Origin of the sequence: Agrobacterium sp. S7/73, from assembly GCF_019355535.1 — a bacterium.
Lineage (GTDB): Bacteria > Pseudomonadota > Alphaproteobacteria > Rhizobiales > Rhizobiaceae > Agrobacterium > Agrobacterium tumefaciens.
Genome location: NZ_CP072137.1, coordinates 1,554,709 through 1,612,379 on the forward strand (window position 1 = coordinate 1,554,709; position 57,671 = coordinate 1,612,379).

Below are 57,671 nucleotides of genomic sequence, written 5' to 3' on the forward strand. Positions count from 1 at the left end.
CCGCCATGCCGAAGACCTGCTGGAGGGCGCAACCCAGCACCTGCGGCACTTGGCGGGCTAAAGCTTCAGCGAAGCTTGCGCCGCCGACCTGCAACAGCTTGAGGGATTTCAGCCGTTCGCGATGGGCGGGCGCCACCTGTAACCACAGCGCCACGGCCGGCGGCACCAGAGGCACAATGTCGATGCCATGTTTTTCGATGAGGTCGAAGCAGGCAAGCGGCTCGGGATTGGCCGCCATTACCACGGTGCCGCCAGCGTGGAACACGCCAAGCGCACCCGGCGAACTCATGGGGTAATTATGCGCCACCGGAATGGCGCAGAGGAAACGGGTCTGCGGCGTCAGCTCGCAGATTTCCGCACTGGCCCGGGCGCTGTAGTCATAGTCGTTATGCGTGCGGGGGATCAGTTTCGGTGTTCCGGTGCTGCCGCCGGAAAGCTGGAACAACGCTACCTCATCAGCTGCCGAAGGGCCGTAATGCGGCGCATTTTCGGCGGGTGATGAGAGCCATTGTTCGAGGCTGCGCTGCGGTTCCGTCTCACCAAGCAGCAGCGTTACGGCAAGCTGCGGAGAGGCAAGCTTCAGCGCCTCCAGAAACGTGTCATTGGCAAAAAGCTCGTGGGAACGCGAGCCGATCACCAGCTTTGGCGCAATCTGTTCCGCATAGGAGGTCATTTCCAGCCGACGATGGCTGAAAAGCGCATTGACGGGTGCAGCGCCGATTTTCATCAGAGCGAAAAAGACGAGATAGAACTCCGCGATATTTGGTAATTGCACCAGTGCCGTATCGCCCCTGCCGATCCCGGCGGCAGCCAGATGCCCGGCAAGATTGGAAGATTGCCGGTCGAGATCGGCATAGGTGAAGCGGCGGTCGCCGCAGATCAGCGCGGTCGCGTCCGGCCGAAGTTCCACCTGCTGGGTGAGGATGTCGCTGAGCGGTCTGTCGATCCAGTAGCCGCGGTCGCGGTATCGGCGCGCCAGATCTTCGGGCCAGCGTTCAAATTCGATTGTCATGGTGTGTCCCTGGGAAAATTAGGCAGAAAGACCGCAGGCGTTCAGCATGGTCTTGAGCTTGGTCTGCACCTCGGCCCATTCGGATTCGGGTTCCGAGGCTTCAACGATGCCGGCGCCTGCGAACAGCCGCACGGTTTGCCGCTGCACGGTGCCGCAACGGATTGTCACTACCCATTCGCCGTTACCCTCGGCATCCGTCCAGCCGACCATGCCGGTGAACAGCCCACGCTCGAAAGGCTCGACGAAGCGAATAAGCCTGCGGGCACGCTCGGTGGGGAAACCGCAAACAGCAGGTGTGGGATGCAGCAGGCACGCGAGTTGCAGCGCATTGGTCTCGGGATCAGCAAGGCGACCCTCGATGCGCGTCGAAAGATGCCAGAGAGCGGCCGTGTTGATGAGGGAGGGTTTTTCGGGAACGTCGATTTCAGTGCAGCAAGGCGTAAGCAGCGAGCGTATATCCTCGATCACGAGGCTATGCTCGTAATGGTCTTTTTCCGAAGCCGAAAGCCGGTCTGCATTGGCCTTGTCCGCCACTGGGTCAGCCATGCGTTTTGCCGAGCCCGCGAGCGGGTTCGAGATGACTTTTTCACCGTGCTTGCGGATGAGGAGTTCGGGGCTCACGCCGATCAGATCGCCGCCATCGGGCAGCGGAATGCGAAACTGGTAACCCTCGCGGTTCTGTTTGGCGAGGCTGGCCAGCAATCTTTCGACATTGACCTCGGAGGCGAAGGTCAGTTCACGCATGACCGAAAGCACCGCCTTGCGGACATCGGAATGGCGGAAATTGACGATGGCATGCTCGACGGCGCGCTTGAAACCATTTTCATCGGGCAGGCTGTTCTGGCCGACAAGCGTTGGCATGGCCGAATCAGTCGAGATCGAAGCGGTACCTTTTGGATTCCACTCATGGTTGTTGGGGATATATAGGCAGGATGGCTCGTTGACGTCGAAGGGGATGGCGCCAATGGCGATGGGATTGTCCTGTCCGGCCCTTCGCGCCCTCTCAAAAGCGGCCTTTATCGCCTTCTGCAAAGGGCTTCCCGCGTCTTCAGCGCCATGGGCAGGAATCGTTATCCTTTCGCGAATGCCTCTGGCACGCAGTTCGCCCGAGCCAGAAGTGAACAGAAATTCTCTATCAAAATCAGTAATTTCGTCGGAATCGACGTCATTCGTCCTGAGTGCTCCCGTTTTCATGGGATGCCTCCTGTGCGAGTGGTTGACGGTGGCTTATACTTGATTATGATAATCATGTTTTGTCAATCGGTGCAAATTCACATGCTAAATTTAACCCCCATGCAGGTTGCCTACTGGGTCGGCCGAGAGGCGGACGGGATACTCGGAAAAGTTACGCCGCATCTCTATATCGAGTTCGAAGGCAGGGGGCTGGAGGCGGAAAGACTGGCTGTCGCGGTCGAAAGGCTTTGCCGGCGTCACCCCATGCTCAGCCTCAGGATTGATGCGGAAGGGCGACAGACGGCGGACCCCGCCGGCCGGCCGCTCCGCCTCGACGTGGAGGACATGGCGTCTCTCAATGAGGAGGCGCTTGCGCACCGTCTTGCCACCAAACGTGAGAAGTGGAGCCATCGCCAGATCGATCTGCGCGTTGCCCCGCCGGCGGCAGTGTCGCTCAGCCTGCTGCCCGCAGGTCGCGCCAGGCTGCATGTGGATACCGACATGTTGGCCATCGATCCCGCCAGTATACGTATCGTGCTGGAAGATCTCGCCCGCTTTTATGAAGCCGACGCGGACGAACTCGAGCCATTGGGGGATACACCACCATCGTTTTTCAGCTGGGCGGAACGTCTTGCATCCGATCCGGAACTCACAGCCCAGCGTGAAAGGGATCGGCTGTGGTGGCGGCAACATATTGCCGATATTCCGGAGGCACCGCCATTGCCGTTTTTGCCCGAGGACCCGTCACGCGCCGTTCACACCGATCGCCTTGCAGCAAGACTTTCTCCGGCTGAACGCAGCAGTCTGGAACGGGTGGCGCGGCGCTGCGGCGTGACCACGTCGACCCTGTTGCTTGGTATCTTTGCAGTGGTGCTTTCGCAGGCGACGAATACGGAAAAGTTCCGGCTTTCCGTGCCGGCTTTCTGGCGCGCGCCGCTGGTGGAAGGGGTCGATGGCATCGTCGGCGAATTCTCCAATGTGCTCATTCTTGGCGTTGATATCCGGCCTGAGGAGAGCCTTGAGCGACTGCTTGGACGGCTGTTAGGAGAGATGAACGGGCTTCTGGCGCACCAGTCCTATCCCGGGGTCAGCGTCATGCGCGACCTTTCCCGCCTGCGCGGCGGTTTGCAGACCTCACCGGTTGTCTTTACCGCGGGTGTCGATTTGCCCGGGGGCGAGTTGTTTTCGGAAAATGTGGGGCGCGTGTTCGGCCCGATGATCCACACCGTCTCGCAGGGGCCTGGAGTTGCGCTGGATGCGCAGGTCGCAGCGCTCGATGGCGGGCTTTTGGTCAACTGGGATGTGCGGCTCGATGCGCTGCCGGAAAGCTGGCTGCGAGCCCTGTTCGACGCCCATACCGCCCTTCTTCGCCACCTTGCCGCCAGCCCTGATCTCGTTTCCGAGACCTTGGAGCGATTAGGCTTGCAAGCGCCTGAAGCGACAGTGCAGACAAAAGGAAAATCCATGGAACGGCCACTCTCAGCCTTGCAAAAGGCCTATCTGCTCGGTCGCGGCACCCATCTGCCGCTGAGCGGCGTGGCGATGCAGGAGTTCCGCGAATATCGCGGCAATATCGATCCGGCATTGCTTCGCTCGCGCCTCACCGCAATGGTCGAGCGGCATGAAAGCCTGCGCACCCACATCGATGAGCGGCGTCTGGTGCAAGTGGTCTCGGATGAGCCGAAGCTAAACCTTGATATTGTTGATCTTTCGCACCTGTCCGCTGCCGAAGCCGAACAGCGGATCGGCACCGTGCGGCAGGATTTCTCCCATGCCCATTTCGATCTTGCCGCCTCTCCCTGGCAGGTCACGGTGTTTCGTCTGCCGGAAATTGCGGTGGGGGACAGCGTGGCGGTCTTCCTGCGCTTCGACGCCCTCATTCTCGACGGACGGGGAATAGCCAGCCTTGCGGCTGAACTCTTCGATGATGTCGTGCTGCCCGCATCAGCCGTAGCCACCACCGCCGCGCAGCAAGATGTAGCAGCGGCCCGTGCCGAGGATGCCGCATACTGGGCTGAGAAACTTGAGGGTGCGGAAGTGCCCTCGCAACTGCCTTGGAAAGCCCCGCTCGAAACCATTGCCGTTTCGCGTTACAGCCGCCAGAGCCTGACCGTGGAAAAACAACGCTTTACCGCCTTTTCACGGATCGGCGCGAAAGAGCGGCTGTTCAAAAATTCGGCGCTGACGGCGGTAATCCTCGATGTGCTATCGCTTTGGCTGAACGAAGGTGCCCTCGTCGTCGGCATTCCCGTCGCCCCGCAGGTGGAAGGCGCGTTTGCCAATCGCTCGAGCTTCATCGCGGTCAAATGGGATGCGGCCAAGGGCGATTTTGCGGAGCGGGCCGCAGCTTTGCAAACCGATGTGCTTGAGGGCCTCAATCATCTGGCTTTTTCAGGGATCGATCTCAATCGCATCCTTCTCAACGCCAATCCGGGTGGGCTCGCCCTGCCTGTCGTCATCACCAACGGTCTTTCATGGCCGACGCTTTCGCAAGATTCCACGCTTCGTTGGACGGACGGGCTGACCCAAACACCACAGGTGGCGCTGGATTTCCGCTTTTCGCAAAACCCGAATGGCGATCTCGTCCTCGATATCGATTATGCGGAGCAGGCGATCGATGCCGCAATGGTGGCGGACATTCTCGGTGCGATAGAGCGTGCGATTGCCGCGATCACCGCCAGCGGGACGTTCTCGATGAATTCCCGTGAGATCGTCGACCTGTCGCACTATCGGCTGAATGGCGACGAGCGGAACTTCGTCTGCCCGCCATTACTGGAACGGATCGCCTCGCATCTTTTCGAAGGAGACGGATCGCGCACGGCCCTGATCAACGGCAAACGGCGCGTGTCATATGGCGAGCTCGGCGATACGGTGGCGCGGGCGATGGCGGGCCTTAAGACGCGCGGCATTGGCCGGGGCGATGTCGTAGCGGTGTGCCTGCCGCGCAGTCCGGAGCATACAGCCGTCACGCTGGCCGCTGCACTTATCGGCGCCATCTGGGTGCCGATCGATGCGAGCTCGCCGGAAGATCGCCTGCACTATCTGCTGACCAATTGCCGCCCGGCCATGATCGTCGCCCGTTCCGTTCCGCAAGGATTTGACGCTGTCGGTCCCGAGGAGCTTCTCGCAGCGCCAGCCGCCTCCGGCGTGCCCGTTAACGCGGCGGAACTGGCGGCACTTTCAGCAAGCGAAGCACCCGCTTATTACCTCTACACTTCCGGCACGACAGGCAAACCGAAATGCGTCGTGCTCTCTAACAGGGCCACGGCCAATGTCATCGGCAGCACGCTTTCGGAATGGGCGGTGACGGAAAATGACGTCTTCATCTCCGTCACGCCCTTGCACCACGACATGTCGGTCTTCGATGTATTCGGCGCGCTTGCCGCCGGTGCGACACTGGTGCTGCCGGAACCCGGCGAGGAAAAGGATGCGGTCCGCTGGAACGAGCTGGTGGCCGAACACGGCGTTACGCTGTGGTGCTCGGTGCCGGCGATTCTTGAGATGCTATTGTCCTGCCATCGTGGCGACCAGCTCGGCTCGCTCCGGCTCGTCGCGCAGGGCGGTGATTACATCAAGCCCGTGGTCATCGAGGAGTTGCGCCGGCTGAAACCCGAGCTTCGGCTGATATCGCTGGGCGGGCCGACGGAAACGACCATCTGGAGCATCTGGCACGAGATCGTGGCAGCCGATACCACGGCGATACCCTATGGACACCCTCTACCCAGCAATCGATATTTCATCCTCAACGATCAGGGCGGCCATTGCCCGGCGGGCGTTGTCGGACGCATCCACACAGTGGGCGTGAATGTGGCGATCGGCTATCTTGAAGATGGTGCCATTACCCAGACGGATTTCGTCACGGTCAGCGATCCCGGTGGACATGCGGTGCGCGCCTTCCGCACCGGAGACCGGGGCCGTTACCGGCCGGATGGCAAGATCATGTTCGCCAGCCGCGTCAACGGTTACGTCAAGGTGCGCGGGGTGCGGGTCTCGCTGCCGGATGTGGAAAATGAACTTATCCGCCACCCCTCCATCCAGCGTGTACTGGTGGTGGATTACGGTGCCGAGCAAAAGGGGGAGGCTGCTATCGGCGTGCTTTATGTTCCGATGCCTGGCATTGAGCTTTCCGCCGCCGATATGCGCAATTTCGCCCGCAGGCATCTGCCGGAATCGCATGTGCCCGGCCGCTTTCTCAATGTGGCCGATCTGCCGCTATCGGCCAATGGCAAGCCGGATCGCCGCCGCGCCCGCGAATTGCTGACGGCAGCGGAACCGGCAAAGGCACCTGCGGCTGTAACAATCAAAGTCGCCGATCAGGGTGATCGCCGCGTGCTGGATATCTATCTCGGCGTGCTGGGCAAAAACCCGGAAAATGTGGACACGAGCAGCGATTTGCTGGCGCTTGGCCTTTTGCCTTCGCATCTGAAAACCGTCTCGGCCGAAATTCGCAGCGCCTTCGGCGTGGAGCTTTCGCCGCAGCAACTCCTGCGTTGCCGAAACGCCAAACAGGTCAGTTCGCTTTTACCCGCCTCGGCGGCATGAACCGCATCATTGCGGCCAGAAAATCACAGGAATAATCCAAGGAAAAACAGATGGCGCATATCGATCCTGCCAGTGGCTGGCTTCCCCTGACCCAGCCGCAACTCGATTTCTGGGAGGAGTTTTCCTTCCATCCCGACGAACCGGTCTCTACCGTCGCCCATTACATCGAGCTTTCCGGTGCCGTGAACGAAGGCGCTCTGCTTGAGGCAATCAGGCGCACCGTGCGCGAATCGGAAGTTCTGTCGATCCGTTTTCGCGTCGGTGAGGATGGCGAGACGCCGCAGCAATGCTGCGATCCGCTCCACGCTCCGATGGTCGAGCTTGTCGATCTCCGTGCCCATCCGGCGCCTTTCGAGGAAGCGCTGGGGCGCATGAACGCGGATGTCGAGGCAGGGCTTGATCTTCGAACCGACAAGCTCTCCGCCCAGGTGCTTTACCGCATCGCCGACGATCGCTACCTCTGGTATATCCGTGCCCATCATATCGTCGTCGACGGTTATGGTTTGACGCTGGTGGAGCAGCGCTGCGGGCAGCTTTACGGGCACTATTGCGGCAAGGGCGAGGCGGGTCCGGATTTCCATCCTTTCCCCAGTTTTCTTGCCGAAGAGGACGCTTACCGGCAAAGCCGCCGTTTCGAAAAGGACCGCGAGTTCTGGACGGCCTATCTCGCGCCGCCGGTGGATCTGCCCGTGCTGGACAAGGATTGCGAGGATTACGGTGGCGGCGGCCTGCATGCCGATGCGGGATTGCCGGAAGGTTTCAGCACAAGACTGCAACAGATATCCGGCGCACTGGAGATAGGCTGGCCGGACCTGCTGGTGCTGCTTTCAGGCCTTTATCTTCACCGCGTATTGCCGCGCCCGGATCGCGATGTGCTGACGCTGTGGCTGCCCTTCATGAGCCGCTGGGGCAGCGTCGGCGCGCATATGCCCGCCATGCTCGTCAATATCCTGCCTTTCCATCTGACAATAGAACCGCAGGAGAGCCTTGGTAGCTTCCTTGCGCGCAATGCCGCCAATCTGCGCCGGCAGCGCCTGCATGGCCGCTACCGCATCGAACAGATCGCCGCCGATCGCAACATATCAAAGGGCCGGCGGTTTTTCTTCTCACCGCTTATCAACGTCCTGCCCTTCAGCGCGCCGGTATTTGCAGGGCTTGCCGTTATCAGGCACATTCTCGCCAATGGTCCGGGCGACGGGTTCAACCTGACCTTCCGTGGCGAGGATGACGGCAGTGATCTGAACCTGCATATCGACGCGGATTCCGCACTGACCGAAGCCGACGATTTCGCGCGTTACCGCGAGGAGATGCCGCTGTTTCTGGATGCCATGCTGCGCGACGAGGCGCTGGCGGCTCCGGCCGAAGAGGTTTCCGCGGCCTTCCGTCTGGCGGTTTGAGAAGCCGGGTGCTCTGCAAGAAGGGGACGGAAATCTCTCTGCCGTCACTCTGCATTTGGTCGGGAGTGACTGGGTGCGGATGTGATAAACCCGGCTCCGTTATGCAAAACCCTGCCTGATGGGGTGACATGCTGTCCTCCCACCCAACGTCATCCTTGGGCTTGTCCCAAGGATCCAGTGGGGACAGGCCCGAGCATGACGGAAGAGAGCTTTCCGGACATTTGTTAAAAAGCAAAACCCGGCGCCGCCATGCGGAGCCGGGTTTATTGCGAAGCCTGGCCAGCACTCAGGCTAGCGTGGTCAGCACACGGCCCGAAGCGCCTGCTTCGGCGAAACGGCTGAAGACGCCGCTGGTGGTCGTGCGCAGCCGGTCGACATCCTCGGGGCCGTAGCGGTCGGAGCGGTAGCTCATCAACACGCGGATGGAGCGTTCGCCGCCAATCGTTTCTTCCATTACCTCGAATTGCAGCCCCAGCATGGATTCGTGCTTGTCGGGATCGATCTGCCGGAACTCGACGGTTTTGCCGTCCGGCCCTGAAAGCGTGCCGTTCAGCTTGTTCTTGGCGTGGATCTGGATGAATACCTCGAACAGATGGTCGCGGCCGGGCGTCATGCCGAGCGCCTCTTCGACGAGATCGATTGGAATTTCGCTGTGTTCCAGAGAGCCATTGACCGTGTTCTTCACCGAGGAAATCAGTTCGCCGACCGTCATCTCCTCGCGGAAACGCACACGATGGGCAACGACCGTGGTGAAATAGCCGATCGTATCGAAATAGCCGCTGTCGGTGCGCCCGGACGCCGATGTGCCGACCACGAGATCGCTCAGCCCGCCCAGATGGCGCAGCGACGCGGCGATGGCGGCATAAACGACGTTGAACAGGGAGGCGCTGTTCTGCTTGGCGATGGCGTAAAGTCCGTCGCTGACGTGTTTTTCCAGCTTGAACTCGATCCAGCCGCCCGCCGGCGCCTCGTCGTGTGCAGCATCTGTCGGCGTGCTGTTCTGTCCGGTAAGGACCAGGCCTTTCGGTGCGTCCCGCAGCATATCGGTCCAGTAGGCAAGGTGGTCGCCGTTGACGCCGGATGCCACCTGTTTTCTGGCGAATTCATGGAAGGGTGCGGGCTTGCTCGCAAAGACAGGGGCCTTGCCCGTGGCTCTTGCCCTATAGGCTTCGGTCAGCTCGTCCATCATCAGGTTCACCGACCATTCGTCCAGCACAATATGGTGGAAGAGGAAAGAGAGCACCTGGCCGCCGGTTTGGGGATTGCGCAGGAAACGCAGCCGCATCGGCAATTCGCGGGCAAGGTCGAACCGCCAGGACGCTTCCGTATGCCGGTCCACGCCTTCGCTTTCCTCACTCGTCCAGAACCACTTATAGCCGGGCAGGTCGTGCATCGGCACGATCTTTTGCAGAACCGTCCCATCTTCGACGTAAAAATGGGTTCGCAGGCCGGGATGACGCTCGATAATATCGAGGAATGCACATTCGAAAGCGCTCTCATCCACCGGATCGAGGAAATCGAGCGCGAAGGGGATGTTGAAAATCTCGCCGAAACCGAAGGCGGCATAGGCTTTCCAGAGCGACATCTGCGCAAGAGAAAGCGGTGCCGTCAGCGAGCCGGTCGCGGTTGCTTCCGCCTGTGCAGGGGCGGCGGTTTCGAGACGCGTCGCCTGTTTTGCGAGCGATGCGGCGGTGGGATAGCTGAACAGGTCGTTGAAACGCAGCTCGATGCCGTGATTGCTCAAAAGGCGTCCGATGATGCGGGTCGCGATCAGCGAATGGCCGCCAAAATCGAAGAAATCGTCATCCGGTCCCATGTCTGTCGACGCAAGCGCTTCGCGGAATTCGGCAAGAATTGCCGCGGCAGTCTCGTCGTCGCTGGAGCGGGAGGCGGCGGGCAGGGATGCTGCAGCCTCCGGCCCTGCGGACGAGGTTTGATGCGTAATGCCGGAAAAATCCGCACCGCCTTCGAGATGGGCGATGAAACGCTCCAGCAGAAATGCCGTCGCATGCGGCGAGGCCTCCTTGCCGCCGGTCAGTTCCAGACGGATGTGGCCATCAACCGTGCTGCCAGCAGCGAGCGTCAGGCCAAGGCCGGACTGGAGAGAGGGGAGTGGCAGGCGCTCGAACCGGAGCCGCTCGACGGATGAGGTTTCAGCCGATGTTGGCAGGGTCTGAAGCGTGAAGGTGGCAACCTCGTCGTTGTGTTCGCCATGTCGGGCCAACCCAGCCAGCACGGCTTTTTCGGCCTCCTGCGGCGACTGGCTACGTGAGATCGAGACGCGGGCGACCGCATCTGCCGGAAGCGGCAGGCCGGCCTCGTTCCCGGGTTGCAGGGGCAGGCGCAGGGTAACAGTGTCGAGATCGCCATTGGTCGCCAGAAAAAGCGCGAAACGGGCACCGGTGCGTGCCAGAAGCGCGTCCGGTGCGGCCGAGCCGTTTGGGTCGAGAAGGGCAGCCGGAAGATCGACGCCGTGGCAGTGGCTCGCCGGCTTGGTCCCGTTATTTCGGAGAGAGACGACGGGCGTGCCGGAGGCCGGTCCTTGCAGCCAGGGGAGCGGAACTGGATTGACGATGGCGTTTTCGGTGATGCGTGGCGAAAGCGGCTTTGGTGCGTCGCCAGCATAGGCTGCGGCAATAGCGCCCAGCAAAATCTGCGGTGAGAGGGATTCACCAAGCAGGCCATGCACCAGAAGCGCCAGCAGTACCTCTCCTTCGCTCAAGAGCACGATGGCCTGAAACGGCGGATCGATTTCCGCGTCGAACGGGCTTGCCTGAAGGTCGTGCAGAAGGGCCACCGCTTCGTCTTTCGATGCCGTCTGAAACAGTTGCACGAGAGATGCCGAAGGGGCCTCTACGCTCTTGGCAAGGGTGCCGTCTTCTCCAAAGGAAAACCGCACGCGCAGTTCGGGCCATGCCTCGCAAACCGTCTCCAGTGCCGATGTCAGGCGCAGAAGGTCGCTCTCGCCGCCGATGCGGTAGGTGAGAATATGCCGGAAGACCTGATCGGGGTCCTGAAACTGCTGGAACCAGACCCGCTCCTCATATTGGCTTGGCTGCGATCCGCTCCGTGGGGCTTCGTCCGCATTGTCGAAGGTTTGTTCGATGCGGCGCGCAAGCATGCGCGAATTATCTGCTGCCATGGTCCTCTCCTTGGAAGTATAATGTTGAGGTAGGTCGCGCTTGGCGGGGAAAGTCCCCTCTTGCGGGGATCAGCAGCCCGCGCGCGACTGCTCGATCAGCGCCTGCCAGGCGGTAAGCGTGGGCTGACGGGCGAGATCGTCATAGTGAAGTCGCGTGCCGGCGAGCTGCGAAAGCGGCGGGATCAGGCGCATGAGAGCGAGGGAGTGAAGTCCGCAGCCGAACAGGTTGGCGTTCGGGCCGATATGCCCCACCTCATCGTCCAGAACCTTGGCGAGATGGGCTTTGAGTTCCGTCGTCATCATGTCCGCCTCCAGCTTGCCAGCCGCCGCGATTGCCGGTTCATTCATCGAAATGATCGTGAACGCCGCTTGCTCCGCGCCGCCAGTAGCCGGAAGCGCGCGTCCATTTGGGGTTCGCGCCGTACTCGCCGATCAGGATTGCGCGCAGGTCTTTCGCCGCTTTCGATTCGCAGGCGACCCAGCTGAAGAAATCGCCCTCAGGCAGTTCAAGCGTACGCAGCGCCTCCGTCAGGGCGTCGTGATCGGCGCCGCCCGCGGCCTCCTGCGTTACCCAGATGATCGACGCGTCAGCTTTCGTGGCGAGGTCCAGGCGATCAGCCTCCGTCTCAACTTCGATCAGGGCGACGACGCGGGTGCCCTTGGGCATTTCTTCCAGTCGCCGTGCAAGGGCGGGAAGGCCGGTATCGTCGGCAATCAGCAGATGCCAGTCGAAGGTGAAGGGAATGGTGAACGAGCCGCGCGGGCCTGCAATCCATGCCTTGTCACCCACCCTGGCGGATTTTGCCCAGTTGCTGGCGGGGCCATCATGGTGCGTGGCGAAATCGATGGCGAGTTCACCCTTCTCGGCATCGAAGCTGCGCGGCGTGTAATCGCGTGCGAGCGGGCGCGGCGCGCCTTCGGGAAATTCGAGGCCGTTCGGGCCGATCACCGGCAGGTTAGGTTCGGTTTCGCCGGGAAGCGGGAAGAACATCTTGACGTGGTCGTCAAAACCGAGACTGGCAAAGCCTTCAAGCTCAGGCCCGGTCAATACGATGCGCACCATGGACCGGCTGAGTTTTTCCACCCGGGCCACGTCAAGGCAGCGTAGCTTGACGGCGTAACGATGGCGTTTGGGGGTCCGGTCCTGAACGCCGGTTTCAATGCTTTGTGCAATGCTCATGTTGCTGTCTTCCCTGGGATATCGCCGATGGGGATCGGCAGTTTCGCTGTCCCGGATCGGCATGCCGGACAATCGCGCACCGGAGTTTTCCGGCGGGAGATCCGACGTCGTTGTGTCAAGATGCGCGAACCATAACAGGCGGTTCCGGCGGTCGCAATATAAGTTTCTTCAAAAACTCAAGTTTATGTCCGGCGCATGGTTTGCGCCGGAATTGCGCTTGTCGAAAAGGCGTTTAACGGCGGCCTGCCCAGCTTTCCACCGCGTCCAGCGTGTGCAGCGCGCTTGGGATGGACGGCGTCGTGACCCGGCTGGAATCGAGAAAGATGATCCGGCCGTCACGCGCCGGTTTGACGAAGCGTTCCCAGCCGGGAATGATTTTTTCGAGTGCGGCGCGCGTTCCGGCTTCGCCTCGGGCGGGGCTGTTATAGCTGTTCATCACCACCAGCAGATCAGGGTTGAGCTTGCCAAAAGCCTCGGCACTGAGCGGCATCGTCAGGGTGGAACCCAGCCCACCCGACGAGGTGGCGTTGTCGATTTTCAGCCGTGCGTAACCCAGATCCTCGAGCGCCTGCACCGCACCGGACATATCGCCGACCGCGTTGATCTGGTCGGTCAGCAGAATTGCGAGATAGGTCTTGCCTTTTGCGTCTTCGCCGAGTGCTTTTTTGACGGTGGCGAGTTTCTCGTCATAGGTCTTCCGGCGCTCGGCAAAAGCGTCACTTCTGCCAACGAGACCCGAAAGATTCTCTTCGACGCTGAAGCCATAGGTGTGGCCAGTGCTTACCTTCTGCAGATAGACGGGCGCGACGGTGGAAAGCTGCTCGGCCTTGCCGCTGTCCATTTCCGTGGCGACGATCAGGTCAGGTTGCAGCGCTCTCAGCTTTTCCAGATCGATCTGACCCACCGCGCCGAAACCTTTCGGTTTCGTGCGGCCTTCACCGAGAACGGTGTCGATGAAATCAACGGCAGTGGCGAATTTGCCGTCGCTGTTGCGGCCATAGGCGCCTACCACGTTGGCGCCAAGATCCATCAGCGGCACGCCCAGCAGCGGTTCGTGCATGACGACAATGCGCTGCGGCTGCTCGGGGATGGAGACCGTGCGGCCGGCGGCATCGGTGACGGTTCGCTCTGCGGCAAGGCTGCTTCCGGCGGTCAGAAGTGCTGCTACGAGGATGGCAAATCGCATGGCATACCCTTTGTTCAATTTCTTCAGTGGCGGTTAGTTCTGCGCAGCGCCTGCAGGCGCAGCGTGAGGATGAAAAGCGGCACGCCGATCAGCGTCAGCGCAAGGCCTATCGGCATCGGCGTATCGGCCACCAGCCCACGCGAAAGCGTATCGGCGGTCACCACCAGAATGCCGCCCGTCAGCCCCGACAGGAAAAGCCTGGCGCGACCGACGGCGGGCGACAGGAAGGTGGCGAGATGCGGGGCGATGACGCCGAGAAAGGTCAAGGGGCCGACAGCGGTGACGGAAGCGGAGCTGAGGATGACCGCAAAAACGATGACGAGCGGGCGCGAACGTTTGACCGTTTCGCCGAGCGCCATGGCCATCTCGTTACCGAGATCAAATACTGCAAGCGCCCGGCCGATGAGGAAAATGCCCACAAGGCTGACCGCGAAAAGAGGCGCGAACACGAGGATGATCGGCCAGCTCGCCTGAAACAGCGAACCCGCCATCCAGTCTGCAAGCGACAGCGATGTTTCCGTTGGTGTGTAGAGCAAAAGCACTGATGAGACTGATGAAAGGGCGGATTCGATTGCGATGCCCATCAGCAGGATGGCGAGCCCGCTGGAACGTTCGCGCCCCACGAGCGCGATGAGCAGGAAAGCTACCGCAAGGCCGCCGCCGACGGCCGCAAGCGCCACCATGGTCTTGGGCGCCGCCGGCACCAGCACCAGAAGCAGCATTATGGTGGTCATTGATCCCTGGCTCAGACCGAACAGGCCGGGATCGGCAAGCGGATTGCGGGCGACCGATTGCAGCATGGCCCCGGCCAGCGCAACGCTCCATCCGGCCATGAAACCAAGCAGGATGCGCGGCAGCCGTACCGTCCACAGCGCATAGGCCTGATCGTCGCTCAAATGCCCGCCGGCAACGCCGTGCAGAAGGTCAATGAGACCGGTCTGTGTATTTCCGAGACTAATGGAAATGGCGGCCAGCACCAACGCCAGCAGGATCAGTGCAAGGCCGGCCTTTAGGTTGCCGATGCCGATCTGCATCCCGCTCGGCAGCCGCAGGACCGCTTTGCCATCGGTGGCCAATTGCCTTTTCATGACAGCCCTCTTCATGACAGTTTATTGGCCGAAGGTGAAAGATAGAAGCGCTTGACTATGACGATGAAGACGAGGCCGCCGAGCAGGTCCATGAACAGTCCGGTATTGACCACATACGGCCTGAACAGGGTTTGCGCGCCCAGATCGGCCAGCACGCACAGAATCGCCCCGACAAGGGCTGAAGCGGGCAAAGCGAGCGTGAAATTCACCCCGACCAGCGGCCGGACCATATGCGGAACGATGAGGCCGACGAAGCCGATGGGACCGCAGATGGCCACGGCCGAGCCGGACGCCAGCATTGTGGCGAAAAGTGCGATCCGGGAAACGCGCGTGACGTTGACGCCGGCGGAAGCGGCTTTTTCCGCACCCAGCAGTACCAGCGTCAGCGGGCCGGCAACCGACCAGAGCATCACCATCGCAATGGCGCCAATCCACCAGAAATCGGTGAGGCGCTCGGCATAGACGTGGTTGATATTGCCGCCGACCCAGCTCAGGAATTCGGCGCGACGTGTGGGGTTTGACAAAAGGAGGGCATTGGTGATGCCGATCAGCAGCATGGAGACAAGCGCACCGGACAGGATGAGCGACAGGCCGCGCGGATCGTTTGACCGCCCGGCCAGCCGGGCAACGAGGAAGCAGGCGCCAAAGCCGAAGCCGGCGCCGATAAGCGCGATGAGCCCCTGTATTTCGGGCGAGAAATCGAACACCAGCGCACCGGCGACCACAAAAAGCGTCGCACCGGCATTCAGGCCCAGGGTGGAGGGCGAGGCGAGAGGATTGCGGGCAAGCCCCTGCAGCACGCAGCCACTGACGGCCGTGGTGGCGCCGACATAGATCGCAATCAGTGAGCGCGGGATTTGCTGATAGAGGAGAACCGACTGTTCATAGGTTTCGGCCTCGCCGTGCACGAGCGTCGTCGCGATTTCGGCAAGTGGCAGGTCGCCAGTCATCAGCACGAAGTTGGTGACGAGAACAACGGCCAGCAAGATCGCGGCGGCAAAGATCAGCATTATTTTAGATGTCATGCCGGAATGGCCTGTTCCTGCCGCTCCAGCCGCGGCACGCAGATGAGCCGCCCCTGCCGGGAAAATATGTCGGCCTCGAGATCAAAGACGTCGGCCACATTGGCTGATGTGACGGTATTCGCAACAGGCCCGGAGGCGAGAACCCGTCCGGCTTTCAGCATGATGACGTCATCGGCGAAGGTTGAGGCGAGGTTGAGATCATGCAGCACGACGATAACAGTTTTGCCGTGCCTGTCCGTCAGTTCGCGCACGAGGCTGAGGACGGCATATTGATATTTCATGTCGAGATGGTTGACCGGCTCGTCCATCAGGATCACCTCCGTGTCCTGAGCGAGCACCATGGCGATGAAGGCGCGCTGGCGCTGGCCGCCGGACAGCGTGTTGACCTGCGCCCTGGCCTTGTCTTCCAGCCCGACGGTCTTCAGCGCTTCGGCAAAAAGCGCCCGGTCGCGTTCGGAGGGACCGCCGCCAAGCCCGTAACGTGCATAACCCGCAAGCTCGATCAATTCGCCAAGCGTCATATAGTCAGGGCAATGGCATTCCTGCGGCAGATAGGAGATGCGGCGGGCGAGTTCGCGGCGTCCGATCGCGCCGATCAGGCGGTCACCGAGGCTTATCCTGCCTGATGATAAAGGCACGAAGCCCATGATGGTCTTCAACAGCGTCGACTTGCCACAGCCGTTGGGTCCGACCAGCGCTGTGACGCGGCCGGTTTGAAAGCGGGCAGACAGGCCCTGCAATACGGCGATGTGTCCGTAACTCGCATGAAGGTCCGTGGCATCAAGCACCGGATTACAACTCCTGTTATTCATAGGGCCATGCGTCGACTCGACGCACGTCCTACCTAAGCTGTTGAATTCACATATCGAACTTGCGGAAATCGGGTTCTGTACCGGCAAGCGCGACAGGCTGGTCTTGAAGCGACACTAAACTATAGTAAAATTCTCCACAAATCGAAATTTGCCGATTCACATCGCGGATTTCGTGATGATTTTTTCATTCGAGGTGTTTCATGTCAGTCGCGCTCAAGCTTCACGTCGGCATGTCGCTGGCGCCAACCTGGCTCAGCGGCGAGGCATGGCGGCGTCAAGACAGCGGTATAGACGGGGTTTTCTCCAGCGATTATTTCGTCGATCTTGCAAAGCGCGCCGAGGCTGCGCATGTGGATTTTGTCTTCCGGCCCGACACGCTGTTTCTGCGCACTGAGGGGCTGGAGACCGGCGGCGGATTTGCGAGCATGGACCCGAACATGCTTCTGGCCGCCATCGCACGGGAGACCAGCCATGTCGGCCTGTTATCCACGGTTTCAACGACATTCCTGCCGCCTTATGTGATTGCCCGCCAACTGCAATCGCTGAACTGGCTGAGCAATGGCCGGGCGGGATGGAACATCGTCACGGCGCTGGACGGCCACGAAAATTTCGGCCTGAAAGAAATGCCATCGCCACAGGAGCGTTATGAACGCGCCGCCGAGTTCACGCAGGTAGTACAGCAGCTCTGGGCGAGCTTTCCCAACGAGGCGCTGAAGCTGGACAAAGAGAGCGGGCGTTTTGCAGATCCGTCGCTGGTCCAGCCAATCGCGCATGAAGGAAAGCACTTCAGCGTCAAAGGCCCGCTCAACCTGCCGGCCCATTCCAGCCGTATTCCACTGGTGCAGGCTGGAGCTTCCCCCGAAGGCCGCGATTTCGCAGCCTCCGTTGCGGATGCGGTCTTCGCCTCGACGCCGGATATGCAGGCGGCAATCGAGCTTCGGGCGGATTTACGGCAAAGAGCGGAGCGGCATGGGCGCTCACCGGATGTGGTGAAGCTGATGCCGGGTCTCAGTCTTTATCTGGCGGACACCAAGAAGGAGGCGCTGGAGCTATTTGCGGAGACCCACGCAAGGGCCAACCATGGCCGCATATTTGCATCCATTCAAAATCTGACGGGTCTTGACCTTTCCGACTGGTCGCTCACGCGGATCGTCACCCCTTCTGACTTGCCGCCGCCGCCCGAGACACCGAGAAGCCGCACCCATGCCAATCTGCTCCGCCGGTTGATCGAACGGGAAACGCTGAGCGTTGCCGAATTGTTGCGGCGACCGGAAGTGATGGGGTCGGGCCATTGGCAGATCATCGGCACGGTTGAGGATGCTTTTGAAAGCATCCGCGAATGGGTGGCGGCCGGCGCGATAGACGGCTTTGTCGCGGTGCCCGGCGGTTCGGTCGCGTCGATGCGGCTGGTGCTGGAGCGGCTGCTTCCGAGGCTCGGCGATGCCGGGCTGTTCCGCACCGCCTATTCCGGCAGCACCTTCGCCGACCACCTGGCCGGATAGGTTTACGAGCCGCCGGATTCTGCCGTCGCCTTTCCGGCCGCTTCAAGAAGCTGCGGAAAGTGCCGCTCGGTCTCGGCGGTCGCGAGGAAAGAAACGGTGGTGACGACGCAACAGATTTCGCCCTGTGCGTCGAAAACCGGGGCGGCCTTGCCGGTCAGGGCGGAGAACAGGTGTTCGTTGAGTTCCGCCCCGCCTGTCTCACGAATGGCGTGCAGGACTTTAGCGTCTGGGCGGGACCCGCGAAAGGCGGGCGGCTGCAGCTTGCGCACCGGCGCTGTCCTATCCGGTGGCAGATAAGCCTGAAAAAGCAGCCCGCAGGCGCTGTTATCCAGCGGTAGAACATCCCCCAGCGCCACGGTGCTGATGGAGAAGCTGGCACTCCTGTGCCACTGCACCACGGTCGGGCCGCGATCGGTCCAGATCGCCACGCCGCAACTGGCGCCGATCTGCGAGGCCAGTGCTTTCATCTGTCGACCGGCGGTTTCGACCGGATTGATTCGTCTGAGCGCGCTGACGCCTATCGAGAGCGCGGTTGGGCCGAGGTCGTAGCTGCCGGTTGCAGGGTCCTGTGCCACCAGTCCTTCCCGCACGAGGCTTTGCAGGTAACGATGAGCTGTGGAACGGCCTGTGCCGGCGCGTTTGGCGAGTTCGCCCAGTGCAAGCGCCCCGTCCGATTTTGCCAGAAGGTCGAGAAAACGGGCAGCAATAGAGACCGACTGAATGAGGGCAGAGCGCTTCTCTCCGTCGTTTTCAGGCAGATTGTCCGGCTCGTCATCCATGGCGTCCAAGTCGCTCCCCGATTTATGTCGTGAACATGCCTAGCGCATCCGACCGGAAATCGGAATCGATTTCTGAGTTATTTCAACGCCTTCCCCTTGAGGCGGGGAGTTACATGACAACGGCCAGTCGATAAACTTTGTTGTAAATATGGCACATCCCGTTACGGAACCCTATCCGTCCACAATACGGAACGCATTCTCTATTGCGAAACGGATAACGCTTCCGTTACTTGAATATGACTTTGATACTCATGTTTATTAGGGGTGTGTTATGGGGTTTCGTTCTAGCGGCCGTTTGATGGGCGGGGTCAGCGTTTTGACGCTGGCCGCCCTGTTTGTGACGCCGATTTTCGCCCAGGAGCAACAGGTCGAGGCCTCGGGAACGACCGTTCTCAAGCCGATTGTGGTGACCGGCGAAAAAGTCGCGCGCGACATGAAGAACACGGCGTCTTCCGTCTCGGTCAAATCCAGCGATGAACTGAAAAAGGAAAAGACCGGCGATCCAACCGTCTCAGACGCGATCAAGGACATTCCAAACGTTGTTTATACCGACAATGTCAGCGCCCCGATCATTCGCGGTCTCGACACGCAGGGACCGAACACCGGAGCAACGGCGTTCTTCGCCGGCACCGTGCCGCGCGCCACGATCAATGTCGATGGTCACTATCTCGGTTATAACGAGTTCATCTATGGCGCGACGTCCATCTGGGATGTCGAAAGCATCGAGGTCTTCCGTGGGCCGCAGACCACATCGCAGGGCGCTAACGCCATTGCCGGCGCCATTCTCGTCAATACCAAGGACCCGACGTTTACGCCGGAAGCAAGCTATCAGGCCGAAATCGGGAATTATCACCAGAAGCGGGCGTCCTTTGCGGTCTCAGGCCCGTTGATCGAAGACGAGCTGGCGGCGCGTCTGGCAATCGATTATTCGGGTCGCGATACCTTTATCGATTACATCAATTCCGGTTTTGCCCACGCAGGCACCAACCAGGATTTCAAGGAATTCAACGCGCGTTTCAAGCTTCTGTGGGAACCGCCGGAAATTCCGGGCCTGACGACCAAGCTGACTTATTCCTATAACGCCGCCAACCGGCCGAGTCAGGAAGCGGCGTCGCGTCCTTTCGAGGATCTCAACCACGTCACCACCACCATGCCGAGCTGGAGCCAGAATACCCACACCGGTATTCTCGACATCAATTACGACTTTGAAAACGGCGTAAAACTCTTCAACCAGACGCAATTTTCCGCCTCAGACGCGCGCCGCAGGGTGGGTGTGGTCAATAATGGCGACGCCAATATCGATCAGAAGAATGTGTCCCACGAGACCCGTGTGACCTTCGGTGACCAGGAAGACGTTCTGAGTGGCGTCGCGGGCATCTATTACGCCCATACGCAGGCCGATGAAATTCTCTATCTTCTGAACCCGGCAAACAGAAGAACCCTTTCGACATTTGACGATACCAAGGACAATCTCGGCATTTTCAGCGAGTTGAGCTACCGTCTGACCGACCAGTGGACGCTTACCGGCGGCCTGCGTTACCAGACCGATCGTATTCAGCGCGCGGGCCGCTCCGTCTATTCCAACGTCGCGGTTGATTTTGACGAGACCTTTTCCGAATTGCTTCCCAAGGCCTCGCTTGCCTATGCGATCAACGATGACTGGACCGTTGGCGGCATGATCAGCCGTGGTTACAATCCCGGCGGCATATCGCTGAACATCTCGTCGGGCCAATGGTTGCCCTTCGAGAAGGAAACCATCTGGAACTACGAACTCTACACCCGCGCGAAGTTGCTGGATGACAGGCTGACGCTCAACAGCAACCTGTTCTACATGGATTACAAGAACGCCCAGTACAATATTCCGGTCGTTATCTCGTCAGGCATTACTCAATCCTACACCATCAATGCGCAGAAAGCGCATGCCTATGGTCTGGAAGTCGGCGCCGACTATCAGGTTCTCGACAATGTGACGCTGAAGGCAAGTGCCGGCGTGCTGAAGACCGAAATCGACCAGATTTCCAGCAATGCCAGCTATGCAGGCAATGAATTCGCGAAATCGCCTGGTTACATGTTCAGCATCGGGGCAAGCTGGGATGTGACCGACAAGTTCACCGTCTCGGGTCAGGTGCGTCATATCGATGGTTATTATTCCGATACGGCCAACACGGCTGCCTATGCGATCGACCCCTACACCATCGCCGATGTGCGTGCGAGCTACAAGTTCCAGGAGGAGATGGAGGTCTACGCTTACGTGAAGAACGTCTTCGACGAGCGTGCGCCGACCTATATGCAGCAGAACCGCGGCATTGGCGGCATCGAGGCCAGCATGACCGAACCGCGCATGTTCGGCATTGGTGTCAGAGGCACGTTCTAAGCGATTGCCTGAACCGGAAAAGTAAAAAGGCCTTCGAAGTGATTTTCGAAGGCCTTTTTTTCATGAAGGAAATGATGCGGAGAAGGTCTCAGAAAAACGCCTGAATGCCCGTCTGCGCCCGGCCGAGGATCAGCGCGTGAACGTCGTGCGTGCCCTCGTAGGTGTTGACCGTTTCGAGGTTCTGGGCGTGGCGCATCACGTGGTACTCGATCTGGATGCCGTTGCCGCCGTGCATGTCGCGGGCCTGGCGGGCGATATCCAGCGCCTTGCCGCAATTGTTGCGCTTGATGATGGAGATCATTTCCGGCGCCATTTTGTGCTCGTCCATCAGGCGGCCGACGCGCAGCGATGCCTGGAGGCCGAGAGCGATCTCGGTCTGCATGTCGGCGAGCTTTTTCTGGTAAAGCTGCATGCCGGCCAGCGGCTTGCCGAACTGCTTGCGGTCGAGACCATATTGCAGGGCGCGGAACCAGCAATCTTCCGCAGCGCCCATCACTCCCCAGGAAATGCCGTAGCGGGCGCGGTTGAGGCAGCCGAACGGGCCTTTCAGGCCGGAAACATTCGGAAGCAGCGCATCTTCGCCCACTTCCACGCCATCCATGACGATCTCGCCTGTTATGGAGGCGCGCAGCGAAAGCTTGCCGCCGATCTTCGGTGCAGACAGACCCTTCATGCCTTTTTCCAGCACGAAGCCGCGAATCTGGTTGTCGTGGGCTTCGGATTTCGCCCAGACGACGAAGACATCGGCGATGGGCGCATTGGAAATCCACATTTTCGAACCACGCAGGCGATATCCGCCGGCGATCTTTTCGGCGCGGGTCTTCATTCCGCCCGGATCGGAGCCGGCATCCGGTTCGGTCAGGCCGAAACAGCCGATCAGCTCGCCGGAGACGAGGCCGGGCAGGTATTTCTTCTTCTGTTCGTCCGAGCCATAAGCGAAGATCGGATGGATGACGAGTGAGGACTGCACGCTCATCATCGAGCGATAACCGCTGTCGATCCGCTCCACCTCGCGGGCCACGAGACCATAGGCCACGTAGCTGGCATTTGCGGCGCCATATTCTTCCGGCAGGGTGACGCCCAGAAGGCCGGTGCGGCCCATCAGGCGGAACAGTTCCGGTTCGGTGGTCTCAGAAAGATAGGCCTCGGACACACGCGGCATAAGTTCCGATTTGCCGAAGGCTGCGGCGGCGTCGCGGATCATCCGCTCGTCGTCGGTCAGTTGGTCTTCCAGCAGAAAAGGGTCCTGCCAATTGAATGCTGCGCGTTCGCTCACGTTATGCCTCCGGATTTGCTGGCCGGATTATTCGTGTTAGCCCCTGATGGCACAAGCCATGTTTACTCATTTTTGCATTACATATAGTAATGGCTCATGACGTCTCTCAGCCGCAAACTCCTGCCCTCCACCAGTGCGCTTGCCGCCTTTGATTCCGTTGCCCGGCTTGGCAGCTTTTCAGCCGCTGCGGATGAACTTGCCTTGACGCAAGGGGCGATCAGCCGTCAGGTTATGTCACTGGAAGAACAGCTTGGCGTGCGCCTGTTCGAGCGCGGCGCGCGTGGTGTGTCACTGACGACCGAGGGTGGTGCTTACGCGAAATCGATTGCCGCAGCCCTTGGCGAGATACGTGCCGCCTCGTTGCAGATCATGACCAAAACGCATGGCAACACGCTCAATCTAGCGATGCTGCCGACATTCGGCACCCGCTGGCTTCTGCCGCGCATTCCTGATTTCGTCTCCAGTCATCCGGAAATCACCATCAATTTCGCCACCCGCATCGGCCAGTTCGACTTCGAGCGTGAGCAACTGGATATGGCGATCCACATCGGGCAGGCGGATTGGCCGGGGGCGGAAAGCACCTTTCTGATGCATGAGATGGTTGCGCCGGTATGCAGCCCCGAATTCCTGAAGGCGCATCCGGTCGAAAAGGGTGAGGACATTGCCGGCCTGCCTCTGCTGCACATGGCCTCGCGGCCGGGTGCCTGGAGCCACTGGTTCGAGAGCCTCGGCCATTCGCTTGCCTTGCCGCAGGGCATGCGGTTCGAGCAGTTTTCCAGCGTGGCACAGGCCTGTATCGCCGGACTTGGCGTGGCTTTGATGCCGCTTTTCCTGATCGATAACGAACTGAAATCGCGGCAACTGGTGAAAGCCTACGATCATCAGGCCAAAAGCCCGAGTTCCTATTATGCGGTCGCGCCGCTATCCCGAGCCAACCACGTTCCAGTCGTGCTGTTTCGCGACTGGCTGGTACGGCAGGTCGAGGCCTATCGTGCGGCTGGCAATCTGCCACTGGAAAAATAAGCGCACTTTTTTCGGGCACTTAGGTTTCGTGCCTCGATTTTTGCCCGGTTTTGTCTCTGGCCGGACTCGACACGACGGTTTTGGTCGATTATCGTGATTAAACGTTTAATCAGCCCTTTCGGACCATCATGGCGTCTTCACGGCCTGCCACCAATCTGAGCGCGATAGCAGCGGCACTCGGCGTGTCGGTTGCAACCGTGTCCAATGCGCTGTCGGGCAAGGGCCGTGTTTCGCCGGAACTGGTGGAGCGCATCCGCAAGACCGCAAGCGAACTTGGTTATGTGCCGAGTTCCGCGGGCAGGGCGCTGCGCACCGGCAGGTCAGGAGTTCTCGGGCTGGTGCTGCCGGATATCGCCAATCCACTCTTCCCACAGATCGCGCAGGCCATCGAAAAGGCAGCCGTCAATGCCGGTTATGGTGTTTTGATCGCCGACTCCCGCGGCGAGATCGCCATGCAGACGGACGCCATCAACCGGCTGATCGAGCGTGGAGTGGATGGCATGGTCGTCGTTCCCCGCCGCGGCACGCGTATCGCGGATGTCGATTGCCCGGTGGCGGTGATCGACAGCCCCTCGACGCCCGGAAACACCGTAGCCGCTGACCACTGGGATGGCGGCCGGCAGATCGGCGAATATCTGGCAGCCCTCGGACACGACAAGGTGGTGCTGATCGGCAAGAACCGCGACTCAAATGTGCAGAACGACCGCCTCGGCGGCATTCGCGATGGTCTGGGCAAGGCCTGCGTCACAGAGACGCTGTGGGTAGACGCCATTGAAAAGGTGGATGGTGCGGGTTGCCGTCTCGGCCTTACCGAAAAGGTGAGGGATGGTTTCACTGCCTTTGCTGCCGTATCCGACCTGCATGCGTTGCGCGCGCTCACTGAATTGCAGCGCGAGGGCATCGAGGTGCCGGAAGAGGCGAGTGTCACCGGCTTCGACGATCTGATTTTCTCCGCCGTGGTGACGCCGCCGCTGACGACGATGCGCATGGATATGCGCCGCATCGCCGATCTGGCCGTGGATGCGCTGTTGCGCGCGATCGATGGCGAGGCGGGCATCGAAAACGGCATAGCTGCTGAGGTCACGGCAGAAATCTCGAAAGTACCGATGGCGCTGATCATGCGCGGCTCCACCGGCGAAAAAAAGCATGATGCGATTGAAGCCAAAAACACGACAGCAGGAGAACTCACACCATGAAAAAAATCATTCTTGCATCGGGCACCGCCCTGATGCTGACGATGGGTGCCGCGCAGGCGCAGGACAAGACGCTGACGATCTCGGTCTACGCCTTCGCGCAGGACGAATTCAAGGAACTGGTCTATACACCGTTCGAAAAGCAATGCGGCTGCAAGCTGGTCGTCGAGACCGGCAACAGCGTTGAGCGCCTCGCCAAGATGGAGGCCAACAAGGCCAATCCGGTGGTCGATCTCGCCATTGTTTCCATGGCGGATGCGCTTTCCGCCACCCGCAAGGACCTGATCCAGAAGATCGATGCCGCCAAGGTGCCGAATATCGGCAAGCTCTATGACATCGCCAAGGATCCGAATGGCGACGGCATGAGCGTCGGCGTCAATTTCTACGCCACGTCAATCGTTTACCGCACAGACAAGATGAAGATCGATAGCTGGGCCGATCTTTTGAAGGACGGCATCGTCGACCACGTCGCTTTCCCGAATGTCACTACCAATCAGGGCCCGCCGGCGCTTTACATGCTGGGCAAGGCCATCGGCAAGGATACGCCTGATCTCTCCGGCGCTATCGAAGCCGTGGGCGAAAAGAAGGACGATATCGTCACGTTCTACGTGAAATCGTCGCAGCTGGTGCAGCTCATGCAGCAGGAAGAAATCTGGGCCGCCCCCATCGGCCGCTTCTCCTGGGCGCCCTTTACCAAGCTCGATCTGCCGCTTGCCTGGGCAACGCCCAAGGAAGGCCAGACCGGCGGCATGAACGTGCTCGTGGTGCCGAAGGGCACGAAGAACGAAGATCTGGCACTGCAGTTCATGGATTTCTGGCTCTCGACCGACGTTCAGAAGGCGCTGGCCGAAAAGCTCGTGGACAGCCCCACCAACAAGGAAGTCAAGGTGTCCGACGAGGTGGCGAACAATATCACCTATGGCGACGAAACCGCAAAAAGCCTGCAGCTCATTCCTTCCGCCGTGACGCTCGACAACCGTGACAAGTGGCTGTCGGAGTGGAACGCCAAGGTCGGCCAGTAAGTCCTTATCAAGGTTTGGAATGGGGCATTTAAAACGTCCGAAAGGGCGGCTCCATTCCCGGAAAAGCGGTTTGGTCGTCCCCTGACCGCTTTTCCACCTCTCAATTCCGCAAGCTGGCCATGACCGCTTGCAGTAACAATCGGCCGCAGGCCGTTCAGGGAATAAAGCGATGTTTCAGAACCGGGCCGAAGCGCTGGCGCTTGCATTGCCCGCCGCTATTTTCGCGGCGGCGGTCTTTCTTGTGCCGGTCTTCATGCTTCTGTCGGAGGGCTTTCACACCACTGACGGCTGGACATTGTCCGCTTACGCCGATTTCTTCTCCGATCCGCTGAACAGGGCGGTTTTCCTGCGCACCCTGAAGCTTGGCGCGCTCGTCACCATTGTATCTGCGGTGGTGGGTTATGCGGCGGCTTTCGCCATCGTCAATCTGTCGCAGGGCGCGAAAGGACATGTCGTCAATCTGGTCGTCTTGCCGCTGATGATCTCGCCGGTTGCCCGAACCTATGCCTGGATCGTCATTCTCGGCAGAACCGGCATCGTCAACCAGGCGCTTCAGGCGGTAGGACTGAGCGATGCGCCGATCCGTATACTGTTTTCCGAAACGGCTGTTTTCATCGGCCTTCTGCAATTGTTCCTGCCATTGATGATCATTTCCCTCATCAGTGCGCTGGAGAATATGCCCAAGGATACGATCGCAGCCGCCCGCGTTCTTGGCGCAAACTGGCTGCAGGTGTTCTGGAAGGTCATCCTGCCGCTCACCAAGGAGGGGCTTGTTGTCGGCGGCACGCTGGTCTTCACCGGTTCGCTCACGGCCTATATCACGCCGGCCATTCTCGGCGGCTCCAAGGTGCTGATGCTGGAAACCCTGCTCTATCAGCAGGTGACGGTCTCCAACAATTTCGTCGCCGCCAGCGTCATCGCCTTCATCCTGATCGTCATGAGCTTTGCCGCCAATATCCTGCTGAAGCGCATCGCCACCGCAAGGAACAAGAAATGACCCGGCAGCTCTTCATTCCGCTCACGCTCCTGCTCGTTGTCGGCTTCCTGATCGGGCCGTTCCTCATCATCGTTGCGGCCTCGTTTTCGGCCGGCGACACGCTCGCCTTTCCGCCGCAGGGCTTTTCACTGAAATGGATCGCGAAGGTCTTCACCGTCGAAAGTTTCCGCGAAAGCTTCGCGATGTCGATGTTCCTTGCCATCGGCGGCACATTCACGGCGCTCGTCCTCGGTATTCCCGCTTCCTACGCCATGTCGCGCTACAAGCTGCCCTTTGCGGAAACCGTGCGCACGATCGTTTCGGCGCCGATCATCGTGCCGGGTATCATCGTCGGTCTGGCGCTGTTGCGCTATTTCGTCGTGCCCTTCGGCATCGGCATCACGCTTGCCCTGTTTCTCGCGCACACGGCGCTCATCCTGCCCTATGCGGTACGGGTGGTTTCGGCCAGCCTCAACAATCTGCGTTCGGATATCGAGGAGGCGGCGGTGCTGCTCGGCTCGTCGCGGTTTGGCGCATTTTTCCGTGTGGTGCTGCCCAATATTCGCGGTGGTATCCTGTCGGCCTTCATCCTCGGTTTCGTGACGAGTTTCAATCAGGTGCCCGTGTCGCTGTTCCTGTCGGGTCCGGGCGTGCGCACGTTGCCCATCGACATGCTGGGCTACATGGAAATCGTCTTCGATCCGTCTGTCGCTGCACTCTCATCGCTGCTCGCCTTCCTTTCCATCGGCATCGTCTTCCTGGCCGAACGTTTTCTGGGGTTCTCCCGTTATGTCTGACGCAAATTACCTTTCGCTTCAAAAAGTCTCGCTCGCCTACGGCAACAGCATCGCCGTCAAGGATCTCGACCTCGATATCCGCAAGGGTGAACTTCTCGCGCTGCTCGGTCCTTCCGGCTGTGGCAAGACCACCACGATGCGCGCCATTGCCGGGCTGATGCCGGTGGCGGGCGGGCGCATCGATCTCGACGGCGCCGATATCACCCGCGTCGCCGCCAACAAGCGCGCTGTCGGGCTGGTGTTTCAGTCCTATGCGCTGTTTCCGCACCTGACGGTTTACGAAAACGTGGCCTTCGGCCTCAAACTCAAGGGCATGAACGGCAAGGCGCTTGATGACAAGGTCGCCTCCGGCCTGAAGTCCGTGGGATTATCGAACTTCGCATCGCGCAAGCCGGCCGAGCTTTCCGGCGGCCAGCAGCAGCGCGTGGCGCTGGCGCGCTCCATGGTCATGGAGCCGAAGGTGCTGCTGCTCGATGAACCGCTCTCCAACCTTGATGCGCGCCTCAGGCTTGAAATGCGCACCGAATTGCAGCGCGTGCAGAAGGAAACCGGTGTGACGATGATCTTCGTCACCCATGACCAGATCGAGGCGCTCGCACTGGCCGACCGTATTGTCGTCATGAAGGGCGGCAAGATTGAGCAGATCGGTACGCCGGAAGAGATCTATAATGCGCCGGTTTCCGCCTTCGTGGCGGATTTCGTCGGCTTTGAAAATATCTTCGCGCTGGAAGGCGGCGCGTTGAAAACCGAAAACGGCACAACACCGCTTACCGGACCAGTCCCTTCAGCATCTGGACTGGCCTGGCGGCCGCGCATGGTCACCCTTGGTTCAGGTCCTTTCCAGGGAACCGTGCGCGGCACATCCTTTGCCGGAAATACCCGTGAGTACCTGCTGGATACGCTGCTTGGTCCCATCAAGGCGGAGACCGACGCTGCGCTGACCGCCCATACGATCGGTGATACGCTCGCCTTCGACCTTCCGGTCGAAAAGGCGGCAAGCCTCAAGGTGTTTGGCTGATCATGGGTGTGTGGATCGATACTGATATGGGCTTTGACGATATCGCCGCCATCATGGTGGTGCAATCGGCAGGCCTTGCCATAGACGGCATTTCGCTGGTCTTCGGCAATGCGACGCTGGATGTTGTCTGCAGCAACGCCGCAGGCGCGGTCGCCGCCTTCGGCTGGTCCATGCCGCTCCATCAGGGCCGTGCCAAACCCGTCCTTGGCGCGCTCGAAACCGCACAATGCATTCTGGGTGACAGCGGCATTCCGACCGTCGGCCGTAGCCTGCCGGATGCCCCCGCTTTGCCGCAAAGCGACGCTTTCACTGCGCTGTGCGGCTGGCTTGAGGGGGCAGGCGAAAAGCGTATCCTCGCGCTCGGCCCGCTTACCAATATCGCCGCCCTTTGCCTTGCCCGGCCCGATCTTGCCGCGAAAATTTCCGATCTGACCTGGATGGGTGGCGGCGTGACGAGCGGCAACCACACCGCATCTGCCGAATTCAACGCCTTTGCCGATCCGGAAGCGCTGGCCATCGTGCTTTCCCATGACCTGCCGCTGCGCATGGTCGATCTGGACGCCTGCCGCAAGGTCACCGCCTCGCCAGCCGATGTGCTGCCGATCCGAAATGCTGGCGGCAAAAACGCCGGCCTGATTGCCGACCTGTTGGAAGGTTTCATCGGCATCGCCACGAGACGCGGCAGACCGGCCATGGCGCTTTACGATCCCGTTGCCGCTGTCGGCTTCACCTCCGAGCTGCTTGGCTGGCGCCATACGCGGATCGATGTCGAGCTTCACGCGGCGCTAACGCGCGGGCGAACGGTGGTTGAGCCGCGTGCCGACAAGGTTGCCGCCTTCAACGCGCATTTCGCCGACACCGTGAATGCCGAAGCGGCAAAGGCTGCGGTTCTCGAGGCGTTGCGCCGCGAGGCTGCCCGATGAGTGCACAATCCCCGATACGCGAGCCGGTCGATCTTAACGACGATGCGCTGCGCGCCCGCGCGGTTGCCGCTGCGCGCGGCGATGCGGCTTTCGATGTTCTCATTACCGGCGGAACGCTGGTGGATGTGGTGACGGGGGAGATTCGCGCCGCTGATATCGGCATTGTCGGTCCGCTAATCGCCAGCGTTCACGAACCGGCAAGCCGCAGCGATGCTGCGCAGCTCGTCGACGCGTCGGGCGCCTTTGTCTCGCCCGGCCTGATCGACACGCATATGCACATCGAAAGCTCGATGATAACGCCCGCTGCCTATGCGGCAGCAGTGGTTGCCCGCGGCGTCACGACTATCGTCTGGGACCCGCATGAATTCGGCAATGTCCATGGTGTCGAAGGGGTGCGCTGGGCGGCGAAATCCATCGAAAACCTGCCGCTGCGCGCCATTCTGCTTGCACCCTCCTCAGTGCCATCAGCACCGGGGCTGGAGCGCGGCGGCGCTGATTTCGATGCCGGAATTCTCGCTGATATCCTGTCATGGCCGCAGATTGGCGGGGTTGCGGAAATCATGAACATGCGCGGCGTCATCGAACGCGATCCGCGCATGAGCGGCATCGTACAGGCCGGTCTTGTCTCGGAAAAGCTGATCTGTGGCCATGCGCGCGGCCTGAAGGACGCCGATCTCAACGCCTTCATGGTGGCAGGCGTTTCTTCCGATCACGAGCTGGTCTCGGCTGAAGACTTGATGGCGAAGCTTCGGGCGGGGTTGACCATCGAGCTGCGCGGCTCGCACGATCATCTGCTGCCGGAATTTGTGGAGGCGCTGAATGCGCTCGGCCACCTGCCGCAGACGCTGACGCTCTGCACTGACGATGTTTTCCCGGACGATCTGTTGCGGGGCGGCGGGCTGGATGATGTGGTGCGCCGCCTTGTCCGTTATGGCCTGAAGCCGGAATGGGCGCTGCGCGCCGCAACACTGAATGCTGCGCAAAGGCTTGGCCGTGCCGATCTTGGCCTCATCGCCGCCGGTCGCCGTGCCGATATCGTCGTTTTCGAGGATTTGAGTGGTTTTTCACCCCGTCATGTCTTGGCCGGTGGCAGGGCGGTTGCGGAAGCCGGGCATATGCTCGTCGACATTCCAGCCTGCGATGCGGCGGCGCTCGAAGGCTCGATGAAGCTGCCGCTGCGCGCAGCCGATGATTTCCGGGTTGCCTGCGAGGGCGCAAGGGTGCGCCTTGCCACCATCGACCGCCCACGCTTCACGCAATGGGGCGAGGTGGAAGCCGAGGTGAAGGATGGTTTCGTCGTTCCCCCCGAAGGCGCCACGATGATTTCCGTCACCCACCGCCACGGCAAAGCCGAGCCAGTTACCAGGACCGGCTTCCTTACCGGCTGGGGACGCTGGAACGGCGCCTTCGCCACCACCGTCTCGCATGACAGCCACAACCTCACTGTCTTCGGCGGTAATCCCGAAGACATGGCGCTGGCCGCCAATGCGGTGATTGCGACAGGCGGCGGCATGGCTGTCGCCTCTGAGGGTAAGGTGACCGCGCTTTTACCCCTGCCGCTCTCAGGCCTCGTTTCCGATGCGCCGCTTGAAGACGTGGCACAGGCTTTAGAGGAATTACGCACCGCTGTCGGCAAGGTGGTGGAGTGGCAGCCGCCCTATCTCGTCTTCAAGGCCTGCTTCGGCGCCACGCTCGCCTGCAATATCGGCCCGCACCAGACGGATATGGGCATTGCCGATGTGTTGACGGGACGGGTGATGGAAAGCCCGGTGATTGCGGTGGTGGGGTAAACCAGGGTCGAGCGTTGCCAAAAAGCCGGCATATTGCTAAATCCAACCCCTGTTTACCTGTCGCTCTATATGGATGTTGAACATGGGTGCCTCGAAGTCATCAGATAAGTAAGCCGCAACGACGATATTTCGTTGTTGCGGCGTTCTGTCGAACGATCCCTGTTTCTTCGGGCAGACGCCGCCAAATGTCCTCATTTGAGCGGATCAATTCTAATGTCTATTCCAACTCCCGTTTGGGGGAGATCGCTGTTGGCAGCAATGCTGCTCATGGCTCCCTTTGATATTCTCGCCTCGCTGGCCATGGATATTTACCTGCCGGTCGTCCCCATCATGCCGGAAGCCCTCGGCACGACACCGGTGGTGGTTCAACTCACGCTCACCGTTTACATGGTGATGCTCGGCCTTGGGCAAATCGTGTTTGGCCCCATCTCCGACCGCATCGGCCGCCGGCCCGTCTTGATCGGCGGTGCCCTGCTGTTCGTCGTGGCCTCGTTCTGCCTCGCAGCTGTGACAACGGCGAGCGCCTTTATCGTTTTCCGGTTCCTTCAGTCGGCTGGAGCGGCGGCGGCATTGGTCGCCACTTTCGCCACCGTTCGCGACGTCTATGCGGATCGTCCAGAAGCAACGACGATATACGGAACGTTCAGCTCCATTCTCGCATTCGTCCCGGCACTCGGTCCGATTGTCGGGGCGGTCATCGCCAATGAATTCGGCTGGCGTGCCATCTTCGTCACCCTGGGCGCGGCAGCTTTCATTGCGACGGTTGCCGCTTTCATTGCGACGGTTGCCGAAGGGATGAACTGGAGCGAAACCCGACCGGCGACGGCAACGATGTCACGCCCATCGCCTTTGCGCATGTTGGGCAGTGGTCGCTTCTGGACCTATACGCTTGGGTTCAGCACTGCCATGGGAACGTTTTTCGTATTCTTCTCCACCGCTCCGCTCGTCATGATCGGCAGGGCAGGTCTCTCCGAGGTGGAGTTCAGCCTGGCTTTTGCAACCGTCGCAATCGCAATGATCGTTACCACCCGTTTTGCGAAGTTTTTCGTTGCCAGATGGGGTGTGCAGGGCAGTCTCGTGAGGGGCATGGCCCTGTTGTTGGTGGGGGCGTTTCTGTTCACTGCAGGTGAAGTCGGGGCGGTTCCGTCATTTTTGACGTTTATCGTACCGATGTGGGTCATGGCGGTCGGAATCGTTTTTACGGTTTCAGTCACCGCCAATGGCGCGCTGGAGGAGTTCGGGCACATGGCTGGAACAGCCGTCGCCTTCTATTTCTGCATTCAAAGTCTGTTTGTGGGAATAGCGGGCACCTTGGCTGTCGTCATTCTGCCGGGTGATGCGGCATGGCCGGTGATCGCCTATTCATCGATCATGGCCTGCCTTGTCCTGACGGCGCTATATTTGTTGAACCGCCGGAATATCTGAGCGAGAAAGCCGGGCAGCGCGTCTGCCGCTGCCCGGCTTTTCAGATTTGGGAATGCAAAAAGTGGCTTTCGGCCTTATTCCGCCGCCAGTTCCTGCTCCACCAGTGTTGCCCAGAAAGCGACGCCGGGAACGATTGCCGCGTCGTTGAAGTCGTAGGAGGTGTTGTGGTGCAGCGCGCCATCCACCGCCGGGCCGTTGCCGAGCCAGACGTAGCAGCCGGGGGCTTCGCCCGCGAAAAAGGCGAAGTCGTCGCCGGCGGTCGAGGGCGGGAAGGCGGTGCGGGATTTGTTGCCGAAGACGGTCTTGGCGGCTCGCAGCGCCCGTTTCGTCGCATCGGCATCGTTGATGACGGGCGGAATGCGGCGGATGAATTCATAGCTTGCCTCGATGCCGAACATCGCCGCCGTACCCTTGGCGAGCCTGCCGATTTCCGTTTCAAGCTGGCTGCGCACCTCAGGCGCGTAGGCGCGTGCGGTGCCGCCGATTTCGACGATATCGGGAATGACGTTGAGCGCCTTGGGGTCACCCGCCTGCACCGAGCAGGCGCTGACGACGGCAGGTTGCAGCGGATCGACGACGCGGCCGACGATGCTTTGCAGCGAAGCGAGGAAGGTGCCCGCCGCCGTTACCGGATCGCGGCCGAGATGCGGCTTGGCGCCGTGGGTGCCAATGCCCCTGAAGGTGACGCGCCAGCTATCGGAAGAGGCAAGCTGCGGTCCTTCCACCACGGCCATTTCGTCAATGCCAAGCCCCGGCATGTTGTGCAGGCCATAAACTGCATCGCAGGGAAACAGGTCGAAAAGCCCGTCCTCAACCATTTTCTTGGCGCCGCCACGGCCTTCCTCGGCCGGCTGGAAGATGAAATGGACGGTGCCGGAAAAATCGCGGGTACTGGCGAGATAACGCGCAGCGCCCAGCAGCATGGCGGTGTGGCCGTCATGGCCGCAGGCATGCATCTTGCCGGGGAACTTCGATTTATAGGGCCGGTCGGGAATTTCCGGCATGGCCAGCGCATCCATGTCGGCGCGAAGACCGATGCTGCGGGTGCCGTTGCCCACCTGCAGCGTGCCGACCACGCCGGTGCCGCCCAAGCCGCGATGCACCTTCACTCCCGCCCTTTCGAGAAGATCGGCGACGATGGCGCTGGTTCTCTCCTCTTCAAAGCCCAGTTCCGGATGGGCGTGGAGGTCGTGGCGAAGCTCCGTCAGGAATGGCAGGTCCTCGCCGATGCGGTCCAGCAGTCTCATGGGTAGCTTGTCCTTGAATATGGGGAAAACCCACGCCATAGGTGGGCTTGTCCGAATGCCTGTTGCTTTGTTTCCTTCTAGCTGAAAAACCCAATGAAATGAACCCGCCGCATGCCTGCGGTTGTCGAAATGCCTGATATGCCGAACGGGGATGGCGCGGATGAAAATCACTTCCGCTTTTGCCGTCCCGCTTCTGAAAGGAAAACCGATGCCGCAATCCGCATCGCCCGCCGCATCATCCCCCGCCGCGCCGCATGAGTTCTGGCAGGATGTTCTTCCGCCCCGTTCATTCGATACGACAGGCCCGCATTCGGCTTTCTTTCCGGCGGAGCTGGATGACGGGCGGCAGATCTGCCTGCCGATCCGGCCCTTGGCGGATGGCGAACATGCGCTCGCCTCGCTCATCGTCAATCAGGCCTCTTTTGACGTGCTGGAAGTGCTGGCCGCCGACCTGGCGGAAAAGCTTCGCCCCCTCAAGCCAGATGTCGTGATCGGCCTGCCGACTCTGGGGCTCACGCTTGCCGCAGCCGTTGCCCGTCACCTCGGCCATTCACGATATGTGCCGCTCGGCACTTCGCGCAAATTCTGGTATCTGGAGGAATTGTCGGTGCCGATGTCCTCCATCACCACCAAGCAGGAAAAACGGCTTTACATCGATCCGCGCATGTTGCCACTCATCGAGGGCAGGCGGGTGGCGCTGGTGGACGATGTCATCTCCAGCGGCAGTTCCATCATTTCAGGTCTTTCGCTTCTCGCCTCATCCGGCATCAAGCCGGTGGCAATCGGCGCTGCCATGCTGCAATCGGATCGCTGGGTGCAAAAAATCGCTGCTTTCGGGCCGGAATGGCCGGAGCGGGTGAGGGGTGTTTTCGCGACGCCGCTGCTGAAAAAAGCCGTAGGCGGCTGGCAGGCTTGACGTTGCGCAATTCCCGGCAAAAGGCAAGTGGTGATAATTTCATCGTTGCCTAATTTGCGTCTTGCGGAGCCGTGAGAGATCGTCCTAAGATCGTTTCTGACAGACTATAGCAGTCGGCGAAAAATGCGCCGGTTTGCTCTCGCGCGGTGTTATTCCGGCGTCTGCCCGCCCCCTTTGGTTTTGCCGCTTACTGGAATTTCTTGACATGCATGCAGTGTTCGACGGTCATAATGATGTGCTGCTTCGGTTGTGGCGCAACAGCAAGGCCGGTGGCGATCCGGTGGCTGAATTCAAGAACGGTACCCGCGAAGGCCATATCGACGGTCCGCGTGCACGTGCAGGCGGTCTCGGCGGCGGCATCTGCGCCATCTACATTCCCTCCGGCGATCTGGTCCTGCAGGAGCCGGACGCGCAGGGTCATTACGATACACCGCTTGCGGCGCCGCTCGAACGCCAGCCCTCGCTCGATATTGCGATGGAAAAGGCTGCGATCGCGCTCAGGCTTGACCGTGCCGGCGCCTGGAGCCTTTGCCGCTCGACGGCCGATATCCGCAAGGCCTTTGCCGAGGATATTTTCGCGGCCGTGCTGCACATGGAAGGCTGTGAGGCGATCGGTGCCGATCTCGATGCGCTTGAGGTTTTTTATGCCGCCGGCCTGCGTTCGCTCGGTCCGGTCTGGAGCCGGCACAATATTTTCGGTCACGGCGTTCCCTTCTCCTATCCAATGTCGCCCGATACCGCGCCCGGCCTTACCGATGCCGGTTTTGCGCTGGTCAAGGAGTGCAACCGGCTCGGCATTCTCATCGATCTCGCCCACATCACCGAAAAGGGCTTCTGGGATGTGGCGAAGACCACGAACCAGCCTTTGATCGCCAGCCATTCCAACGCACATGCGCTCACCCCCGTCGCCCGCAATCTTACTGACCGGCAGATGGATGCCATCAAGGAGAGCGGCGGTCTGGTGGGTCTCAACTACGCGGTCACCATGTTGCGGGCGGATGCGCGCGACATTGCCGACACGCCGCTTTCCGACATGGTGCGCCACATCGACTACATGGTGGAGCGTATGGGCGTCGATTGCGTGGCGCTCGGATCGGATTTCGACGGCGCGACGGTACCCGTTGGCGTTGCCGATGCCAGCGGCAACCACAATCTGGTTGCGGCGCTGAAATCGGCGGGCTACGGTGATGGAGAACTTGCTAAAATATGCCGGGAAAACTGGCTGCGCGTCCTATCCCAGGCCTGGCACGAGCCGGCCTGAAGGCAAATAAAAGCGAACTAAATCAATCTCATAACAAAAGGGGAGATCCTATGATCAAATCGCTCAACAAGTCCATGCGTATCCTCAGCACCAGCGCTGCTCTGTCGCTGATGATGCTGTCTGCGCCGCACGCTTTTGCCGCCACGCCGGCCGATACGCTGGTTGAAGGTTTCGCCATCGACGACATCATCACGCTCGATCCGGGTGAGGCATTCGAGCTTTCGGCAGCTGAAGTTACTGGCAACACCTACAGCAAGCTGGTTTCCATCGATCTCAACGACACCTCCAAGGTGATCGGCGATCTGGCCGAGAGCTGGACGACCTCTGAAGACGGTCTCACCTATACCTTCAAGCTGAAGACCGGCCTGAAATTCGCCTCCGGCAATCCGGTGACGGCAGATGATGTTGCCTTTTCCTTTGAACGTGCCATCAAGCTCGACAAGTCGCCAGCATTCCTTCTGACGCAGTTCGGTCTCAAGGGCGACAACGTCACTGAGAAGGCGAAAGCGACGGATGCCAACACCTTCGTACTGACGGTCGACAAGCCCTACGCACCGAGCTTCGTGCTGAACGTTCTGACCGCGACCGTTGCCGCAGTTGTCGACAAGAAGCTGGTGACCGAAAAGGCCAAGCCCGTCACGCCGAGCGCCGATTACAAATACGACACCGATTTCGGCAATGCGTTCCTGAAAACAGGTTATGCCGGTTCCGGCCCCTACAAGATCCTTGGCTGGAAGGCCAACGAAGCCGTCATTCTGGAGGCCAACCCCAACTATTACGGTGAGAAGCCGAAGTTGAAGCGCGTGGTCTATCGTCACATGAAGGAAAGCTCCGGCCAGCGCCTGGCGCTTGAAAACGGTGATATCGACGTTGCCCGCAACCTCGAGCCGGGTGATATGGAAGCCGTTTCCAAGAAGGAAGGCCTTGCCGTCACCTCCGCGCCCAAGGGCACCGTTTATTACTTCAGCCTCAACCAGAAGAACGAGAACCTGAAGAAGCCTGAGGTCGTTGAGGCCTTTAAATATCTCGTCGACTACGACGCGATCGGCGCGACGATCATCAAGGGCATCGGCGAAATCCACCAGACCTTCCTGCCAAAGGGCCAGCTCGGCGCGCTTGACGAGAACCCATACAAGCTCGACGTCGCCAAGGCCAAGGAACTGCTGGCGAAGGCTGGTCTGAAGGACGGCTTCACCGTGACCATGGATGTGCGCAACACGCAGCCGGTGACCGGCATTGCCGAAAGCGTACAGCAGACGCTGGCGCAGGCTGGCATCAAGCTGGAAATCATTCCCGGCGACGGCAAGCAGACGCTTACCAAGTATCGCGCCCGCACGCACGATATCTACATCGGCCAGTGGGGTTCGGACTATTTCGACCCGAACTCGAATGCCGAGACCTTCACGATCAACTACGACAACTCCGAAGAAGGCAAGAACAAGACGCTTGCCTGGCGTAACGCCTGGGACGTTCCGGAGTTGACGAAGGAAACGCAGTCGGCACTTCTGGAAAAGGATAATGCCAAGCGCGCCGCCATCTATCAGAACCTCCAGAAGGAAGTTCTCGAAAAAGGCCCGTTCGTCATCATCTTCCAGCAGACGGAAGTGGCGGGATACTCCGCGAAGCTCAAGGGCCTGAAGCTCGGACCGAGCTTCGACACCAACTATGTCTATACGATCTCCAAGGAATGATCCGGAAGGATCGGTCTCTTGAGCATCGTTGAAGCAAATAGCCGGGCGAGGCAGGGCAAACGCCGTGCCAACGCCCGCGCGAAGGCCATTCTCGGCTTCGCCGTCACCGTCATCACCACCTTTCTGGGGCTGATGGCGGTCACATTTTTCATTGGCCGCGTTGTGCCGATCGATCCCGCACTGGCGATCGTCGGCGACCGCGCGCCTGCGCATGTGGTCGAGCGCGTGCGTGAGCAGCTCGGCCTCAACCTGCCGCTCTGGCAGCAGTTCTTCATCTATCTGAAGCAGGCGCTGTCGGGTGATTTCGGCATCTCAGTCCTCACCACCAACCCGGTGATGGAGGATATCAAGCGGGTTTTCCCGGCAACCATAGAGCTTGCCACGCTCGGCACCATCATCGGCGCCGTTTTTGGCATTCCGCTCGGCGTGCTTGCCGCGGTCAAGCGCGGCAGCTTTGCCGACCAGGTCGTGCGCGTCATCGGCCTTATCGGCTATTCCGTGCCGATTTTCTGGCTTGGCCTCCTGGCGCTGCTGGTGTTTTACGCCCGGTTGCAATGGGTCGCCTATCCCGGCCGGATGGATATCGTCTACGAATTCACCTTTACGCCGGTCACGGGTTTCTTCCTGATCGACGCGATCTGGCAACGGCAATGGGACGTATTGTGGGATCTGTTCCGCCACATCATCCTGCCCGCCTCGCTGCTCGGCTATTTTTCGCTGGCCTATATCAGCCGCATGACGCGTTCGTTCATGCTGAATGAGCTCGCCCAGGAATATATCGTTGCGGCGCGCGCCAAGGGGCTTTCTGAAACGCGCATCATCTGGTTTCACGCTCTGCGCAACGCCGCCGTGCCGCTGGTGACCGTGATTGCGCTATCTTACGCCGGTCTGCTGGAGGGTTCGGTGCTGACCGAAACCATCTTCGCGTGGCCGGGGCTCGGCCTCTACATCACCAATTCCCTGCAGAATGCGGATATGAATGCCGTTCTTGGCGGCACGATCGTGATCGGCGCCATCTTCGTCGGCATCAATCTCTTCTCCGATCTGCTTTACCGGACGCTCGACCCAAGGACGCGCAGCCGATGACGATTTCGACCGATACACTCAAACCCTACAGCCGCGAATGGCTGCTCTCCGACCGGCCTGCCTCGCGCAGGCAGGCACGGCTAGGCCGTGCCTATGTCATCTGGCGGCGCTTTTCGGAAAACCGGCTGGCGCTGCTTGGCCTCGGCATCATCATTGCGCTGCTGCTTGTCGCACTGTTCGCCAATGTGCTTGCACCACACGATCCGGTGCAGGGCGATCTGCGCAATGCCCGGCTTCTGCCTCCGGGGACAGAAGGTTACCTGCTCGGCACTGACGATCAGGGGCGTGATATTCTCTCGCGCCTCATCCACGGTTCGCGGCTGACCCTGTTCGTCGTGCTTCTGGTGGCCATCATCGCCGCACCCATCGGACTCATCGTCGGCACCGTTTCGGGTTATGCCGGCGGCTGGGTGGATGCCGTTCTGATGCGCATCACCGATATCTTTCTGGCCTTTCCGAAGCTGGTTCTGGCGCTTGCGCTGGTGGCCGCACTTGGACCGGGCATTGAAAACGCGGTGCTCGCCATCGCGGTCACCTCATGGCCGCCTTATGCGCGCATCGCGCGCGCCGAAACCATGACCTTCCGCAATTCCGATTTCATCGCGGCGGTCAAGCTCATGGGCGCGTCGCCGTTCCGCATCGTTCTGAAACACGTCATGCCGCTTTGCATGTCGTCGCTCATCGTGCGTGTCACGCTCGATATGGCGGGCATCATCCTCACAGCAGCCGGTCTCGGCTTCCTTGGCCTCGGTGCACAGCCGCCGCTGCCGGAATGGGGCGCGATGATTGCTTCCGGACGCCGCTTCATTCTCGATCAATGGTGGGTTGCCGCCATGCCGGGTATTGCGATCCTGATCGTCAGCCTCGGTTTCAACCTTCTGGGCGATGGCCTGCGCGATGCGCTGGACCCCAAGGAGGCGAACCAATGAGCGCGCCGCTTCTGACCGTCGAGAACCTGCGCGTTTCCTTCCCCACCCGCACCGGGCTGGTGGAGGCGGTGCGTGGCGTCTCGTTCACGCTGGGACGCGAACGCCTTGGCATCGTCGGCGAGTCCGGCTCCGGCAAATCGCAGACCGGCCGCGCCATTATGGGGCTGACCCCGAAAAGTGCGCGCATCGAGGCCGATGTGTTGCGCTTCGGAGATGTCGATCTTCTCGGTGCTTCGGCAAAGGAGCGGCGGCTCATGCGCGGCAAGCGCCTGGCCATGATCCTGCAGGACCCGAAATATTCGTTGAACCCGGTCATGCCCATCGGCCGCCAGATCATGGAAACGCTGCGTACCCATGAAAGCATCGGTTCCGGCGAGGCGCGCCAACGCACGCTCGCCATGCTGGAGGCGGTGCAGATCCGCGATCCCGAGCGCGTGTTCGATCTTTACCCGCACGAGGTTTCCGGCGGAATGGGCCAACGCGTCATGATTGCCATGATGCTGGTATGCGGCCCGGAACTTCTGATCGCCGATGAGCCGACTTCCGCGCTCGACGTGACGGTCCAGCTCGAAGTGCTCGATATTCTCGACAAGCTGGTTCGCGACCGCGGCATGGGGCTGATTTTCGTCAGCCACGATCTGAGGCTGGTGTCGTCTTTCTGCGACCGCGTTCTCGTCATGTATGCGGGCAAGGTCGTTGAGGAGCTGTCTTCTGCCAATCTTAAAGAGGCGAAGCATCCCTATACGCAGGGTCTTTTGAACTGCCTGCCGGAAATTGGCGGCCACCGGCATCCGCTGCCGGTTCTGGAACGCAAGGCGGAGTGGCGCGCATGAGCACGGTTCTTTCTATCAAAGACATGGTGGTCGATTTCGACGGATATATCGCGCTCGACAGCGTCAGCATCGATGTGGCCGAGGGTGAGTCCTTCGGTATCGTCGGCGAGTCCGGTTCCGGCAAGTCGACGCTGCTTCGGGCGATTGCCGGCCTCAACCATTTCGACGAAGGCTCGTTGATGGTGGCCGGTCGCTCCTATTCGAGCAAGCACCGCGACAAGAGCTTCTATAGCGATGTGCAGATGGTGTTTCAGGACCCTTACGGTTCCCTGCACCCCCGCCAGACAGTGGATGCGCTGCTGCTGGAACCACTCGTCATCCATGGTCTCGACAATCGCGAGCATCGGATCGCGCGCGCGCTTGATGAGGTGGGTCTCGGCACCGGTTTCCGCTTCCGCTATTCGCACCAGCTTTCCGGCGGTCAGCGGCAGCGTATCGCCATTGCCCGCGCGCTGATCGTCGAGCCGAAGATTCTGCTACTGGATGAGCCGACCTCGGCGCTCGACGCGTCCATCCAGGCGGAAATCCTCAATCTGCTGGAACAGGCCCGCAAGGACCGCAACCTCACCTTCGTTATGGTCAGCCACGATCTCGGCGTCATCAGCCACATGTGCGATCGCCTTGCGGTGATGAAAAGCGGCAAGGTGGTAGAAATGCTGGAGGCGGAAGCGCTGGAAAGCCGCGAGTTTACTGCGGATTATACCAGGCAGCTGCTGGTGGCGAGCGAGGGCTTCAAGCGCGCTTGAGCTGCCGCTATAGTCGGGTCAAGCCCGGCATGACGGACAGTGTCGGCCAAAACAGGGTATCCCGACCATGCAATTGCGCGCATTGATGTATTTCGACGAACTTGTCCGCACCAATTCCATGCGCGCCGCTGCCGAAAACCTGAATGTCGCGCCGACGGCAGTCAGCCGCCAGATCGAGAACCTCGAATATTATTTTGGCTCGCCTTTGGTGGAGCGTTCCAGCCGGGGCGTGAAGCTGACGGCGGCGGGGGAATTGCTGGCTGCCCGCGCCGGCAAGACGCTGCGCGAACTCGATCATGTGCACCAGCTGATCGATGACCTGAAGGGGCTTCAGCGCGGCCGGGTCACCGTTTATGCCAATGGCGCGACGGTTGCGAACCTTCTGGCGCCGGTGCTGGCGCAGTTCAGCCTCAAATATCCGCAGTTGCGCTTCGAGGTGCACATCACCAGCGCGCGCCAGGCGATGGAAGCACTGGGTGCAGCCGAAGCGGATCTGGTCGTCAGCCTTTTTGCGCCCAAGGTCTCCGGCGTGAAAGTGCGCTCGCGCACCCGTATCAGTTACGATGCTATCTTTCCGACCGGCCATGCGCTTGCCGCGCAGGCGGAAGTCTCGCTGAAGGAACTGGCCAGCCTGCCGCTTGCCCTGCCGGACAAGAGTTTCGCGGCGCGTCAGGCCTTCGATACGCTGTTTGCCGATGCCGGTATCGAGCTTGATCCCGTCTTTATCACCAGTTCGCTGGAAATGCTGAAGGAACTTGTTCTGGGCCATGCGGCGGCCACGCTGTTGCCTGCCTTGTCGGTAGCGCGTGAAATCCGCAGCGGCCAGATGGTTGCTGTTCCGCTTTCCGGCAAGAAGGGCATCCACACCCAGATCGATCTCTGCGTGGCGCCCGACCGGCAACTATCCTTCGCCGCCTCCAAGCTTGCCGATTTCATCGAGCGTTTCATGCGCGAGGCGACAGCGGGGTAGGGGAATTCGTCAGCCTGGAGAATTGTCCATCCCGGTTGATTTCCATCCGTATTTCCGTGTAGCCATTTCAGCTACACGGAGCACACAAAAATCACGATTGTGTGTGCGCCTGCAACATGACACTCTTTTTGCAACGGGCGGTCTTCGAAAGGCAAAAATGCCTCGGCCGCCAGACAGGGGACAATGATGCCACGCACTTATTTTTCGCAGCCGCTGAAAGTTACGCGGCGCGCCGCGCTTGCGCTTGCACTGGGGACGGCGCTCTGGATGCCGCTTTCGATGACGGACGCCGCGGCCGCGCCAAAGACCGCCTTGACGCTGGGCATGACAGTGGAGCCGACGGGTCTCGACCCGACAATTGCGGCACCCGTCGCCATCGGTCAGGTCAGCTGGCAGAACATATTCGAAGGTCTCGTCACCATCGACCACGACGGCAAGGTGAAACCGCAGCTTGCCGAAAGCTGGGAAATTTCAGCCGATGGCAAGACCTATACGTTCAAGCTGCGCCAGGGTGTTACTTTCCACGACGGCGAGGCCTTCGATTCCTCTGTTGCGAAATTTTCGCTCGACAGGGCGCGCGGTGAAACGTCGGTAAACCCACAAAAACGCTTCTTCACCGCCATCGAGAGCATAGAAACGCCGGATGCCGCGACGCTGGTACTGAAGCTGAAGCAGCCGGCGGGCAGCCTGATCTACTGGCTCGGCTGGCCGGCCTCCGTCATGGTTGCGCCGAAGAGCGCTGACAATAACCGTACCACGCCCATCGGCACCGGCCCGTTCAAGTTCGCAAACTGGGCCAAGGGCGACAAGGTGGAATTGGAGAAGAACGCGGCCTATTGGGACAAGGCGGTGGCGGTGAAACTTGAAAAGGCCACCTTCCGCTTCGTTTCCGATCCGCAGGCGCAGGCAGCGGCACTGAAATCCGGCGATATCGATGCCTTCCCGGAATTCGGCGCGCCGGAACTGATGACGTCCTTCGACGGCGATGCGCGTCTCGGTACCTTCGTCGGCAATACGGAACTCAAGGTCGTGGCTGGCATGAACAATGCCCGCAAACCCTTCAACGACAAGCGCGTGCGCCAGGCGCTGATGATGGCGGTGGACCGCGGCACGGTGATTGAAGGCGCATGGTCGGGTTACGGCACGGCCATCGGCAGCCACTACACGCCGAACGATCGCGGTTACATCGATACGACCGGTGTTCATTCTTACGATATAGACAAGGCAAAGGCGCTTCTTGCCGAAGCGGGTTACCCCGACGGTTTCAGCTTCACGATCAAGGCCCCGCAAATGGCCTATGCCCAGCGGACCTCGCAAATCCTCCAGGCGATGTTGGCCGAAATCGGTGTCACCATGACCATCGAGACCACGGAATTTCCGGCAAAATGGGTGGCGGATGTTTTGAAGGGCGCGGATTACGACATGACCATCGTCGCCCACGCTGAGCCGATGGATATCGATATCTACTCCCGTGATCCCTATTATTTCAACTATAAGAACCCTGCCTTCAACGAGGTCATCGCCAATGTCGAAAAGACGGCGGATGCGGCCGAGCAGGAAAAGCTTTACGGCGAAGCCCAGAAAATCCTCGCCGAAGATGTGCCGGCGCTGTTCTTGTTCGTGATGCCGAAACTCGGCGTCTGGGACAAGAAGTTGAAGGGGTTGTGGGAAAACGAACCCATTCCGTCCAATGTGCTGACGGATGTGCATTGGGAAGAGTGACGTTTGTTGTGAACGGCGAGGCGCATTCCTACCCACCACCTCATTCCCGTGCCTGTCACAGAAATCCAGCCAGCCCAAGTCGTTGGGCTGAAAGGAAACTTTCCGCCGCGCAGGCACGCTTCGGCTGGATCCCAGTGACAAGCACAGGGGTGAGGGAAGAGTGTGCGGGGATGACAATAAATCCATCCGCCACATCCCGAAACGAAACAACGCAAGGAAAGAATGCCAGATGTTAGCCGTTCTCGTCCGGCGCCTTGCAAGCCTCATCGTCACGCTGTTTGCGGTGTCGCTCATCATCTACATCATCATGGGGCTGTTGCCGGGTGATCCGGCGGCCATCATGCTCGGTACGTCGGCGAGCCCGGATACGCTTCTCGCGCTGCAAAAGCAGATGGGTCTCGATCAGCCCTTGCCATTGCGTTACATCCACTGGCTTGCAGGCGTATTCCGGGGTGATCTCGGACAATCCTACACCTACGGCGTGCCGGTAGCGGGGCTTATTGTCGAGCGGCTTGCCGTCACCCTGCCGCTTGCGCTGCTCGCGGTCTGCCTATCGGTCGCCATCGCCATTCCGCTCGGCGTCGCGGCAGCGAGAAGCCGAAACGGGCCGGTGGATTTCGCAGCCGGGCTGTTTTCCCATGTCGGCATTGCCGTTCCCGGTTTCTGGGTTGGGCTGCTGCTCATCATCGTCTTTTCCACCACGCTCGGCTGGATGCCATCAGGCGGTTTTCCCGGCTGGCGTCCGAGTTTTTCTGCCGGATTTATCGCGCTTGTGCTTCCAGCCATTGCACTTGCGCTGTCGCAGGCAGGCGTCCTCACCCGCGTCTGCCGCTCGGCAGTACTTGAGGTAATGAACGAGGATTTCGTGCGCACCGCCCGCGCCAAGGGGCTGAGCGAGCGGGTAGCGCTGTGGCGACATGCGGTGCCGAACGCCATGATCCCCGTTGTCACCATGATCGGCCTGCAATTCACCTTCCTGATTGCCGGGGCAGTGCTGGTGGAGAATGTCTTCAACCTGCCGGGCCTCGGGCGGCTTGCCTATCAGGCGTTGACCCAGCGGGATATCGTCGTCATGCAGTCCGTCGTGCTGTTCTTCTCGGCGCTTGTCATCGTCATGAATTTTCTGGTCGATATCGCCTATCTCTTTATCGATCCAAGACTGCGGGCAGGTGCACGATGATGCGACTGATCCGCCGCCGCCCCGCTTTCGTCCTTGGCATCGCCGTCACTCTCTTTCTTGTCGCGGTTGCCCTGCTTTCGCTGGTCTGGACGCCGGTTTCTCCGACGAAGATACAGATTGCCCAGAAGCTGAAATCGCCCTTTGCCTATGGCGGGCTTGGCACCGACCATTTTGGCCGCGATGTGCTGTCCATGCTGATGGCGGGGGCATGGAATTCGCTCTCCACCTCCATCGCCGCCGTTGCGATCGGCGCGCTCATTGGCACGGCGCTTGGCGTATCGGTCGCGGCACTGCGCGGTTTCACTGAAACCCTGGTGATGCGCGCCTGCGATATCATCTTCGCCGTACCGCCGATTTTGTCGGCCATGATGCTCGGCGCGTTCATCGGTACGGGGCGGTTCACCGCCATCATCGCCATTGCCACCTTCATGGTGCCGGTCTTTGCGCGGCTGACGCTGGGTGCGGCCTTGCAGATATGGTCGCGGGAATATGTCACCGCCGCCACCAGCATCGGCCAGAACCGCGCCAAGATCACGCTGTTTCATATCGTGCCGAATATTTCCAACCAGATCATCGTGCAGGTGACCATCCAGCTCGGCCTTGCCATCCTCACCGAAGCGGGACTCTCATTCCTCGGTCTCGGCATGCCTCCGCCGGCCGCCACCTGGGGGCGGATGCTGGCCGATGCGCAGACCTATCTAGGTGCTGCACCCTGGCTTGCCATCATGCCCGGCCTTGCCATTGCGCTCGCGGTCTTCGGCCTCAATCTGCTTGGCGATGGCCTGCGCGACCTGCTGGACCCACGCGATACCAGCTGACCGCTTCAAGCCGATATCGCCCATATTATCTGTTTTCTGACGAGACGAAGCTTATGACCGATCTCATACACCTCAACACGCTCGAAATCCTGGCGCTTTACGGGCAAAAGAAGCTGTCGCCATCGGAATATTGGCAGGCGGTAGAGGCCCGTATCGACGCATTCGAGCCCACGGTGAACGCGCTTTACGCCTATGATCCCGAGGATGCCCGCAAGCAGGCGCTGGCCTCGACGATGCGCTGGCAAAAAGGTGAAACGCTCGGGGCCCTCGATGGGATTCCGGTGTCGCTGAAGGAACTGATCGCCACCAAAGGCCAGCCAGTTCCGCTTGGCACCAAAGCGGTGGAACTGGTGCCGGCTCTGGAAGACGCGCCAGTTGCGGCCCGCTGCCGCGAGGACGGCGCCATCATTTACGCCAAAACCACCTGCCCGGATTACGGCATGTTGTCATCGGGTCTTTCCAGTTTCCACAAGCTCAGCCGCAACCCGTGGGACCCGACACAGAACCCCGGCGGCTCCAGTGCCGGTGCGGCTTCTGCCGGTGCTGCGGGTTACGGCACGCTGCATATCGGTACGGATATTGGCGGCTCGGTGCGGCTACCGGCGGGGTGGACGGGGCTGTTCGGCTTCAAGCCCAGCCAGGGCCGCATACCCGTCGATCCCTATTATACAGGCCGCTGCGCCGGGCCGATGACCCGCACCGTCGTTGACGCCGCCTATGCCATGGCCACGCTTTCCCGCCCGGACTGGCGTGACGGCACCGCGCTGCCGCCCAACGATATCAACTGGATGGACCTCGATATCGACGTAAAGGGCCTGAGGATCGGCCTGATGCTGGATGCCGGCTGCGGCTTGGCTCTGGACGATGAGGTGCGGGATGCTGTTTTGGCGTCCGCAAAGCTGTTCGAAGATGCAGGTGCCATCGTGGTCCCGGTCGAGCCGGTGCTGTCTCGGGACATGCTGGATGGGCTGGATGATTTCTGGCGGGCGAAATTCTGGGGCGATATGGCGGCGCTGAGTGACGAACGACGCGCGGCGATCCTTCCCTATATTCACGAATGGGCGCAGAAGGGCGCTGATGTTTCCGGCGCGCGTGCCGTTTTCGGTTTCAACCAGACCATGGAAATGCGCAAAGCCTGCGGGCGGTTGATGCAGTCAGTTGATGTGGTGATTTCACCCGTCAATCCCGTCGTCTCCTATCCGGCCGACTGGGCCTCGCCCACCAACGACCCCGAGCGACCCTTCGAACATATCGCCTTCACCGTCCCTTGGAACATGTCGGAACAGCCGGCATCCTCGATCAATTGCGGCTTCTCGAAATCCGGGATGCCCATCGGCTTGCAGATCGTCGGCCCGCGTTACGCGGATCTGCTCGTTCTCAAGCTTTCCAACGCCTTCGAGGATTGGGGCGGCGGTGTTCGTCGCTGGCCGGAGCCGCCCAAAGCGCGCTGATCCCGTCTTTATCGGCCCTGTAGTATAGCCATAATACCCGCTTCTCCACCCCTCCTGTTACGGTGCCCCGGGCATTCGAAATGGGAGGAGCAAGCATGCCGAAGAAGATTTTGATGATCACCGGCGATTTCGCCGAGGACTACGAGACCATGGTGCCGTTCCAGACGCTGCTTGCGGTTGGTCACACGGTGCATGCCGTCTGCCCCGGCAAGAAGGCTGGCCAGACGATCGCGACCGCGATCCATGATTTCGAGGGCGACCAGACCTATTCAGAAAAACGCGGCCATAATTTCGCGCTCAACGCAACTTTTGCCGATATCATGGTCGCGGATTACGACGCGCTGGTCATTCCGGGTGGTCGCGCGCCGGAATATCTGCGGCTGAATGCGGATGTGCTTGCCGCCGTGAAGCATTTCTTCGAGGCTGACAAGCCGGTCGCGGCTGTCTGCCACGGTGCCCAATTGCTGGCGGCTGCGGGTGTCCTCAAGGGCCGCACCTGCTCGGCCTATCCGGCCTGCCGCCCCGAGGTGGAACTGGCGGGCGGTACCTATGCCGATATCGCCATCGATGCGGCGGTTACCGACGGCAAGCTGGTGACGGCGCCCGCATGGCCGGCGCATCCGGCATGGCTTTCGCAATTCATGGTGGTGCTCGGCAGATAAGGCCGGCGGAATGGGGCTTTTACCGGTCCCGTTTCCCGTCTATCTTCTGCAGCTTGCTGAGGGAGGACACCATGTGCAAGCTTTTCATCAAGGCAGACCCGACGCTTTGGGAAAGCCATACCCGGTCTTTGCGGATCGATGGCATGGTCACCAGCGTCAGACTTGAAAACTTCTTCTGGACGACTCTGGACGAGATTTCACGCCGCGATGGCATGAACAGCGCGCAGCTCATTGCCAAGCTTTATAATGAATCGATCGATGCCGGGCATGATCTCGGCAACTTCACCTCGTTTTTACGAGTCTGCTGCGGGCGTTATCTGGCCTTGCAGCTTTCCGGCGATATTCCGGCGCGCAGCGACATTCCGATTGCTGCGCTGGATGCAGACAGCATTCTCGACGCGGAAAAGATGAATTATCACTGAGATAAAGGGAAGGGCGCAGCCACCGCGCCCTTCGCCTCAGCTCTTAAGCGCCCTTGGATCAAGCGCATCACGCACGGCGTCGCCGATGTAGTTGACGCTCAGAACCGTCAGCGAGATTGCCAGTCCAGGCCACAGCACGCGCGAGGGCGTCAGCTGCAGGAAGTTGGCGCCATCGAACAACAGCCGTCCCCAGGTCGGAAAGTCGGACGGAAAACCGAGGCCGAGGAAGGACAGCGCCGATTCCGTGATGATGGCCGAGGCGATGCCGAGCGTGGCTGAGACCATGATCGAACTCAACACATTCGGCAGGATATGGCGCAGGATAATGCGGTATTCGCGCATGCCGCTCGATTTCGCCGCCATGATAAACTCCTGGCTTTTGATCGTCAGCACGTCGCCGCGCACGATGCGTGCGGTATGCATCCAGCTGGTTACCCCGATCACGAAGACGATGAGGATGAAGATACCGGTTTCCGGCCCGAAAGCGGCACGCAGCGTATCGCGGAACAGCATGAGAATGACGAGCAGCAGTGGCAGCAGCGGCAGGGCCAGAAAAAGGTCCGTCAGCCGCATAAGCGGCCCGTCAAGTCTTCGGAAATAGCCTGACAGCACCCCCACCAGCGTGCCGAGAAACAGCGCCAGCAGCATGGCGGTGATGCCGACGGCAAGCGAGATGCGCCCGCCCGCCAGCACCTGCGCCAGCATGTCCTTGCCCAGATTGTCGGTGCCGAAGGGATGCGCCAGCGACGGCCACTGGTTGCGTTCCTTCACATTGATGGCATTGGGCGCGACAGTGTGGATATAGGGGCCGACATAGACCGCAAGCAAAATAAAGATGAAAACGAACAGGCCTGCCACGCCGCCCTTGTGGACCCGGAACTGTTTCCAGATATCGGCAAGTGCCGATTGCACAGGCGTGGCGGCGACGGCTGGTGCTGCGAGGGTGGCGTCAGTCATAGCGGATCCTCGGGTCGAGAATGCCGTAAAGCACGTCGGCAATCAGGTTGAAGAGCACGATAAGCACCGCGAAAATGAAGGTCAGCGTCTGCACCAGCGGAATATCCGCACCCTGAACGGCGGTGATCAGCAATTGGCCAAGCCCGTTCACACGGAAAATCTGTTCGGTAATGATGGCGCCGGAAAAGATCGTCGGCACGCCGAGTGCGATGACGGTGACGACGGGTATAAGGCTGTTGCGCAGGACGTGAACGAGCAGAACGGATTTTTCCTTCACGCCCTTGGCACGCGCGGTGCGTACATAGTCCTGATGGAGATTGTCCAGCATCGAGGCGCGCACGAAACGGCTGATCTGCGAGACGTTGTAAAGGGTCAGCACCAGAACCGGCATGAACATCTGTTTGATCTGTGCCACGAGGCTTCCCCAGTCAGTCACCTGCAGATTGGTGTCGTAGACGGAAGGGAACCATTGCAGATAGGAGCTGAAGATGACGACCAGCAGCACGCCGGTGAAGAAGGTGGGAACCGAATAACCCACCATCGAGACGAAGGTGCCGATCTGATCGAAGATCGAATATTGCTTGTAGGCGGAAATGACGCCGATCGGGATCGCCAGAAGCGCGCCGAAGAGATAGGCAAGGCCGACGACCCAAAGCGTTTGCGGCATGCGCTGGATGACGAGATCGACCACCGGGCTGCGCGTTGCCCAGGACAGCACACGCATGCGGCTGCCGTCGCCGATCTGCCAGCCTGTCAGCTTCTCGAACAGGTTCAGCGGTTCATTGATGAAGAATTGCTGCAGCCACAGCATGTAACGGATGAAGAAGGGCTGGTCGAGACCGAGCGAGGCGCGGATCTGCTCGCGCACTTCGGGCGGAATGGTCAGCGGCAGGTCGCCGGTCGGATCATTCGGCGCCAGATCGAGCAGGGCGAAGATGACGAAGCTGATGACGAGCAACGTCGGTACGGCAAAGGCAAGCCGCCGGAGCGTAAAGGTAAACATCGGAAAGTCTCCAGACCGTCAGGGTCTCGCAAAATGAGCGCGGTCCCCCCGTCAGGGGCGACCGCGCATTTGCGGGTTACTTTTTGCGGGACCAATCCGCGACGTTCCAGAGTTCCGAATCCCAGGCGTTCATGCGAACGCCTTCGAGTGTCAGCGAATGCGAGGAGACGCTGCCGCGATGGATGAGCGGAATATGCGCGCCTTCTTCGGTCAGCATATCGTTCAGCTGCTTGGAAATCTCACCGCGCTTGGCAGGGTCTGCGGTCTTGGAGAGTTCGCCCACCAGCTTGTCGAATTCCGGGTTGCAATAACGCGGAATGTTCTGGCCCTGCCAGCCGTTAGCCGGAGCCGGGATCTTGTCGCATAGCCATTCCGCCAGATATTTTTCCGGGTCTGTACCGTCGAAATTGTTGGTGTACATTTCAACATCGGCGAAAAATTTCTGGAAGGTGTCGGGGCTTGCCGGATCGCCGCCGAAGAAGACGGAGGCGCTGACATTGCGCAGTTCGGAAGCAACGCCAATCTGCGACCACATGTCCTTCACCAGTTCCTGCGTGGCCTGGCGAACGGAGTTTGTGGAGGTCTGGTAGAGGAAGGACAGTTTCACACCGTTCTTGGCGCGGATGCCATCGGCGCCCTTTACCCAGCCCGCATCGTCCAGCAGCTTGTTTGCGCCTTCCAGATCCTGTTTCAGGCACCAGCTGTCATTCTTGGTCGAAGCGACGGCTTCCGGGGCCGGCACGATATTGCAGGTCGGCTTGCCTGCCTCGCCATAACCTGCCTCATCGATAATATCGCGGTCGATTGCAAGCGAGAGCGCGCGGCGCACGGCCGGGTCGGAAAGGGCCGGATGCGGGCCGCCTTCCTTGGTGGAGCGCTTGTCACCCAGCGCAGGATCGGCGTTGTACCAGTTGAGATTGATACGCTCGACCTGCGTGCCGAAGGCAGTTTCCAGCTTGCCCTTGCCGGCAGCTACCATGGTGGCCAGAATTTCCGGCTCCACCTGCATGTTCCAGGCGTAGTCGAATTCGCCGGTTTCAAGAACGGCGCGTGCAGCGGAAGCTGCATCGCCGCCGCCCTTCAGGGTAGCCGTGGCGAAGGCGGGCTTGGCCGGATCGCGATAATTGGGGTTGGCCACGAAGCTGATGACGTCGTTCGGCTTGAAATCCTTGACCACGAAGGGGCCGGTGCCGATGGGGCCGAAATTGGCGGATGTGCAGCCGGGAGCCGCAGCGCCGACGCATTTTTCAAACTGTTTCTTCTGGATGACAGGCGATTGTGCGCCAACAAATGCGGAGTAGGGGTAGGGCTTCGGTTCGTTGAAGCTGATCTTGATGGTGTGGGCGTCGATCGCCTCGACGTTCTTCACGCCTTCATATTGTGCCGCCTGCGCGCAGCCGCCGTCCGGTGCGATGCAATATTTCCAGGTGAAGATGACGTCGTCAGCGGTAAAGGGCGTGCCATCAGACCATTTGACGTCGCTCTTCAGTTTCCACGTCATGCTGAGCAGATCTTTCGCGATGCCGCCATTGTCGACCGTCGGAATTTCGCTCACCAGCATCGGCACCAGCTCGCCTTTTTCGTCGTAGCGCGCCAGCGGCTCGATCACCATGGACGAGCTGTAGACTTCCTTCGTGCCAGCGGAAAGATATGGGTTGAGTGTCGATACAGCCTGCCAGAAAAGGATTTTCAGTTCGCCGTCACTGCCACGCTCGGCATGGGCGGCAGAGCCTGCCATGGCCAAGGCCGCCACCGTGCTGGCAAAGAGAACGCTGCGCTTCTTCATTGTGATTTTCCCCTTTGAAGATTTTATCTGTTTGAATGTTTGACGCTTTTCCTCAACGTCATTTGCAAGTCTTTTGTTTTAAGTGTTTGACTTTGCTAACGAATATTCTTCCGTTCCTAATGATGCTATTGTCAGTTTTTTTGAAATGCAAGCCCCAAACTCTGATTGATGAACAAAATTTGAGCCGATTGGCTTCGGGCCTATTTTTCACTCATCTAGCGAAATTCATACTTGCAAAAGCAGAAATTCCAAACGCAATATGGTTCCCGACAACCCGGCGGGGAACAAAAAAAGGAAAAATGGGAATGCCGATATTGAACCGTGTGGCCGAGATGCAGGAAGAAGTAGCCGGTTGGAGGCGCCACCTGCACGAGACGCCGGAGCTGCTCTACGACGTCTTCGAAACCTCGAAATTCGTGGCGGAGAAACTCAAATCCTTCGGATGCGATATCGTCGAAACCGGCATTGGCAAGACCGGCGTGGTGGGCATCATCAAGGGGCGGCACGGGGACGGCCCGACCATCGGTTTCCGCTCCGACATGGATGCGCTGCCGATCCTCGAAACCAGCGGCAAGCCCTGGGCTTCCAAGGTTCCGGGCAAGGCCCATTCCTGCGGCCATGACGGGCACACAGCCATGCTTTTGGGCGCGGCGCAATATCTGGCCGAGACCCGTAATTTCAAAGGGTCCGTGGCCGTCATCTTCCAGCCGGCTGAAGAGGGTGGCGCAGGGGCACTTGCCATGCTGAACGACGGCATGATGGAGAAATTCGGCATTTCTCAGGTCTATGGCATGCATAACGAGCCGGGCATTCCGGTCGGCAATTTCGCCATCCGCAAGGGTTCGACGATGGCGGCGGCGGATAGTTTCGAGATCGTCATTACCGGCAAGGGCAGCCATGCGGCGGCCCCCCATCTTTCCGTCGATCCGGTGCTGACCTCGGCCTATATCATCATCGCCCTGCAATCCATCGTCTCGCGGGAAACGGACCCGTTGAAATCGCTGGTCGTCACCGTCGCCACTACCCACGGCGGCACAGCGGGCAATGTCATTCCCGGTTCGGTGACGCTGACCGGCACGGTGCGCACCCTGCTGCCGGAAACCCGCGATTTCGCCGAAAAACGGCTGAAGGAAGTGGCGACAGCCACCGCCATGGCGCATGGCGCGACGGCGGAGGTGAGATACGATCGCGGTTATCCCGTTACTTTTAACCACAATGACGAAACCGAATTCGCAACCAGCGTGGCGGCAGGCGTGGCGGGCGCAAACGCCGTCAACACCAATCCCAACCCGCATATGGGCGCGGAAGATTTTTCCTACATGCTGGAAGCACGCCCCGGCGCCTTCATCTTCATCGGTAACGGCGACACGGCCGGGCTGCACAATGCCGCCTATGACTTCAACGACGAGGCCCTGCCTTACGGCATCAGCTACTGGGTCTCGATGGCCGAAACCGCGCTTGCTGCGTAAGACATCCGGCGGCCTTCATGGCCGCCTTTCGCTTTTCAGGAGATCGGCATGCTTTTGGCGGCAACATCCATGGAACAGACCGGCGGTTCGGTAAGTCCGGTTCTTTCGGTTCAAAATCTGACCACGTCCTTCCGCGTTGATGGCGGCTGGAAATCGGTGGTCCGCAATATGAGTTTCGACATTGCGCCCCGCGAGACGGTGGCGATCGTTGGCGAAAGCGGCTCGGGCAAAAGCGTGACGTCGCTGTCGATCATGCGGCTTCTCGATAAGAAAACGAGCCGCATCGAGGGTAAGGTCATGCTCGGCGGGCGCGATTTGCTGGCACTTCCGGAAGAGGAGATGCGCAAGGTTCGCGGCAAGGACATTTCGATGATCTTCCAGGAGCCGATGACCAGCCTCAATCCGATCTTCCCGATCGGCAAGCAGATCGCCGAAGCGCTGACCGTGCACCAGGATATTTCCTCATCTGCTGCCAAGGCCGAGGTTGTCAGGCTTCTGGAAAAAGTCCGCATTCCCAATGCGAAGAACCGTTTCGACGACTATCCGCACCAGTTTTCCGGCGGCATGCGCCAGCGCGTGATGATTGCCATGGCGCTTGCCTCCAAGCCGAAGCTCCTGATTGCAGACGAGCCGACGACGGCGCTCGACGTGACCATTCAGGGCCAGATTCTCGACCTTATCAAGCAATTGCAGGAAGAGGAGGGCATGTCGGTCCTGTTCATCACCCATGATATGGGCGTGGTGGCGGAAGTGGCTGACCGCACCATCGTCATGTTCCGCGGCGACGTGGTGGAAACCGGCACAACGGACGATATCTTCCATCGCGGGAACCATCCCTATACGCGCGCCCTGCTTTCGGCGGTGCCGAAGCTCGGTTCGATGAAAGAGCGGGTACTGCCCGCCCGTTTTCCGATCATCGATATCAAGACCGGCGAAAGCCAACCGGTCGAAGAGGTCAGGAACACGGTTTCCGGTGGTCGCACGCCCATTCTTTCGGTCCGGGACCTGACGACCCGCTTCGATATCCGCTCCGGTCTTCTCGGTCGCAAGTCCGGTGCCGTGCATGCGGTGGAGAAGGTCTCCTTCGATCTGGCTGAGGGCGAGACACTATCGCTGGTCGGTGAATCCGGCTGCGGCAAGTCCACCACGGGGCGGTCGATCACCCGGCTGATCGAACCGACCTCCGGTAACGTGACGCTCGACGGTTACGAGGTGATGAAACTCGACAAGACGACGTTGCGCACCATGCGCCGCAGCGTGCAGATGATCTTTCAGGACCCCTTCGCCAGTCTCGATCCGCGCATGAGCATCGGGACGGCGATCATGGAGCCCTTCATCGAACACCGGCTTGGACCGAAGGCGCAGGCGCGTGAAAAGGCGGCGGACCTGATGGAGAAGGTTGGCCTCAGCCCGGATATGATGCGGCGCTTCCCGCATGAGTTTTCCGGCGGCCAGCGCCAGCGCATCGCCATTGCCCGTTCGCTGATGCTTGACCCCAAGGTCATCGTTGCCGATGAAGCGGTGTCGGCGCTTGATGTCTCCATCAAGGCGCAGGTCTGTAACCTGCTGCTCGATCTGCAACAGAGCCTCAACCTCGCCTTCCTGTTCATTTCTCACGATATGGCTGTGGTGGAGCGTGTCAGCCATCGTGTCGCGGTGATGTATCTCGGCGAGATCGTCGAAATCGGCCCACGCGCCGCCGTCTTCGATAATCCGCAGCACCCCTATACGAAAAAGCTGATGTCCGCCGTTCCGGTGCCGGATCCGGCCCGGCGCCAGATCAGGCGCAACATGGCAACGGACGAGATCAAAAGCCCGATCCGTCCTGTGAACTATGTTCCGCCGCAACGCCATTACCGCGAGGTTTCGGAAGGGCATCTGGTGCAGGAAGCGGCTTGATATAGAGGAAACTGCGCAGGGATAGGTGCCTCTGTGTTCACAACGTCATCCTGGGTCTTGTGCCGAGGATCTGCCAATGTCTCGTAAATCGGTGCATTGCAGATGCTCGGGACAGGCCCGAGCATGACGGAGGAAATGTTTTGCATCTTCTTTAGAGGTGCCCGGTCCCGCCAAACGCTTCGCTCAGTCGCTGTGCCGTTTGACAGGCGGCCTGAAAAAATGCCAGCAAATGCTCGAGCATAATTCTTAGAGGGCGGCGGCATGGCCAGACGGAACGACGCACATGGACGGCTGGATGATGCGGCGCGTGCTGGCTGGCTTTATTATGTCGCGGGCCGCACGCAGGACGAGATCGCCGCTGCCATGGGCATATCCCGGCAATCGGCGCAGCGGCTGGTATCGCTGGCCGTCGCCGAGCGGTTGATCAAGGTCCGGCTCGATCATCCTATCGCCGCCTGTCTCGAAAAGGCGGAGCGGCTGAAGCAGAAATTCGACCTTAGATATATCGAGGTGGTGCCGAGCGATCCCGCTGGCGTTTCCTCCACGGTCGGCATTGCCGAGGCCGGCGCGGCGGAAATCGAGCGCTGGCTGAAAAATGCCGATCCCATCGTGCTTGCCATCGGCACCGGCCGTACGCTGAAGGCGGCTGTGGACCAACTGCCGCCGATGGAATGTCCGCAGCACCGCATCGTGTCACTGACAGGCAATATCGGGCCGGATGGATCGGCCGCCTATTACAACGTCATCTTCAGTATGGCCGATGCCATCAAGGCGCGGCATTTCCCGATGCCGCTGCCGGTTCTCTGCTCGTCTGCGGAAGAGCGGGAACTGCTGCACGACCAGTCCATGGTGCGCTCCACGCTGGCGCTGGGTGCAGCCGCCAATGTCACCTTCGTCGGCGTCGGCGAACTGGGAGAAAATGCACCGCTCTGCGTTGATGGTTTTCTCGGTGTCGACGAGATGAAGGCCCTGATGGCAAGCGGTGCGATCGGCGAAATCTGCGGCTGGATGTATGATGCCAACGGCCGCATTCTCGACCATTCCGTCAACGAGCGCGTCGCCTCCGTTCCCATTCCGTCCAGAGAGACCTGCACGGTCATCGGCATGGCGCAGGGCGCGCGCAAGAATGCCTCGATTCTCGCGGCACTGAGGGGTGGTCTTTTGAACGGCCTCATCACCGACGAAGCGACAAGTGAATATTTGCTCACACACTGAGCAAAAATTAATCCATTAAAATCAATAGTTTGATTTTTCCATGTGCGCCGCAGCACAGGATGTTGCTTGACTTTTTTCGGCTGCGGGTGAGTAAATGCCCCAGAGCAAAGCGAATGCTCATAAATTTCTTCTGGGAGGAAGATATGACATTGAAGACCATTTTGCTGGGCGCATGCTCGGCACTCGCCTTTTCGACCCTTGCTTCCGCCGAAACGCTGACCATCGCCACCGTCAACAACGGCGACATGATCCGCATGCAGGGTCTGACCTCCGACTTCACCACCAAGAACCCCGACATCAAGGTGGAATGGGTCACGCTTGAAGAAAACGTCCTGCGCGAGCGCGTGACGACCGATATCGCCACCAATGGCGGTCAGTACGACATCATGACCATCGGCAACTATGAAGTGCCGATCTGGGCCAAGCAGGGCTGGCTGCTGCCGCTCGAAAAGCTTGGCGACAAATACGACGTGGATGATATTCTGCCGGCGATCCGTGGTGGTCTTTCCAGCGAAGGCAAGCTTTATGCGGCGCCGTTCTACGGCGAATCCGCCATGATCATGTATCGCAAGGACCTGTTTGAAAAAGCCGGCCTGAAGATGCCTGAAAACCCGACCTGGGAATTCATCGGTGACGCTGCCCGCAAGATTACCGATCGCAAGGCGGATATCAACGGCATGTGCCTGCGCGGCAAGGCTGGCTGGGGCGAGAACATGGCCTTCATCAGCGCGCTCACCAACTCCTTTGGCGGCC

General features: G+C 60.2%; 46 protein-coding genes (2 of these 46 only partly in view). 31 read left to right on the forward strand and 15 right to left on the reverse strand.

The window, feature by feature from the left end; translation table 11 throughout:
• A protein-coding gene (locus J5276_RS22110; protein ID WP_065658478.1) for a (2,3-dihydroxybenzoyl)adenylate synthase crosses the window boundary here: on the reverse strand, window positions 1-1,012 show its 5' portion. It extends 608 nt beyond the left edge of the window; only the first 1,012 of its 1,620 coding nucleotides appear in the window; its start codon is at window positions 1,010-1,012; its stop codon lies off the left edge, out of view.
• Window positions 1,013-1,030: 18 nt separating this feature from the next.
• The gene (locus J5276_RS22115; protein ID WP_174012305.1) at window positions 1,031-2,206 is read right to left on the reverse strand and encodes an isochorismate synthase MenF; all 1,176 of its coding nucleotides are present in this window, start codon (window positions 2,204-2,206) and stop codon (window positions 1,031-1,033) included.
• Window positions 2,207-2,287: 81 nt separating this feature from the next.
• Between J5276_RS22115 and J5276_RS22120 the strand changes: the two genes are divergently transcribed.
• Together J5276_RS22120 and J5276_RS22125 are read left to right on the forward strand one after the other, a co-directional pair.
• A complete protein-coding gene (locus tag J5276_RS22120) occupies window positions 2,288-6,727 on the forward strand; it encodes a non-ribosomal peptide synthetase (protein ID WP_174012307.1) in 4,440 nt (1,479 codons plus the stop codon).
• Window positions 6,728-6,777: 50 nt separating this feature from the next.
• A complete protein-coding gene (locus J5276_RS22125; protein ID WP_111795975.1) occupies window positions 6,778-8,124 on the forward strand; it encodes a condensation domain-containing protein in 1,347 nt (448 codons plus the stop codon).
• 286 nt (window positions 8,125-8,410) lie between these two features.
• Here J5276_RS22125 and J5276_RS22130 read toward each other — a convergent pair whose 3' ends face one another.
• The 7 genes from J5276_RS22130 to J5276_RS22160 form a co-directional block, all read right to left on the reverse strand.
• A complete protein-coding gene (locus J5276_RS22130; protein ID WP_174012309.1) occupies window positions 8,411-11,266 on the reverse strand; it encodes a condensation domain-containing protein in 2,856 nt (951 codons plus the stop codon).
• Between the two features lie 69 nt (window positions 11,267-11,335).
• Window positions 11,336-11,614 (reverse strand): phosphopantetheine-binding protein, encoded by a 279-nt coding sequence (locus J5276_RS22135; RefSeq protein ID WP_038494938.1) that lies wholly within the window; start codon window positions 11,612-11,614, stop codon window positions 11,336-11,338.
• Window positions 11,607-12,446: a siderophore-interacting protein gene (locus J5276_RS22140; RefSeq protein WP_038495885.1), complete on the reverse strand. Its 840-nt coding sequence runs from the start codon at window positions 12,444-12,446 to the stop codon at window positions 11,607-11,609. The genes J5276_RS22135 and J5276_RS22140 overlap by 8 nt, the downstream gene beginning before the upstream one ends.
• A gap of 232 nt (window positions 12,447-12,678) precedes the next feature.
• Window positions 12,679-13,632 (reverse strand): ABC transporter substrate-binding protein, encoded by a 954-nt coding sequence (locus J5276_RS22145; protein ID WP_019566926.1) that lies wholly within the window; start codon window positions 13,630-13,632, stop codon window positions 12,679-12,681.
• Window positions 13,633-13,655: 23 nt separating this feature from the next.
• Complete coding sequence (locus J5276_RS22150; protein ID WP_019566927.1) at window positions 13,656-14,720, reverse strand: iron ABC transporter permease; 1,065 nt, start codon at window positions 14,718-14,720, stop codon at window positions 13,656-13,658.
• Window positions 14,721-14,731: 11 nt separating this feature from the next.
• On the reverse strand, window positions 14,732-15,745 hold the full coding sequence (locus J5276_RS22155; protein ID WP_174012311.1) for an iron ABC transporter permease: 1,014 nt from the start codon (window positions 15,743-15,745) through the stop codon (window positions 14,732-14,734).
• The gene (locus J5276_RS22160; protein ID WP_065658486.1) at window positions 15,742-16,557 is read right to left on the reverse strand and encodes an ABC transporter ATP-binding protein; all 816 of its coding nucleotides are present in this window, start codon (window positions 16,555-16,557) and stop codon (window positions 15,742-15,744) included. Before J5276_RS22160 ends, J5276_RS22155 begins: the two co-directional genes overlap by 4 nt.
• A gap of 200 nt (window positions 16,558-16,757) precedes the next feature.
• Between J5276_RS22160 and J5276_RS22165 the strand changes: the two genes are divergently transcribed.
• On the forward strand, window positions 16,758-18,059 hold the full coding sequence (locus tag J5276_RS22165) for an NtaA/DmoA family FMN-dependent monooxygenase (protein ID WP_065658487.1): 1,302 nt from the start codon (window positions 16,758-16,760) through the stop codon (window positions 18,057-18,059).
• Between the two features lie 2 nt (window positions 18,060-18,061).
• Here J5276_RS22165 and J5276_RS22170 read toward each other — a convergent pair whose 3' ends face one another.
• Window positions 18,062-18,838 carry an IclR family transcriptional regulator gene (locus J5276_RS22170; protein WP_065705812.1) on the reverse strand — a complete coding sequence of 259 codons (777 nt, stop codon included), beginning with the start codon at window positions 18,836-18,838 and terminating at the stop codon, window positions 18,062-18,064.
• A gap of 271 nt (window positions 18,839-19,109) precedes the next feature.
• On the opposite strand from J5276_RS22170, the gene J5276_RS22175 reads away from it, so the two are divergent.
• Window positions 19,110-21,212: a TonB-dependent receptor gene (locus J5276_RS22175; protein ID WP_065705816.1), complete on the forward strand. Its 2,103-nt coding sequence runs from the start codon at window positions 19,110-19,112 to the stop codon at window positions 21,210-21,212.
• 88 nt (window positions 21,213-21,300) lie between these two features.
• Here the strand turns inward: J5276_RS22175 and J5276_RS22180 are convergent, their stop codons facing one another.
• Complete coding sequence (locus J5276_RS22180) at window positions 21,301-22,488, reverse strand: acyl-CoA dehydrogenase (protein ID WP_003518112.1); 1,188 nt, start codon at window positions 22,486-22,488, stop codon at window positions 21,301-21,303.
• Between the two features lie 96 nt (window positions 22,489-22,584).
• On the opposite strand from J5276_RS22180, the gene J5276_RS22185 reads away from it, so the two are divergent.
• The 9 genes from J5276_RS22185 (at window position 22,585) to cml (ending at window position 32,655) form a co-directional block, all read left to right on the forward strand.
• Window positions 22,585-23,511, forward strand: coding sequence for a LysR family transcriptional regulator (locus tag J5276_RS22185; RefSeq protein ID WP_003518111.1), 927 nt, complete (start codon window positions 22,585-22,587; stop codon window positions 23,509-23,511).
• 128 nt (window positions 23,512-23,639) lie between these two features.
• Window positions 23,640-24,707: a LacI family DNA-binding transcriptional regulator gene (locus tag J5276_RS22190; RefSeq protein WP_065705819.1), complete on the forward strand. Its 1,068-nt coding sequence runs from the start codon at window positions 23,640-23,642 to the stop codon at window positions 24,705-24,707.
• The gene (locus J5276_RS22195; RefSeq protein WP_003518109.1) at window positions 24,704-25,726 is read left to right on the forward strand and encodes an ABC transporter substrate-binding protein; all 1,023 of its coding nucleotides are present in this window, start codon (window positions 24,704-24,706) and stop codon (window positions 25,724-25,726) included. Before J5276_RS22190 ends, J5276_RS22195 begins: the two co-directional genes overlap by 4 nt.
• 169 nt (window positions 25,727-25,895) lie before the next feature.
• On the forward strand, window positions 25,896-26,723 hold the full coding sequence (locus J5276_RS22200; RefSeq protein WP_003504739.1) for an ABC transporter permease: 828 nt from the start codon (window positions 25,896-25,898) through the stop codon (window positions 26,721-26,723).
• A complete protein-coding gene (locus J5276_RS22205; protein ID WP_003504740.1) occupies window positions 26,720-27,499 on the forward strand; it encodes an ABC transporter permease in 780 nt (259 codons plus the stop codon). The genes J5276_RS22200 and J5276_RS22205 overlap by 4 nt, the downstream gene beginning before the upstream one ends.
• Entirely contained in the window at window positions 27,492-28,517 is a 1,026-nt protein-coding gene (locus J5276_RS22210) for an ABC transporter ATP-binding protein (RefSeq protein WP_003504741.1), read from the forward strand. Before J5276_RS22205 ends, J5276_RS22210 begins: the two co-directional genes overlap by 8 nt.
• A gap of 2 nt (window positions 28,518-28,519) precedes the next feature.
• Entirely contained in the window at window positions 28,520-29,440 is a 921-nt protein-coding gene (locus J5276_RS22215; protein ID WP_003518107.1) for a nucleoside hydrolase, read from the forward strand.
• On the forward strand, window positions 29,437-31,230 hold the full coding sequence (locus J5276_RS22220; protein ID WP_065705821.1) for an adenine deaminase: 1,794 nt from the start codon (window positions 29,437-29,439) through the stop codon (window positions 31,228-31,230). The genes J5276_RS22215 and J5276_RS22220 overlap by 4 nt, the downstream gene beginning before the upstream one ends.
• A gap of 213 nt (window positions 31,231-31,443) precedes the next feature.
• Window positions 31,444-32,655, forward strand: a complete 1,212-nt coding sequence (cml, locus tag J5276_RS22225) for a CmlA/FloR family chloramphenicol efflux MFS transporter (protein WP_209159653.1) — start codon at window positions 31,444-31,446, stop codon at window positions 32,653-32,655.
• A 74-nt stretch (window positions 32,656-32,729) separates the two neighbouring features.
• On the opposite strand, the gene J5276_RS22230 is transcribed toward cml, so the two are convergent.
• On the reverse strand, window positions 32,730-33,902 hold the full coding sequence (locus J5276_RS22230; RefSeq protein ID WP_065705843.1) for a M20 aminoacylase family protein: 1,173 nt from the start codon (window positions 33,900-33,902) through the stop codon (window positions 32,730-32,732).
• Window positions 33,903-34,110: 208 nt separating this feature from the next.
• Between J5276_RS22230 and J5276_RS22235 the strand changes: the two genes are divergently transcribed.
• The 14 genes from J5276_RS22235 (at window position 34,111) to J5276_RS22300 (ending at window position 48,589) form a co-directional block, all read left to right on the forward strand.
• Complete coding sequence (locus J5276_RS22235; RefSeq protein ID WP_035252713.1) at window positions 34,111-34,818, forward strand: phosphoribosyltransferase; 708 nt, start codon at window positions 34,111-34,113, stop codon at window positions 34,816-34,818.
• A gap of 205 nt (window positions 34,819-35,023) precedes the next feature.
• Complete coding sequence (locus J5276_RS22240; protein ID WP_209159655.1) at window positions 35,024-36,079, forward strand: dipeptidase; 1,056 nt, start codon at window positions 35,024-35,026, stop codon at window positions 36,077-36,079.
• 50 nt (window positions 36,080-36,129) lie between these two features.
• Window positions 36,130-37,770, forward strand: a complete 1,641-nt coding sequence (locus tag J5276_RS22245; RefSeq protein WP_003518100.1) for an ABC transporter substrate-binding protein — start codon at window positions 36,130-36,132, stop codon at window positions 37,768-37,770.
• Window positions 37,771-37,788: 18 nt separating this feature from the next.
• Window positions 37,789-38,856, forward strand: coding sequence for an ABC transporter permease (locus J5276_RS22250; protein WP_003518099.1), 1,068 nt, complete (start codon window positions 37,789-37,791; stop codon window positions 38,854-38,856).
• On the forward strand, window positions 38,853-39,785 hold the full coding sequence (gene nikC / locus J5276_RS22255; protein WP_003518097.1) for a nickel transporter permease: 933 nt from the start codon (window positions 38,853-38,855) through the stop codon (window positions 39,783-39,785). Before J5276_RS22250 ends, nikC begins: the two co-directional genes overlap by 4 nt.
• Complete coding sequence (locus tag J5276_RS22260; RefSeq protein ID WP_003518096.1) at window positions 39,782-40,618, forward strand: ABC transporter ATP-binding protein; 837 nt, start codon at window positions 39,782-39,784, stop codon at window positions 40,616-40,618. The genes nikC and J5276_RS22260 overlap by 4 nt, the downstream gene beginning before the upstream one ends.
• Window positions 40,615-41,364 (forward strand): ABC transporter ATP-binding protein, encoded by a 750-nt coding sequence (locus J5276_RS22265; RefSeq protein WP_003518095.1) that lies wholly within the window; start codon window positions 40,615-40,617, stop codon window positions 41,362-41,364. Before J5276_RS22260 ends, J5276_RS22265 begins: the two co-directional genes overlap by 4 nt.
• A 67-nt stretch (window positions 41,365-41,431) precedes the next feature.
• Window positions 41,432-42,334 (forward strand): LysR family transcriptional regulator, encoded by a 903-nt coding sequence (locus tag J5276_RS22270; protein WP_013762298.1) that lies wholly within the window; start codon window positions 41,432-41,434, stop codon window positions 42,332-42,334.
• A 186-nt stretch (window positions 42,335-42,520) separates the two neighbouring features.
• Complete coding sequence (locus tag J5276_RS22275) at window positions 42,521-44,056, forward strand: ABC transporter substrate-binding protein (RefSeq protein ID WP_003518093.1); 1,536 nt, start codon at window positions 42,521-42,523, stop codon at window positions 44,054-44,056.
• Between the two features lie 229 nt (window positions 44,057-44,285).
• On the forward strand, window positions 44,286-45,236 hold the full coding sequence (locus J5276_RS22280; protein ID WP_003518092.1) for an ABC transporter permease: 951 nt from the start codon (window positions 44,286-44,288) through the stop codon (window positions 45,234-45,236).
• On the forward strand, window positions 45,233-46,054 hold the full coding sequence (locus J5276_RS22285; RefSeq protein ID WP_013762300.1) for an ABC transporter permease: 822 nt from the start codon (window positions 45,233-45,235) through the stop codon (window positions 46,052-46,054). The genes J5276_RS22280 and J5276_RS22285 overlap by 4 nt, the downstream gene beginning before the upstream one ends.
• A 53-nt stretch (window positions 46,055-46,107) precedes the next feature.
• Complete coding sequence (locus J5276_RS22290) at window positions 46,108-47,505, forward strand: amidase (protein WP_065658495.1); 1,398 nt, start codon at window positions 46,108-46,110, stop codon at window positions 47,503-47,505.
• A 95-nt stretch (window positions 47,506-47,600) separates the two neighbouring features.
• The gene (locus J5276_RS22295) at window positions 47,601-48,167 is read left to right on the forward strand and encodes a DJ-1/PfpI family protein (RefSeq protein WP_019566944.1); all 567 of its coding nucleotides are present in this window, start codon (window positions 47,601-47,603) and stop codon (window positions 48,165-48,167) included.
• A gap of 71 nt (window positions 48,168-48,238) precedes the next feature.
• Entirely contained in the window at window positions 48,239-48,589 is a 351-nt protein-coding gene (locus tag J5276_RS22300; protein WP_003518088.1) for a ribbon-helix-helix domain-containing protein, read from the forward strand.
• Between the two features lie 36 nt (window positions 48,590-48,625).
• On the opposite strand, the gene J5276_RS22305 is transcribed toward J5276_RS22300, so the two are convergent.
• From J5276_RS22305 to J5276_RS22315, 3 genes are all read right to left on the reverse strand, one after another.
• Window positions 48,626-49,546 carry an ABC transporter permease gene (locus J5276_RS22305; protein ID WP_013762302.1) on the reverse strand — a complete coding sequence of 307 codons (921 nt, stop codon included), beginning with the start codon at window positions 49,544-49,546 and terminating at the stop codon, window positions 48,626-48,628.
• On the reverse strand, window positions 49,539-50,549 hold the full coding sequence (locus J5276_RS22310) for an ABC transporter permease (RefSeq protein WP_003518086.1): 1,011 nt from the start codon (window positions 50,547-50,549) through the stop codon (window positions 49,539-49,541). Before J5276_RS22310 ends, J5276_RS22305 begins: the two co-directional genes overlap by 8 nt.
• 76 nt (window positions 50,550-50,625) lie before the next feature.
• The gene (locus J5276_RS22315) at window positions 50,626-52,335 is read right to left on the reverse strand and encodes a peptide ABC transporter substrate-binding protein (protein ID WP_003518085.1); all 1,710 of its coding nucleotides are present in this window, start codon (window positions 52,333-52,335) and stop codon (window positions 50,626-50,628) included.
• A 305-nt stretch (window positions 52,336-52,640) separates the two neighbouring features.
• Between J5276_RS22315 and J5276_RS22320 the strand changes: the two genes are divergently transcribed.
• The 4 genes from J5276_RS22320 to J5276_RS22335 all read left to right on the forward strand — a co-directional run.
• Window positions 52,641-53,804, forward strand: coding sequence for a M20 aminoacylase family protein (locus J5276_RS22320; RefSeq protein ID WP_003518084.1), 1,164 nt, complete (start codon window positions 52,641-52,643; stop codon window positions 53,802-53,804).
• Between the two features lie 48 nt (window positions 53,805-53,852).
• Entirely contained in the window at window positions 53,853-55,703 is a 1,851-nt protein-coding gene (locus J5276_RS22325; RefSeq protein WP_003518082.1) for an ABC transporter ATP-binding protein, read from the forward strand.
• 261 nt (window positions 55,704-55,964) lie between these two features.
• Window positions 55,965-56,918: a sugar-binding transcriptional regulator gene (locus J5276_RS22330; protein WP_003518080.1), complete on the forward strand. Its 954-nt coding sequence runs from the start codon at window positions 55,965-55,967 to the stop codon at window positions 56,916-56,918.
• 143 nt (window positions 56,919-57,061) lie between these two features.
• Window positions 57,062-57,671, forward strand: partial view of a sugar ABC transporter substrate-binding protein gene (locus J5276_RS22335; RefSeq protein WP_003518078.1) — the 5' portion only. The gene runs 704 nt beyond the window's last position; 610 of the gene's 1,314 nt are visible here — the first part of the coding sequence; the start codon lies at window positions 57,062-57,064; the stop codon falls past the right edge of the window.

What these genes read in the sequence shown, in the direction of transcription:
- J5276_RS22115 (WP_174012305.1), bottom strand. Translation starts at nt 2,206, where the DNA reads ATGAAAACGGGAGCACTCAGGACGAATGACGTCGATTCCGACGAAATT.
- J5276_RS22120 (WP_174012307.1), top strand. Translation starts at nt 2,288, where the DNA reads ATGCTAAATTTAACCCCCATGCAGGTTGCCTACTGGGTCGGCCGAGAG.
- J5276_RS22125 (WP_111795975.1), top strand. Translation starts at nt 6,778, where the DNA reads ATGGCGCATATCGATCCTGCCAGTGGCTGGCTTCCCCTGACCCAGCCG.
- J5276_RS22130 (WP_174012309.1), bottom strand. Translation starts at nt 11,266, where the DNA reads ATGGCAGCAGATAATTCGCGCATGCTTGCGCGCCGCATCGAACAAACC.
- J5276_RS22135 (WP_038494938.1), bottom strand. Translation starts at nt 11,614, where the DNA reads ATGAATGAACCGGCAATCGCGGCGGCTGGCAAGCTGGAGGCGGACATG.
- J5276_RS22140 (WP_038495885.1), bottom strand. Translation starts at nt 12,446, where the DNA reads ATGAGCATTGCACAAAGCATTGAAACCGGCGTTCAGGACCGGACCCCC.
- J5276_RS22145 (WP_019566926.1), bottom strand. Translation starts at nt 13,632, where the DNA reads ATGCGATTTGCCATCCTCGTAGCAGCACTTCTGACCGCCGGAAGCAGC.
- J5276_RS22150 (WP_019566927.1), bottom strand. Translation starts at nt 14,720, where the DNA reads ATGAAAAGGCAATTGGCCACCGATGGCAAAGCGGTCCTGCGGCTGCCG.
- J5276_RS22155 (WP_174012311.1), bottom strand. Translation starts at nt 15,745, where the DNA reads ATGACATCTAAAATAATGCTGATCTTTGCCGCCGCGATCTTGCTGGCC.
- J5276_RS22160 (WP_065658486.1), bottom strand. Translation starts at nt 16,557, where the DNA reads ATGAATAACAGGAGTTGTAATCCGGTGCTTGATGCCACGGACCTTCAT.
- J5276_RS22165 (WP_065658487.1), top strand. Translation starts at nt 16,758, where the DNA reads ATGTCAGTCGCGCTCAAGCTTCACGTCGGCATGTCGCTGGCGCCAACC.
- J5276_RS22170 (WP_065705812.1), bottom strand. Translation starts at nt 18,838, where the DNA reads ATGGATGACGAGCCGGACAATCTGCCTGAAAACGACGGAGAGAAGCGC.
- J5276_RS22175 (WP_065705816.1), top strand. Translation starts at nt 19,110, where the DNA reads ATGGGGTTTCGTTCTAGCGGCCGTTTGATGGGCGGGGTCAGCGTTTTG.
- J5276_RS22185 (WP_003518111.1), top strand. Translation starts at nt 22,585, where the DNA reads ATGACGTCTCTCAGCCGCAAACTCCTGCCCTCCACCAGTGCGCTTGCC.
- J5276_RS22190 (WP_065705819.1), top strand. Translation starts at nt 23,640, where the DNA reads ATGGCGTCTTCACGGCCTGCCACCAATCTGAGCGCGATAGCAGCGGCA.
- J5276_RS22195 (WP_003518109.1), top strand. Translation starts at nt 24,704, where the DNA reads ATGAAAAAAATCATTCTTGCATCGGGCACCGCCCTGATGCTGACGATG.
- J5276_RS22200 (WP_003504739.1), top strand. Translation starts at nt 25,896, where the DNA reads ATGTTTCAGAACCGGGCCGAAGCGCTGGCGCTTGCATTGCCCGCCGCT.
- J5276_RS22205 (WP_003504740.1), top strand. Translation starts at nt 26,720, where the DNA reads ATGACCCGGCAGCTCTTCATTCCGCTCACGCTCCTGCTCGTTGTCGGC.
- J5276_RS22210 (WP_003504741.1), top strand. Translation starts at nt 27,492, where the DNA reads ATGTCTGACGCAAATTACCTTTCGCTTCAAAAAGTCTCGCTCGCCTAC.
- J5276_RS22215 (WP_003518107.1), top strand. Translation starts at nt 28,520, where the DNA reads ATGGGTGTGTGGATCGATACTGATATGGGCTTTGACGATATCGCCGCC.
- J5276_RS22220 (WP_065705821.1), top strand. Translation starts at nt 29,437, where the DNA reads ATGAGTGCACAATCCCCGATACGCGAGCCGGTCGATCTTAACGACGAT.
- cml (WP_209159653.1), top strand. Translation starts at nt 31,444, where the DNA reads ATGTCTATTCCAACTCCCGTTTGGGGGAGATCGCTGTTGGCAGCAATG.
- J5276_RS22230 (WP_065705843.1), bottom strand. Translation starts at nt 33,902, where the DNA reads ATGAGACTGCTGGACCGCATCGGCGAGGACCTGCCATTCCTGACGGAG.
- J5276_RS22235 (WP_035252713.1), top strand. Translation starts at nt 34,111, where the DNA reads ATGCCGCAATCCGCATCGCCCGCCGCATCATCCCCCGCCGCGCCGCAT.
- J5276_RS22240 (WP_209159655.1), top strand. Translation starts at nt 35,024, where the DNA reads ATGCATGCAGTGTTCGACGGTCATAATGATGTGCTGCTTCGGTTGTGG.
- J5276_RS22245 (WP_003518100.1), top strand. Translation starts at nt 36,130, where the DNA reads ATGATCAAATCGCTCAACAAGTCCATGCGTATCCTCAGCACCAGCGCT.
- nikC (WP_003518097.1), top strand. Translation starts at nt 38,853, where the DNA reads ATGACGATTTCGACCGATACACTCAAACCCTACAGCCGCGAATGGCTG.
- J5276_RS22260 (WP_003518096.1), top strand. Translation starts at nt 39,782, where the DNA reads ATGAGCGCGCCGCTTCTGACCGTCGAGAACCTGCGCGTTTCCTTCCCC.
- J5276_RS22265 (WP_003518095.1), top strand. Translation starts at nt 40,615, where the DNA reads ATGAGCACGGTTCTTTCTATCAAAGACATGGTGGTCGATTTCGACGGA.
- J5276_RS22270 (WP_013762298.1), top strand. Translation starts at nt 41,432, where the DNA reads ATGCAATTGCGCGCATTGATGTATTTCGACGAACTTGTCCGCACCAAT.
- J5276_RS22275 (WP_003518093.1), top strand. Translation starts at nt 42,521, where the DNA reads ATGCCACGCACTTATTTTTCGCAGCCGCTGAAAGTTACGCGGCGCGCC.
- J5276_RS22280 (WP_003518092.1), top strand. Translation starts at nt 44,286, where the DNA reads ATGTTAGCCGTTCTCGTCCGGCGCCTTGCAAGCCTCATCGTCACGCTG.
- J5276_RS22285 (WP_013762300.1), top strand. Translation starts at nt 45,233, where the DNA reads ATGATGCGACTGATCCGCCGCCGCCCCGCTTTCGTCCTTGGCATCGCC.
- J5276_RS22290 (WP_065658495.1), top strand. Translation starts at nt 46,108, where the DNA reads ATGACCGATCTCATACACCTCAACACGCTCGAAATCCTGGCGCTTTAC.
- J5276_RS22295 (WP_019566944.1), top strand. Translation starts at nt 47,601, where the DNA reads ATGCCGAAGAAGATTTTGATGATCACCGGCGATTTCGCCGAGGACTAC.
- J5276_RS22300 (WP_003518088.1), top strand. Translation starts at nt 48,239, where the DNA reads ATGTGCAAGCTTTTCATCAAGGCAGACCCGACGCTTTGGGAAAGCCAT.
- J5276_RS22305 (WP_013762302.1), bottom strand. Translation starts at nt 49,546, where the DNA reads ATGACTGACGCCACCCTCGCAGCACCAGCCGTCGCCGCCACGCCTGTG.
- J5276_RS22310 (WP_003518086.1), bottom strand. Translation starts at nt 50,549, where the DNA reads ATGTTTACCTTTACGCTCCGGCGGCTTGCCTTTGCCGTACCGACGTTG.
- J5276_RS22315 (WP_003518085.1), bottom strand. Translation starts at nt 52,335, where the DNA reads ATGAAGAAGCGCAGCGTTCTCTTTGCCAGCACGGTGGCGGCCTTGGCC.
- J5276_RS22320 (WP_003518084.1), top strand. Translation starts at nt 52,641, where the DNA reads ATGCCGATATTGAACCGTGTGGCCGAGATGCAGGAAGAAGTAGCCGGT.
- J5276_RS22325 (WP_003518082.1), top strand. Translation starts at nt 53,853, where the DNA reads ATGCTTTTGGCGGCAACATCCATGGAACAGACCGGCGGTTCGGTAAGT.
- J5276_RS22330 (WP_003518080.1), top strand. Translation starts at nt 55,965, where the DNA reads ATGGCCAGACGGAACGACGCACATGGACGGCTGGATGATGCGGCGCGT.